At 65.0% G+C, this 50,383-nt stretch carries 36 protein-coding genes and 2 pseudogenes; 20 read left to right on the forward strand and 18 right to left on the reverse strand.

Going from position 1 to position 50,383, the window contains the following annotated elements:
• Window positions 1-46: 46 nt before the first annotated feature.
• Window positions 47-968 (forward strand): annotated as a pseudogene (locus GGR62_RS19605) (IS481 family transposase).
• On the opposite strand, the gene GGR62_RS19610 reads toward GGR62_RS19605, so the two are convergent.
• Window positions 945-3,632 (reverse strand): PAS domain S-box protein, encoded by a 2,688-nt coding sequence (locus GGR62_RS19610; protein WP_326520283.1) that lies wholly within the window; start codon window positions 3,630-3,632, stop codon window positions 945-947. The pseudogene GGR62_RS19605 and the gene GGR62_RS19610 overlap by 24 nt on opposite strands.
• A 473-nt stretch (window positions 3,633-4,105) precedes the next feature.
• On the opposite strand from GGR62_RS19610, the gene GGR62_RS19615 reads away from it, so the two are divergent.
• Together GGR62_RS19615 and GGR62_RS19620 are read left to right on the forward strand one after the other, a co-directional pair.
• Window positions 4,106-6,985 carry a pitrilysin family protein gene (locus GGR62_RS19615; RefSeq protein WP_184409508.1) on the forward strand — a complete coding sequence of 960 codons (2,880 nt, stop codon included), beginning with the start codon at window positions 4,106-4,108 and terminating at the stop codon, window positions 6,983-6,985.
• A 389-nt stretch (window positions 6,986-7,374) separates the two neighbouring features.
• Window positions 7,375-8,313, forward strand: a complete 939-nt coding sequence (locus GGR62_RS19620) for a GAF domain-containing protein (protein WP_184409509.1) — start codon at window positions 7,375-7,377, stop codon at window positions 8,311-8,313.
• Window positions 8,314-8,577: 264 nt separating this feature from the next.
• Here GGR62_RS19620 and GGR62_RS19625 read toward each other — a convergent pair whose 3' ends face one another.
• Entirely contained in the window at window positions 8,578-9,603 is a 1,026-nt protein-coding gene (locus GGR62_RS19625) for a hypothetical protein (protein WP_184409510.1), read from the reverse strand.
• A 715-nt stretch (window positions 9,604-10,318) separates the two neighbouring features.
• A complete protein-coding gene (locus GGR62_RS19630) occupies window positions 10,319-10,486 on the reverse strand; it encodes a hypothetical protein (RefSeq protein ID WP_184409511.1) in 168 nt (55 codons plus the stop codon).
• A gap of 374 nt (window positions 10,487-10,860) precedes the next feature.
• Here GGR62_RS19630 and treA point away from each other — a divergent pair, with 374 nt between their 5' ends.
• Window positions 10,861-12,534 (forward strand): alpha,alpha-trehalase TreA, encoded by a 1,674-nt coding sequence (treA, locus tag GGR62_RS19635; RefSeq protein WP_184409512.1) that lies wholly within the window; start codon window positions 10,861-10,863, stop codon window positions 12,532-12,534.
• A 403-nt stretch (window positions 12,535-12,937) separates the two neighbouring features.
• On the opposite strand, the gene GGR62_RS19640 is transcribed toward treA, so the two are convergent.
• The gene (locus tag GGR62_RS19640) at window positions 12,938-15,037 is read right to left on the reverse strand and encodes an NHL repeat-containing protein (RefSeq protein ID WP_184409513.1); all 2,100 of its coding nucleotides are present in this window, start codon (window positions 15,035-15,037) and stop codon (window positions 12,938-12,940) included.
• Window positions 15,038-15,215: 178 nt separating this feature from the next.
• Between GGR62_RS19640 and GGR62_RS19645 the strand changes: the two genes are divergently transcribed.
• Window positions 15,216-15,911, forward strand: coding sequence for an AIM24 family protein (locus GGR62_RS19645; RefSeq protein ID WP_104583728.1), 696 nt, complete (start codon window positions 15,216-15,218; stop codon window positions 15,909-15,911).
• A 119-nt stretch (window positions 15,912-16,030) separates the two neighbouring features.
• Here GGR62_RS19645 and GGR62_RS19650 read toward each other — a convergent pair whose 3' ends face one another.
• From GGR62_RS19650 to cycA, 3 genes are all read right to left on the reverse strand, one after another.
• Window positions 16,031-16,303, reverse strand: a complete 273-nt coding sequence (locus GGR62_RS19650) for a hypothetical protein (RefSeq protein WP_184409514.1) — start codon at window positions 16,301-16,303, stop codon at window positions 16,031-16,033.
• A gap of 112 nt (window positions 16,304-16,415) precedes the next feature.
• Entirely contained in the window at window positions 16,416-17,327 is a 912-nt protein-coding gene (locus tag GGR62_RS19655; RefSeq protein ID WP_184409515.1) for a CorA family divalent cation transporter, read from the reverse strand.
• Window positions 17,328-17,500: 173 nt separating this feature from the next.
• Window positions 17,501-18,877, reverse strand: a complete 1,377-nt coding sequence (cycA, locus tag GGR62_RS19660; protein ID WP_184409516.1) for a D-serine/D-alanine/glycine transporter — start codon at window positions 18,875-18,877, stop codon at window positions 17,501-17,503.
• Between the two features lie 323 nt (window positions 18,878-19,200).
• Here cycA and GGR62_RS19665 point away from each other — a divergent pair.
• Window positions 19,201-19,995 (forward strand): annotated as a pseudogene (locus GGR62_RS19665) (transporter substrate-binding domain-containing protein).
• A 120-nt stretch (window positions 19,996-20,115) separates the two neighbouring features.
• Here the strand turns inward: GGR62_RS19665 and GGR62_RS19670 are convergent.
• Window positions 20,116-20,991 (reverse strand): DMT family transporter, encoded by an 876-nt coding sequence (locus GGR62_RS19670; RefSeq protein ID WP_184409517.1) that lies wholly within the window; start codon window positions 20,989-20,991, stop codon window positions 20,116-20,118.
• Window positions 20,992-21,661: 670 nt separating this feature from the next.
• Here GGR62_RS19670 and GGR62_RS19675 point away from each other — a divergent pair.
• Entirely contained in the window at window positions 21,662-22,513 is an 852-nt protein-coding gene (locus GGR62_RS19675; RefSeq protein WP_184409518.1) for an SAM-dependent methyltransferase, read from the forward strand.
• Between the two features lie 192 nt (window positions 22,514-22,705).
• Entirely contained in the window at window positions 22,706-23,236 is a 531-nt protein-coding gene (locus GGR62_RS19680; RefSeq protein ID WP_184409519.1) for a hypothetical protein, read from the forward strand.
• A 285-nt stretch (window positions 23,237-23,521) separates the two neighbouring features.
• On the opposite strand, the gene GGR62_RS19685 is transcribed toward GGR62_RS19680, so the two are convergent.
• Together GGR62_RS19685 and GGR62_RS19690 are read right to left on the reverse strand one after the other, a co-directional pair.
• The gene (locus GGR62_RS19685; protein WP_326520282.1) at window positions 23,522-23,764 is read right to left on the reverse strand and encodes a hypothetical protein; all 243 of its coding nucleotides are present in this window, start codon (window positions 23,762-23,764) and stop codon (window positions 23,522-23,524) included.
• Window positions 23,765-24,106: 342 nt separating this feature from the next.
• The gene (locus GGR62_RS19690; RefSeq protein WP_184409520.1) at window positions 24,107-25,981 is read right to left on the reverse strand and encodes a GGDEF domain-containing protein; all 1,875 of its coding nucleotides are present in this window, start codon (window positions 25,979-25,981) and stop codon (window positions 24,107-24,109) included.
• Between the two features lie 337 nt (window positions 25,982-26,318).
• Between GGR62_RS19690 and GGR62_RS19695 the strand changes: the two genes are divergently transcribed.
• Together GGR62_RS19695 and GGR62_RS19700 are read left to right on the forward strand one after the other, a co-directional pair.
• On the forward strand, window positions 26,319-26,465 hold the full coding sequence (locus GGR62_RS19695; protein WP_184409521.1) for a hypothetical protein: 147 nt from the start codon (window positions 26,319-26,321) through the stop codon (window positions 26,463-26,465).
• A 64-nt stretch (window positions 26,466-26,529) separates the two neighbouring features.
• The gene (locus tag GGR62_RS19700; RefSeq protein ID WP_184409522.1) at window positions 26,530-27,621 is read left to right on the forward strand and encodes a DUF1615 domain-containing protein; all 1,092 of its coding nucleotides are present in this window, start codon (window positions 26,530-26,532) and stop codon (window positions 27,619-27,621) included.
• A 41-nt stretch (window positions 27,622-27,662) separates the two neighbouring features.
• Here GGR62_RS19700 and GGR62_RS19705 read toward each other — a convergent pair whose 3' ends face one another.
• Complete coding sequence (locus GGR62_RS19705; protein ID WP_184409523.1) at window positions 27,663-29,096, reverse strand: GAD-like domain-containing protein; 1,434 nt, start codon at window positions 29,094-29,096, stop codon at window positions 27,663-27,665.
• Between the two features lie 332 nt (window positions 29,097-29,428).
• Between GGR62_RS19705 and GGR62_RS19710 the strand changes: the two genes are divergently transcribed.
• On the forward strand, window positions 29,429-31,753 hold the full coding sequence (locus tag GGR62_RS19710) for a S9 family peptidase (RefSeq protein ID WP_184409524.1): 2,325 nt from the start codon (window positions 29,429-29,431) through the stop codon (window positions 31,751-31,753).
• Between the two features lie 139 nt (window positions 31,754-31,892).
• Here GGR62_RS19710 and GGR62_RS19715 read toward each other — a convergent pair whose 3' ends face one another.
• Together GGR62_RS19715 and GGR62_RS19720 are read right to left on the reverse strand one after the other, a co-directional pair.
• Window positions 31,893-33,863 carry a S9 family peptidase gene (locus tag GGR62_RS19715; RefSeq protein WP_184409525.1) on the reverse strand — a complete coding sequence of 657 codons (1,971 nt, stop codon included), beginning with the start codon at window positions 33,861-33,863 and terminating at the stop codon, window positions 31,893-31,895.
• 138 nt (window positions 33,864-34,001) lie between these two features.
• The gene (locus GGR62_RS19720) at window positions 34,002-34,343 is read right to left on the reverse strand and encodes a DUF3817 domain-containing protein (RefSeq protein WP_184409526.1); all 342 of its coding nucleotides are present in this window, start codon (window positions 34,341-34,343) and stop codon (window positions 34,002-34,004) included.
• A gap of 149 nt (window positions 34,344-34,492) precedes the next feature.
• Here GGR62_RS19720 and GGR62_RS19725 point away from each other — a divergent pair, with 149 nt between their 5' ends.
• The 3 genes from GGR62_RS19725 to GGR62_RS19735 all read left to right on the forward strand — a co-directional run bounded on the left by GGR62_RS19725 (window position 34,493) and on the right by GGR62_RS19735 (window position 36,920).
• Window positions 34,493-35,116, forward strand: coding sequence for a YiiX/YebB-like N1pC/P60 family cysteine hydrolase (locus GGR62_RS19725; protein WP_184409527.1), 624 nt, complete (start codon window positions 34,493-34,495; stop codon window positions 35,114-35,116).
• A gap of 255 nt (window positions 35,117-35,371) precedes the next feature.
• Window positions 35,372-36,325 carry an alpha/beta hydrolase-fold protein gene (locus tag GGR62_RS19730; protein ID WP_260306318.1) on the forward strand — a complete coding sequence of 318 codons (954 nt, stop codon included), beginning with the start codon at window positions 35,372-35,374 and terminating at the stop codon, window positions 36,323-36,325.
• 136 nt (window positions 36,326-36,461) lie between these two features.
• Entirely contained in the window at window positions 36,462-36,920 is a 459-nt protein-coding gene (locus GGR62_RS19735) for a DUF4126 family protein (protein WP_184409529.1), read from the forward strand.
• A gap of 244 nt (window positions 36,921-37,164) precedes the next feature.
• On the opposite strand, the gene GGR62_RS19740 is transcribed toward GGR62_RS19735, so the two are convergent.
• Both GGR62_RS19740 and GGR62_RS19745 read right to left on the reverse strand, forming a co-directional pair.
• Window positions 37,165-37,560: a VOC family protein gene (locus GGR62_RS19740; protein WP_184409530.1), complete on the reverse strand. Its 396-nt coding sequence runs from the start codon at window positions 37,558-37,560 to the stop codon at window positions 37,165-37,167.
• A 73-nt stretch (window positions 37,561-37,633) separates the two neighbouring features.
• Window positions 37,634-38,608: a glutathione S-transferase family protein gene (locus GGR62_RS19745; protein ID WP_184409531.1), complete on the reverse strand. Its 975-nt coding sequence runs from the start codon at window positions 38,606-38,608 to the stop codon at window positions 37,634-37,636.
• Between the two features lie 222 nt (window positions 38,609-38,830).
• On the opposite strand from GGR62_RS19745, the gene GGR62_RS19750 reads away from it, so the two are divergent.
• Together GGR62_RS19750 and GGR62_RS19755 are read left to right on the forward strand one after the other, a co-directional pair.
• Window positions 38,831-39,448, forward strand: a complete 618-nt coding sequence (locus GGR62_RS19750) for an NAD(P)H-dependent oxidoreductase (protein WP_184409532.1) — start codon at window positions 38,831-38,833, stop codon at window positions 39,446-39,448.
• The gene (locus GGR62_RS19755) at window positions 39,445-40,044 is read left to right on the forward strand and encodes a TetR/AcrR family transcriptional regulator (RefSeq protein WP_184409533.1); all 600 of its coding nucleotides are present in this window, start codon (window positions 39,445-39,447) and stop codon (window positions 40,042-40,044) included. Before GGR62_RS19750 ends, GGR62_RS19755 begins: the two co-directional genes overlap by 4 nt.
• Before the next feature lie 192 nt (window positions 40,045-40,236).
• Here GGR62_RS19755 and GGR62_RS19760 read toward each other — a convergent pair whose 3' ends face one another.
• Window positions 40,237-41,016 carry an SPFH domain-containing protein gene (locus GGR62_RS19760; RefSeq protein ID WP_184409539.1) on the reverse strand — a complete coding sequence of 260 codons (780 nt, stop codon included), beginning with the start codon at window positions 41,014-41,016 and terminating at the stop codon, window positions 40,237-40,239.
• A 431-nt stretch (window positions 41,017-41,447) separates the two neighbouring features.
• Here GGR62_RS19760 and GGR62_RS19765 point away from each other — a divergent pair, with 431 nt between their 5' ends.
• Complete coding sequence (locus tag GGR62_RS19765; protein ID WP_184409534.1) at window positions 41,448-43,034, forward strand: SDR family oxidoreductase; 1,587 nt, start codon at window positions 41,448-41,450, stop codon at window positions 43,032-43,034.
• A 538-nt stretch (window positions 43,035-43,572) separates the two neighbouring features.
• On the opposite strand, the gene GGR62_RS19775 is transcribed toward GGR62_RS19765, so the two are convergent.
• Window positions 43,573-44,118, reverse strand: coding sequence for a hypothetical protein (locus tag GGR62_RS19775; protein WP_260289055.1), 546 nt, complete (start codon window positions 44,116-44,118; stop codon window positions 43,573-43,575).
• A 281-nt stretch (window positions 44,119-44,399) separates the two neighbouring features.
• Here GGR62_RS19775 and GGR62_RS19780 point away from each other — a divergent pair, with 281 nt between their 5' ends.
• Complete coding sequence (locus GGR62_RS19780) at window positions 44,400-45,896, forward strand: hypothetical protein (protein ID WP_184409535.1); 1,497 nt, start codon at window positions 44,400-44,402, stop codon at window positions 45,894-45,896.
• Window positions 45,897-46,070: 174 nt separating this feature from the next.
• Here the strand turns inward: GGR62_RS19780 and GGR62_RS19785 are convergent, their stop codons facing one another.
• Window positions 46,071-46,991 carry a hypothetical protein gene (locus tag GGR62_RS19785; protein WP_184409536.1) on the reverse strand — a complete coding sequence of 307 codons (921 nt, stop codon included), beginning with the start codon at window positions 46,989-46,991 and terminating at the stop codon, window positions 46,071-46,073.
• A gap of 218 nt (window positions 46,992-47,209) precedes the next feature.
• On the opposite strand from GGR62_RS19785, the gene GGR62_RS19790 reads away from it, so the two are divergent.
• Window positions 47,210-49,429, forward strand: a complete 2,220-nt coding sequence (locus tag GGR62_RS19790) for an ankyrin repeat domain-containing protein (protein ID WP_184409537.1) — start codon at window positions 47,210-47,212, stop codon at window positions 49,427-49,429.
• Window positions 49,430-49,543: 114 nt separating this feature from the next.
• Complete coding sequence (locus tag GGR62_RS19795; protein WP_260306319.1) at window positions 49,544-50,293, forward strand: hypothetical protein; 750 nt, start codon at window positions 49,544-49,546, stop codon at window positions 50,291-50,293.
• The last annotated feature ends 90 nt before the right edge of the window (window positions 50,294-50,383 follow it).

Consider the following 50,383-nt stretch of genomic DNA (forward strand, 5'->3'; position numbering starts at 1 on the left):
GCCGGAAACGTTGGCCGGTTTGCACTTTGTCGCCTTTACGATCCTGATGCTTGGAAATGCAGCCACGCTCTTTCAAAGTTCATAACACGCTCTAAGAACGCTTTCCAAGCGCTACGGCATCAATCAAAAGACAGTGGCGAAGTGGAAGAAGCGGACCTCGGTCGCCGATTTGCCAACTGGGCCGACGCAGCCGTGTTCCACCGTGTTGTCCGTTGAGGATGAGGCGGCGATCATTGCTTTCCGCAAGCACACCTTGCTGCCGCTGGACGACTGTCTCTACGCACTGCAGCCTAGCATCCCGCATCTGACACGCTCCTCGTTGCACCGCTGTCTGCAGCGCCATGGCATCTCGCGCTTACCCGACATCAATAGCGACAAAGCCGCCAAGAAGCGGTTCAAAAGCTATCCGATCGGCTACTTCCATTATCGACATTGCAGAGGTGCACACGGCCGAAGGCAAGCTCTATTTGTTTGTGGCTATCGACAGGACGTCCAAGTTTGCGCTCACCGAGCTCCATGCCGCGGCTAACAAGATGGTTGCAGCGCAGTTCCTGCGCAATGTGATCCAGGCGGTACCCTACGCCCTGCATACAGTTCTGACGGATAACGGCATCCAGTTCACCAACCGCCGTTCCGACCGCTATGCCTTTGTGCATATCTTCACTCGCGTCTGCGAGGAGCACGGCATCGAACACCGCTTGACCCAGGTCAAGCATCCCTGGACTAACGGGCAGGTCGAGCGGATGAATCGGACGATCAAGGAAGCTACTGTCAAACGCTTCCATTACGACGATCACGCACAACTACAACAGCATTTGGCCAACTTCATCGACGCCTACAACTACGGTCGCAGGCTCAAAGCCCTAAAAGGTCTGACACCGTACGAATTCATCTGCAAACAGTGGACATCCGAACCCGATCTGTTCAAGGTGGATCCGATCAATCTAATGCCGGGACTGAACACCTAGCCCGTCCGGCAAGCGTGCGCGTTTGGCCGCATACATCGCTTCGTCTGCGGCGTGCATCAGGCTGGATGTCTCGGCCTGTGCACCGTGCTGCCAGGCAACGCCGATGCTGGGCTGGATCGGCAAGTGCTGATCGCCGAACACCGCCCCCTCGGCCGCAGCGATGCGGATGCGCTCTGCAACGGCCGCGCAGTCGGCCTGCGGATCTTGCAGATCGTCCAGCAGCACCACGAACTCGTCGCCAGCCAGTCGCGCGACCAGATACCGGCTGCCGGCCGCACGCTGCAGACACTGCCCGAACGCGACCAGCACGGCGTCGCCGGCACGATGTCCGTGCAGATCGTTGATCCGTTTGAAACCGTCCAGATCCAGAAACATCACCGCCACCGCGCGTTGCTGCTGTTGCGCATGGCTCACCGCGCCCTGCAATGCTTCCGACCATGCGTGGCGATTCGGCAGGCCGGTCAGGGCGTCGCGGGTGGCGCGCTCGTGCATCAGGCGATGCAACGCCTTGTGCGCGGTGACGTCCTGGGCCATCAGCAGGAAGCCCTGCACCAGCGTCGAGGCGCCTTGTGTTTCCGGCACCAGACTGATTTCCACATCGCGCGTGCCGCTGCCGCCCTGCAGCACATGTTCGAACCTTGCGTGTTCCCCGGCGACCACCTGCGCCAATGCAGCGCGCGCGGCAGTGCTGAGGTCGTCGCCCAGCACCTGGGTGATATGGCAGCCGACCAGGCTGGCCGGGTCCACGCCAATCCAGTCGCGATGCGCCTGATTGGCGAACAGGCAACGCTGCTCGGCATCGAACTGGCTGATCAGCGTCGGGGTGGCATCGCTGATCGCACGCAGACGCACCTCGCTCTCGGCCAGCCGCTCCGCCGCCACGTGGCGTTCGGTGACGTCCTGAATCTGCGAGACGAAATGCACCGGCGCCCCGCTGCTGTCGCGTACCAACGACACCGACAGGTGCGCCCAGATCACCGCGCCCTGCTGGCTGATGTAGCGCTTGGCCATGCTGTAGCTGTCGCGCTTGCCGTCGATCAGCTCCTGCACCAGTTGCAGGTCCATGTCCAGGTCGTCGGGATGGGTGATGGTCTGGAAGGTGGTGTGCAGCAATTGCTCGCGCGGGTAACCCAGGATGCTGCACAACGACGGGTTGACGTCGCGCCAGCTGCCATCCAGCGCGACGATCGCCATGCCTTGCGGCGCGGTTTCGAAGGCGCCGCTGAAGTGCTGCGCGGCCAGTTGCGCGGCCGCTTGCGCCTGCAGTTCGGCAGTGACGTCGATGGCCATTGCCAGATAACCGGCCAGGCCCTGCTGCGCGTCGTGGATGATGTTGAAACACAGACGCACGCGGCGCAGCTCGCCGTCCTTGCGCACCAGGGTCCAGAGTTCTTCGCACAGCACATCGCCGGCGGCAGCGACGACCAGGTCCAGATACGACGGCGGCGACAACGCCAGCGTAGCCATATGCCGCTCAAGCTCGGCCGGCAGATGGAACTGCGCAGGATGCGTGCCGACGACTTCATCGGCACTGTGGCCCAACAGACGTTCGGCGCCGGAATTGAACAGCTCGATGCGACCGTGCGGATCGAAGGTGACGATCGCCACGTCCTGCGAGGCGTCCACCAGCGCCTGCAGGCGTGCACGCTCGGCCGCAAGCGCGGCCGAGGCATCCCTGAGCTGGGTGATGTCGTGCATCACGCAGACCGCGCCCAGGACCGTGCCCTGGTCGCTGACCACCGGGTCGGCATTGCACAGCACGCTGCGCGCAGGCTGGCCGTTCGCACGGACCACCAGTTCGGCATTGCGCACATGCTCGCCGCGCCAGGCGCGTAGCAGCGGAATGGCATCGGTGGGCAGCGGGCTGCTGCCATCGGCGCTGTAGAGATCAAAATGCTGCGCCCATTCGGTCGGCGGCATCACGCGCGGATCGGTGCCATGCCATTGCCGGGCGGCACGATTGAATTCACGCAGCAGCCCTTGGCTGTCGCAGGACACCACCCCATCGGGCATGGCCTCCAGCAGGCGGCTCAGGGTCTGCCGTTGCGCTTGCGCCTCCTGCCGGTCGCGTCGGGCTTCGAGCTGGCTGGTGGCTTGCCGCGCCAGCCGGATCAGCGCCTGTTTCTGGCGTTCGTCCAGTACCCGTGCCTGCATGCTGAGCGTGCACAAGGTGCCATAGGCATAGCCCTCACGACCGATCAGCGGCACGCCCACATACGAGCGGACGCCCGGTGCGGCCGTGACCAACGGATTGCGCGCAAAGCGTTGATCGGCCTCGGCATCGGGCACTTCCATCAGCTCGGTGCCCATCACCGCGTAGGAACAGAACGACGCGCTGCGCGGCGTGCCGTCCAGATCGGTACCGCAGCGCGCCTTGAACCACTGGCGGTCGGCGTCCAGCAGCGACACCAGCGCCATCGGCGCGCCGGTGACATGCGCCGCCAGCCAGGCGATGTCGTCGAATTCGGCTTCCGGCTCGGTATCCAGCACTCCCAGCCGACGCACCGCGTCCACGCGCAGGGCGTCATTGGCAGGCATCGGCGCGGGCGGCGACAGGACGGTCATGGCGTGATCGGCGGTCAACGTGGTCAAGGGAGGTGGCCCAGGTAGCGGCGAAACGACCGGCAACTTGAGGATCCAAGGCCGAGCCTGCTTGTCGGCGATCAAGAGCGAGCAGTGGAAACGCCAGCGCTGTAGATCGCGCGATGCGTCGCTGCCCCTTGGCAGGCAGTGACGCATCGCGTGCGTGCGCCGCGCGTGCACGACGGACCGCCATTGCGCGAGAACGCGCGGTCCCGCCGCCATGCGGCAGACAAATCGCCATCGGCGCGCGAGTCGGCACGTCCGGCATGCCGCAGTCTCTGCCACCCCCGGCCTATGTCGCACGTGCATGGCGAATCGCCCTTGCCGGGAGCGCGCGCCACGGCAACCGTACGGCGGGCAGATCGCCATCGGCACGCGGGGAATCGGCATGCGCCCGGCGCACCGCATGCCCACCGCACCCTGGCCGCTGCCCGCAGCGCCGGCTGCCGTGGTGGCGCTATCGGGGCATTGGCCGCAGCGCCCCGCCGAACAGCATTTGCGGCGCCGCCAGGCAGCTACTACCCTCGGCCGATTGTCCTGCTCTGGAGTGTCACATGCTGCGTCCGTTGTCCTTGTTGATCGCCGGCGTACTCGGCGTCGCTGCCGGTACCGTTCCGCCCGCCGCACAGGCCGCCCCGGCCAGCCTCTCCAAGACTGCGGACAACAGCGCCATTCCCGACATCGCCTACACCCGCTTCACCCTGCCCAACGGCCTGACCGTGGTGGTGCACGAAGACCACAAGGCGCCGGTGGTGGCGGTGAGCATCTGGTACCACATCGGTTCCGGCGACGAGCCGGCCGGCAAGACCGGCTTCGCGCACCTGTTCGAGCATCTGATGTTCTCCGGCTCGGAAAACAACAAGGGCAGCTTCTTCGCGCCGCTGGAGCAGGTCGGCACCACCGACATGAACGGCACCACCTGGTTCGACCGCACCAACTACTTCGAAACGGTGCCGACCACCGCACTGGATACCGCGCTGTGGCTGGAATCGGACCGCATGGGTCACCTGCTCGGCGCGATCGGACAGCAAGAACTCGACACCCAGCGCGGCGTGGTGCAGAACGAAAAGCGCCAGGGCGAGAACCGCCCCTATGGCCGCGTCGACCAGAACATCCTGTCCAACCTGTTCCCGGCCAACCATCCTTACCAGCACGACACCATCGGCTCGATGGAAGATCTGGACGCGGCCTCGCTGGGCGATGTCAAACAGTGGTTCAACGACAATTACGGCGCGGCCAACACCACCCTGGTGCTGGCCGGCGACATCACCGTGGCGCAGGCGCGCGCCAAGGCCGAGCAGTACTTCGGCGATATCCCGTCCGGCAAGCCGGTGGCGCGTCAGCAGCCGTGGGTCACTCCGCTGGCCGCGCAGAAGCGCGGCGTGCAGCACGACCATGTCTCGCAGCCGCGCATCTACCGCACCTGGGCCGCGCCGCAGCTGGGCACCGACGACATGATCCAGCTGGATCTGGCCACCACCGTGCTGGGCGGCGGCAAGACCTCGCGGCTGTATCAGCGCCTGGTCTACCAGGACAAGCTGGTCGATGACGTGTCCGCCTCGGTGCAGCCGTTTGCGTTGTCCAGCCAGGTGCAGATCCAGGCCGACGTCAAGGACGGTGTGGACCCGGCCAAGGTCGAAGCGGTGATCGACGAAGAGCTCAAGAAATTCATCGCCCAAGGCCCGACGGCCGACGAATTGCAGCGCGCGCAGGTGGCCTATCGCGCCGGCTTCGTGCGTGGGCTGGAAAAGGTCGGCGGCTTCACCGGCAAGGCGGTGCTCCTGGCCGAGGGCCAGGTCTATCGCGGCGACCCGGGCGCCTATAAAAAAGATCTGCAGCGCGGCCAGTCCGCCACCGTGGACAGCGTCAAGCAGGCCTCCGCCACCTGGTTGGGCAAGGGCGACTATCTGCTCACCGTGCTGCCGGCCGGCAAGGATTTCGACCCGGCTGCCGAAGACAAGGCGGTGGTCGCCCGCGCCGCCGAACCGGGCAAGCCGGCGCCCAAGCTCCCCGCCGCCGGCAAGTACAAGGTCGTCGCTTCCAAGGTGGATCGCAGCACGGGCGTGCCCACGACCACCCAGTTCCCTGACCTGAGCTTCCCCAAACTGCAGCGCGGCACGTTGAAGAACGGCATCGAGGTGGTGCTGGCCGAGCGCCACACCATTCCGGTCACCCAGGTCGAGCTGCTGTTCGACGCCGGCTACGCCGCCGACCAGGGCAAGAAGCTCGGCACCGCCAGCTTCAGCGCCGCGCTGATGAACGAGAGCACCGCCTCGCTGGATTCGGTGGAAGTGGCCCAGCGCAAGCAACGCCTGGGCGCGATCACCGGCGTCGGCTGCGATCTGGATAGCTGCAGCGCCTCGCTCAATGCCCTCAACGACCAGCTGCAGCCGTCGCTGCAATTGTTCTCCGACATCGTGCGTAACCCGGCGTTCAAATCGTCGGACATCGAACGCATCCGTGGCCAGTGGCTGGCCGGCATCGCGCAGGAAAAGACCAAGCCCACCAGCCTGGGCATGCGTGCGCTGCCGCCGCTGCTGTACGGCGACAAGCATCCGTACGGCATCCCGCTCACCGGCAGCGGCACCGAGGCGGCGATCAAGAGCCTCAATGCCACGGACCTGCAGGCCTTCCACAACCAGTGGCTGCGCCCGGACAACCTGCGCATCCTGGTTGCCGGCGACACCACCCTGGCGCAGATCATCCCGCAACTGGATGCGGCCTTCGGCGACTGGAAGGCCCCGGCCAGCCCGCTGCCGAAGAAGAACCTGGTCGAGGTGGCCGCACAGCCCAAGCCGCGCGTGTACCTGATCAACCGGCCGGACGCGCCGCAGTCGGTGATCCTGGCCGGCCTGCTCGCACCGTCGACCAAGACCCAGGACAACCTGGCCATCGGCGTGGCCGACGATGCGTTCGGCGGCACCTTCACCTCGCGGTTGAACATGAACCTGCGCGAGAACAAGCGTTGGGCCTACGGCGCAGGCACCCGCCTGATGGACGCGCAGGGCCAACGGCCGTATCTGTTCTCCGCACCGGTGCAGACCGACAAGACCGCCGAGTCGGCCAACGAAATCCTCAAGGAAGCCCGCGCCATCGTCGGCGACAAACCGCTGACCGGCGAGGAGATCGCAAAGATCAAGAACCAGAGCATCCGCGCCCTGCCCGGCAGCTACGAAACCACCACCGCCGTGCTCGGTGCGATCGAAGGCATCGTGCAGTTCGACCGCCCGGACGACTACGTGCAGACGCTCAAGCCGCGCCTGGAAGCGATCGACCAGCCGGCCGCGCAGAAGGCCATCGCGCAGATCATCAAGCCCGACGCGATGACCTGGGTGATCGTGGGCGACCTGAAGAAGATCGAGGCCCCGGTGCGCGCGCTCAAGCTGGGCGAGGTGCAGGTGCTGGATGTGGATGGCAAGCCGGTCAAGCGCTGAACGGCAGCGGCCCGCACACCGACTGAACAGCCTTCGGGGTGGCCGGGTCGGTGTGCGGCGTTGCCGTATCTGCGCGTCAGCAACGGCGTTGGTGCATGCATTACGCACGCACCGGACGATGCGTTTACGCGCTGGCGACACGTCCACGGCCGGCGACGACCGGGACCGTCGCTAGGCCTCAGGTAGCGCGGCAACGGCTCGCAGCACGGTCGTCCGTCAAGGGTCAGGACCGCCCCTGACGCATTCCCGCCCGGTTGCACGCGACGGCCCGGATGCGGGTGTCGATCATCGGTCTCAGGCCGCGCCGATGCGCGCGGCCGCTATCCACGCCGCGTTACCGGCAGCACCGGTATCGTGGCTACTTCTTCGCGCTTGTTGCACTTACTTCGATGAAAGAGATGCCCATGGCTGACGAAACCTCTCGCCAACAGGTCCTGGACGGCTACCGCATCGTCGACAGCCTGCCCGAAGACACCTATCAGGACGTCGTGCAGGTGGCCGCCTCGCTGTGCGACACCCCGATCGCCTTGATGTCGCTGGTCGATCGCGACCGCCAATGGTTCAAGGCCCAACTCGGCCTGGGCCTGCAGCAGACCGACCGCAGCCAGGCGGTGTGCGATCACGCCATCCGCAGCCCCGAGCAGCTGATGGAAGTGCCCGACCTGGCCCAGGACGCGCGCTTTGCCGATATTTCGGTGGTCACCGGCGACACCGGCGCACGCTTCTATGCCGGCATGCCGCTGGTCACCCCCGATGGCGTGGCATTGGGCACGGTGTGCGTGCTGGATACCGAGCCGCGCACGCTCACCGACATTCAACGCACCGGCCTGCAGGCATTGGCGCGCGTCACCATGCGTCTATTGGACGAGCGCAAGCGCGAACTGCAACTCGAACGCGACGCCATCCTGCAACCGGTTGCGCCGGTTGCAAGTCAAGCCAGCACCGACACCGGCTATCACCTGGTGATCCTGGAAGTCCAGGAACTCGCCGCATTGGTCGAAAAGCAGAGCGAGCGTCTGCTGGGCCGCAGTTTGCAGCAACTGGACAAGGCGCTGGCCGCCTACGTGCAAGGCGGCGGCGACAGCGTGGACCGTGTCACCGACAGCGCAGAATTCATCGCGGTGCTGCGCGGCCCGGATGCCGAACAGAAGCTGCAAGGCCTGCGTGAGATCGCCGATCAACAACATGCACTCGGCCTCACCGTGCTGATCGGCGAAGCGCGCGCAAGTCGTGGGGATGAAGCGATCGGCCCAGTGTTTATGCGTGCGGAAGTGGCGTTGAGTGCGGAGAAGGACCGCTACCGACAAAGCCTCGCGCAGGGCGGTTGAGGCGGAGTGGTGGGGTGCAGGTTCGGGCTTTGCGCGCTGACGGTCGTTGCGACTGGTCGTCTGTAACGGTTCTGCGCCACAACAGCGCCCCCATCCGCCCTTCGGGCACCTTCCCCCGCGATGCGGGGGAAGGGATACAAACCACGCCGACGAAGCTCCCTTCTCCCGCACGCGGGAGAAGGTGGCGCGCAGCACCGGATGAGGGCCGACTACCTACCGGAACTCAAGTAAGCCGGAAGAACGCGCACACCCGAAGCCTGCATCTCACCCGGTCGCACACTGCTTCAACTGACGATCTGCATACCACAGCGCGCGGCGCGCCAGATCATAGGCGCTGTCGGCCTGGCGCGGCAGCATCTGTGCGGCCATCACCGGGTCGGCGCCGTTGTTCAAGGCGTGCTCGGCACGCTCAAGATCGCTCAGATGCGTGCGTACCGGCGACAACAGGGATTTGCGCTGCGACGCATCGCAACGCGCACTGCGCTGCTCCAGCGCCGCCATGGCCTCGCGGATACGGCGGCTGGCTTCGCCCTTCAGGTCGGGCGGCGTTTCATGCGCGATCGGCGCCGCCTTGTAGGCATCGCCGGTGGCAACGCTGCCCATCTCGGCCTGATTCTCCGCCAACGCCGGATTGAAGCGCACGTCCGGCGGCGGCCGCGCCTTGGCCACCTGGGTCTGCGGCCCGTTGATCGTGTCGTTGAACTTCTTCATGCCGCGATTCATTTCCTGCATCGCCACATCGCCCAGCGTGCCATCGCTCTTCCAGTCCTTGGCAAAACGCGTCTCCTGGTACTGCACCGGATTGACCCGCTCCATCACGTTGCGCGCCTTGGCCTGTGCGCGCTCATCGGCCATGCCCGGCGGCACCGCGCTGCCGGGTTGCGCCATCGCATCCACTTGCGCATCCACTTGCGCATCGCGCGGCATGCGCAGGCGTCCCTCGCGGGTATAGAGCTGAGCGGCCATCGATTCGTTGGCTGGCGCTGTGGCCGCCGCCACCTGCCGTTGCGGCGGCGGTGTGCGGGTAGGCGGCGGCGCACTGCGCGCGGCAGCGGACGCGGCGGATGCAGCGCTTGGTATGCGCTCGCGCTGCGGCGGTGGCTGCACCGGCGCCGGTGGCGTCGATTGCGCACGCGGCACGAAATACACCTGCAACCCGTCATCGTGTTGCAGGGTTTCGCGCGGCGGCGGCATATACAGCAACAGACAGGCAAGAAAGAACAGGATCGCGCCCGTGCACGCAATTGCGGCGACATGCGGGACAAGCGCTTCCTTCCTGCGGGTAGTCACAATGCGGGAGACCAATAAGATGGAAAAGGCGGGCACAGCACCGCAAACCCCGGTACGTGACGCGCAAATCTAGCGGGCACGCCGTTTGCGCGCGTTTGAAATTCGTTGTCTGTCAAAAAAACGCCAGACGCCATTCACATTGCGTGCCAGTGCAGCAACCAAAACACTCCGAACACACCGGAAAACGTGCCTTGCCGGTACGCTGTCCGGCATATCGCGCTGCTCTGCGTGTGTGTCCTTGAATTAGAGCAGCTAACAAAACCTGGCGAGCGAGCGCCTGTCGGTGAGTGCAGTGGTTCTGTCGGTCGTATCTTGGTGGATGCAGTCAGAAGTCCAGATCAAACACTGAGTGGGTCGAATGCGCGGTGCCCTCACCGCTGGCGGGACACGCCGTGAACCCGTCCCTGGGGACCGTGTGGCGGCATCCATGCCGCCACACGGTCCCGCAAGCGGCGAGGACACCGCACCAGAGACTCCACTGGTTGCTTTATTTAAACCCATGCATGCCGACCATCTCGACTGGTCCTTGCCCGTCCAGCGTCGCGGGACCTTACGCGGCATGGATGCCGCGTAAGAGCTTCCAAGGACGTACTTGCAGCGTGTCCCGCGACGCTGGACGGGCAAGGACCCTGCAGCCAGACCGCAGATAGCCGGCCTGCAGTAGGCTGACGCGAAGTCGTTTTGTTAGCCGCTCTTAATCGCTGGCGTTTGCCGGTCACCCGCAGGCCTTCAAGCCGATACAACTGCTGACAGACATGCCGTGACGCACCAGCACCTGCTGCCGACGCAGCCGACGCAGCCGACGCAGCCGCGCAATGTCCTGCTTGCCGTTACCGAACACACGCAGGATCTCGTGGCCGACACTGCCTGGATCCGTTCGCACCGATCGCAAGGGAAGCAGCTTCTGGCGCGCTGCGTGCCGTCCCGGTCCCGCAGGGCAAGCGCCGGGTGATCTTCGACGCGGCCACCAGGACAGCAGTGCCCAGCGCGTTGCAGCTGCAGCGCTTGCTTGGGATCAATCGCCCGCGCTGAACGGCGCGCATCTTGCAGCAACCTCGACGAGCCGTGACAGGCCGCCGTTGCTCAAGCCGCATGGATCGGGGCCGATGATAGGCCTGCTGGCAGCAGCGCTGCCGGATTCGTTGAATCTTGTTGTCTACCGGCAAGGCCTGACGGTTCACCGACACCGCCATCCGGTCCCGTCCGCTACTTCGGTCGTTTACCATGTCTTACGTCACTGCCCGCTCTGGAGATGCCATGAGTTCTGCCGCGCCCCCGTGCTGCACGTCGCTGCTTGGCCTGTCGCTGAGCATGTTCGTCGCGCCCTGCACGCTGACTGCTGCGCCGCTGGACACACCGGTCGTCAACGCACCGGCGGCTACCCCGCCCACGCCCGACCTGGCCTACCCGGAACTGTTCCAGGCGGTGCAGAGCGGCGAGCTGTTCGACGACCAGAAGCACTTTGTCGACTTTCTGCCGCTGCGCGACCCGTCGCTGATCAACGCCGACTATCTGGCGCAGCACGATCACCCCGGTTTCGACCTGCGCAAGTTCGTGAACGCCAATTTCGAAGAGTCGCCGCCGGTGCAGACCGACGCGATCCGCCAGGACACCGCGCTGCGCGAACACATCGACCTGCTGTGGCCCAAGCTGGTGCGCAGCCAGACCCACGTGCCGCCGTACAGCAGCCTGCTGGCGCTGCCGCATCCGTACGTGGTGCCGGGCGGGCGTTTCCGCGAGGTGTATTACTGGGATTCCTACTTCACCATGCTCGGCCTGGTGAAGAGCGGCGAGACCACGCTCAGCCGCCAGATGCTGGACAACTTCGCCTACCTGATCGACACCTACGGGCATATCCCCAACGGCAACCGCAGCTATTACCTGAGCCGTTCGCAGCCGCCGTTCTTCTCCTACATGGTGGAACTGCAGGCCGGCGTGGAAGGCGAAGCGGTCTACCAGCGCTACCTGCCGCAGCTGCAGAAGGAATACGCCTACTGGATGCAGGGTGGTGACGACCTGCAGCCCGGCCAGGCCGCGCGCCATGTGGTGCGCCTGGCCGACGGCAGCCTGCTCAACCGCTATTGGGACGAGCGCGACACCCCGCGCCCGGAAGCCTGGCTACACGACACCCGCACCGCCGCCGAGGCCGGTGACCGCCCCGCCGCCGAGGTCTACCGCGACCTGCGCGCCGGTGCCGAAAGCGGTTGGGACTACAGCAGCCGCTGGCTCGGCGATGGGCAGAACCTGCGCACCATCCGCACCACCGCCATCATCCCGATCGATCTGAACAGCCTGCTCTATCACCTGGAACGCACCCTGGCCCAGGCCTGCGCGCAGCCGGGCGCGCAGTGCACGCAGGACTACGCCGCGCTCGCGCAGCAGCGCAAGCAGGCCATCGAGGCGCATCTGTGGAATGCGGCCGGGTATTACGCCGACTACGACTGGCAGACCCGCAAGCTCAGCGACCAGGTCACTGCCGCAGCGCTGTATCCGCTGTTCACCGGCCTGGCCACCGACGCGCATGCCAAGCGCACCGCCAGCACCGTGCGCGCGCGCCTGCTGCGTCCGGGTGGCCTGGCCACCACTGCAGTGAAGACCGGTCAGCAGTGGGACGAGCCCAATGGCTGGGCGCCGTTGCAATGGGTCGCGGTGGACGGACTGCGCCGCTACGGCGAAGACGCGCTGGCGCGCACCATCGGCGAACGCTTCCTCACCCAGGTGCAGGCGCTGTTCGCGCGCGAGCACAAGCTGGTCGAAAAATACGGCCTGGAGGCCGACGCGGCCGGCGGCGGCGGTGGCGAATACGCCTTGCAAGACGGCTTCGGCTGGACCAACGGCGTCACCTTGATGCTGTTGAATCTGTATCCGGACACCGCGACCAAACCGGCGCCTGTCAAACGCGTGCGCAAGCCCGAAGCGGCGACCCGCTGAGTGTGCGCCAGCGATGCCGGGCATTGCCCGGCATCGCTGGCGACAGCGCAGGGTGCATCGCCAGCAGATGGCTGCCGCAACAATTCCGCACGCGTTTCTACCATCGCAATGATGAGACAACGCCTCTTGAAGCGGCGATCGGGCGTGCGTCCATAGCGCCCCCAGACGCCGGACGAGCAACCAGACATAGACGCGCAGGAACGCCCGACACCTTGCAGCAGCGCTGGTTGGCGTCACGCATCCGGCGCCGGCCGCAGCGGCGCCACGCACCTTCGACGGTTCGGCACGGCATCTGCGCAACGGAGTGGGCAATTCTGCGCACAGGCCATTGCATCACCGCGGCAATGCAGCTACATCCACCTCGCCGTATCTGGCCGACGATCACCGTCGTCATCGACGCAGGTCATTCAACCACCACGTGCAGATCCCGATTGGCCGTCGCCGTGTTGCCGCTGTAATCGCGCGCGGTGATGCGCAGCATGTACTCGCCGGACGGCAGCGCGCCAGCCTGCCACTGCCCATTGCCGATACGGCCGTTGCGTACCGTGTTGGTGACCAGATAGAGGAAGCGCGTCACCGCGCTGCCATGCACGGTGATGCCGCTGTCGGGCGCATAGGCGGTGAGCACCGCCGCCGGATCGGCAGGCATGCGGTCGAATACGATCGTCATGCGTGGTTGCGCCTCGCCAGCCAGCGGCACGCCTTGCGCATCCAGCACTTGATAGCCCAGCGCGTAAAGTCCCAGCCGACGACGCGGCAGATTGCGATCCACCTGGTCCCAGGCCTCCACCACGATCTGCACCGCCGCCGCACGCGGCACGCGCACCACGCCTTTGGTGATCGGCAGGGGCTGACCTGCCGCATCGAGCAGACTCACCCGGTCGATGCGTGGCGCCACGTGGTCGGCATAACCGACAAAGCCCAACTGCACCGCATTGCGTTCGAAGCCGTTGGCACCTGCGGTCAGATGCACATGCGCCATGCCGTTGAGCGTGCCCAATGCATCGCCGGCGCGGAAACGCGTGCCGCGCAGCACGCGCATGCGTTCGGGTTTGCCGTCCACATCCGTCACCCAATGGAAGCGCTGCGGATCCAGCGGCTTCCCTTGCGCGGTACGGCCCACGCGCAAATGGATGTAGCCGATCGTGTCCAGCGCCAAGCCTTCGCCCAATTGCCCCAATCCCCAGCTCGCAGATGGGCTGGCAACCTTGGCATCGGCGATGGCGAACACGGTCTGACCCACATCGCCACGGATGTCCAGGCCCGCATGCAGATGATCGCGACTGAGCCCTTGATAGTTGCCACGCACCTCGCCGAGCGTGCCCACCACTTCATGCCACCCGGTCTGCGGCTGCAACGGCCAGCGGCCCTGGGTGACGGGCAACGGTTGCGCATCGGCCGGCCCGACCACGGGCGTGGCGTTGGCGTTTGCCGCAGTGGCCGGCACCAGCCGGTGCACGCGGGCGCTGCCGGCATCGCTGACGTACACCGCGCCGCGCGCATCCACCGCGATCCCCGCCGGGCGCGACATACGTTGCATCTCGTCGGCGCCGCTCATCGTCACCACATGCCCAGCGCGCGTCACCTGCAGCACGCGCCCGCTTGCATCGCCCACGTACAGCACGCCGTCGTGGGTGATCGCAAGCGCCATCGGGCGATACAGCAGCGGGCTGAGGTTGGCAGGATCGCCACCGATCAAGGTGCTGACGCTGCCATCGGGGGCGATGCGGCGAATGGCATCGTTGCGCATGTCGGCCACCCACACCACACCATGCGCATCCACTTTGAGATCGGTTGGCGTGTCGAAGCGCGCCTGCTCGCCGACGCCATCGGCCATGCCCGGCAACGCACCGCCGGCCAGGGTGCGCACCTGTCCATCGGGCGCGATCATGCGGATACGATCATTGTAGGTGTCGGCAACATACACGCAGCCCTGCGCATCCACTGCCACGCCGATCGGCCCATTGAAGCGTGCCTGCGCAGCGGCGCCATCGCGGAACCCTGCACTGCCGTCGCCGGCGATGGTGGTCACCACGCCTTGCGGTGTGCGCTTGCGGATCGCATGGTTGCCGGTGTCGGCAATATACAGATTGCCGGCCGTGTCGAAGGCCATCCCCGATGGCGTATTGAACGCCGCCGCTGCGTCTACGCCATCGGCAAACCCTTCCTGCGCGCCGGCCACGGTCTGCACGCTGCCGTTGTCGAGCCGCCTGCGAATGCGGTTGTTGTCGCCGCCATCGGCGATGTATAGCGCGCCATGCGGATCGATCGCCAGCCCGTAGGGATCGGCAAACTGTGCCTCTGCAGCACGACCATCCAGTGCGCCACGCACCCCACTGCCGGCAAGCCATTGCAACTGCGCCTTCCAGCCCAGTGGCGTTGCGGTGGGACCTTGTGCGTGCGGCAGCGCATCGGGCGCTGGCGCAACCCACCAGCTGACCAGCAACGCAGTTGCAGTTGTCAGCAGGACTGCGCAGATCCACAGCGTGTGTCGCGTCGTCATGCCAGTTGCACGTCTCGGGCGGACCCCTACTGTAAGGGCGTTTGCGTGTTGCGGGCAGCGGCGGCGTGTGCCGCCTCGAGGCACACAGGCACTGCAACATCGCCTAACAGCAGCGTAGACCGCCAACATGCAGGGCGCCGCGTATCATGCGCATTCTTTCAACTTCCAGGACGGACCCATGGCCGTACGCACACTCAACGAGTTTCTCGCCCATTCCAAGGAAAAGGACGTCAGCCCCGATCCGTTCGAACTGGAAAACCCGCATCTGCTGGAAGTGCGCCTCAACGGCATGGTGTGGTCGAAAGCCGGCGCCATGGTCGCGCGCACCGGCAACGTCAAGTTCACCCGCGAGGGACTGCTCGAGCAAGGCCTGGGCAACCTGCTGAAAAAAGCCGTCAGCGGCGAAGGCATGCAGCTGATGAAGGCCGAAGGCCAGGGCCGGGTGTATCTGGCCGACCTCGGCAAGCTGGTGACGCTGCTGCGCTTGAACGGCGAAGCGATCTTCGTCAACGGCAACGACGTGCTGGCGTTCGAGTCCGGTGTCGAACACAAGATCACGATGATGCGCAAGGTGGCCGGCATGCTGTCCGGCGGCCTGTTCAACGTGCGCCTGAGCGGCCACGGCATCGTGGCGATCACCTCCCACTACGAGCCGCTGACCCTGCCGGTCACCGCCGCCAGCGGCCCGGTGTTCACCGACCCCAACGCCACCGTGGCCTGGTCGGGCACGCTGAGCCCGGAGCTGGTCACCGACGTGTCGATCGGCACGCTGTTCGGTCGCGGCTCGGGCGAAAGCCTGCAGATGCGTTTTGCCGGCGAAGGCTGGGTGGTGGTGCAGCCGTATGAAGAGGCGAGTTTTCAGGCCAAGGGGTGATGGCTGGGAATTGGGAATTGGGAATTGGGAATTGGGAATTGGGAATTGCGGATTGGGGATTGGGGATTAGCGGTTAGCGGTTAGCGGTCAGCGGTCAGCGGTTAGCGGTAGGCAGCTGATCACACCGATACCTGATACCCGTCGATGCGCTGCGCGACCGCGCGATACGCCTCAAACCAAACGCTCAGCATCCCTTCCCCCGCATCGCGGGGGAAGGTGCCCGAAGGGCGGATGGGGGCAGCCTTCGACACCACGGAACACACCACACTCATCCAGCGCCACACGCGCAAAGCGTGTGACCACATCAACGCATTGAAGCGAACGACGCCGTCGAAGACGCGGTCGAAGACGTACGAAACACCATGTGCGTTGAAACAAGGCGCGCAGTCCATTCACCGCGCCGTCTCGACGCCTCACAGGCCGCTTCCCGACGCGTGGCCGCTTGCAGAACGGAGCAGGTATCGCGCACACCCCACCCACCTCATCTCGCCGGCATAGAGCGCGTCATACCCAACCGCGCTTGCGAAACCACGCCAGCGGCACCACCACGCTCAGCACGATGACGCCCAGCGCCCAGTAGTACGCGCCGTGCCACTTGAGCTCTGGCATATGCGCGAAATTCATGCCCCAGATGCCGACCAGCACGGTGGGCGGGATGCCGACCACCGACGCCACCGCCATCACCTTCATCACGTTGTTCTGGTCCATGTTGATCATGCCCAGCACGCTGTCGAGCAGGAACTCGATGCGATCGTCCATGTGCTGCTGGAATTCGCTCAAGGTGCTCAGGTCCTTGTGCAGCAAACCGATGCGTTTGGCCGCATCGGCACCGAACCACTCCGGCGTGGCGCCATCCAGATAGGTGACCAGCCGCAGCATGCCCTGGCCCGCGTTGTGCAGCCCGCCCAGGCGCCGGCCCATGCCACCGACCTGGTGCAGCATGCGCTCCAGATCCTTGGTGTTGTGGGGCTCGTCGAACACGTGCCGCGTGGTCTCGGTGACTTCGGCTTCGAGCGCTTCCAGCCGGTCTGCCAGGCGTCCCACCAACTGGTCGAACATGCGCAGCAGCAAGTCGTCCGAACTGTGACAAGGCTCGTGCTCCAGGCGCGCGGCCACTGCATCCAGCGAGCCGATGCGCTGCCCGCGCTGGGTCACCAGCATGGTCGGCGACACCGCAAACCCGAGCGGTGCGGTCGGGACATCGTCGTCCTGAAAGCGCGGCACATTGAGAAACAGCACCTCGCCTTGAAACCGCACCCGGCTGGAGAATTCGATCTCGCCGATGGCGGCCCGATCCGGTAACGCAAAACCGACACGCTCGGCGGCCTCGGCAAGCTCCTGCGTGCTCGGTTGGCATAGGTCGACCCAGCAACCGTGGGTGTGCTGGGTTCCCGCAATCGGGTGGATGGTGATCATGCGGCAGGCCGTGGCGATGGATGGCGGCGAGCATCCCGTTCCATCCGACCCGCGTCAACGGCACGCATAAACGTACTTAACTGCCAGTGGCTTTTATGGCGGCGCTGTGCAAGCAGACATGCGGAAGCCCCGCGATGCGGGGCTTCCGTGCGGTACCACGGCGGTGCTGCCAGTCAGCGGGCGGGCGTCTGCCGCCGCTTGACCGCATACCCGATCGCCAGGATCAGGAACCACACCGGGCTGGCCAGCAGTGCCTGCCGCGTGTCGGCCTGCAAGGTCAGCAACACGATGACGAAGGCGAAGAACGCCAGGCACACGTAGCACATCAACACACCGCCGGGCATCTTGAACGCCGAGGCGGCGTGCTGCTCCGGGCGCTTGCGCCGATACGCGATGTAGGCGCACAGGATCAGCGACCACACGAACATGAAAAGCACCGCCGACAAGGTCGTGACCAGCGTGAACGCGGTGACCAGATTCGGAATCAGATACACCAGCATTGCGCCCAACAACAGACATACGCAGGAGAACAGCAGCCCGCGCGCCGGCACCGCCGCACGCGACAACTTGGCGAACCCCTTGGGCGCGTGTTGTTCTTCGGCCAGGCCGTAGAGCATGCGGCTGGTGGAAAAGATGCCGCTGTTGGCAGACGAGGTGGCCGAGGTCAGCACCACGAAGTTGATCAGGCTTGCCGCTGCCGGCACGCCGGCCAGCACGAACAGCTCCACGAACGGACTCTTGTCGGCCACCACCTGCCGCCACGGCGTCACCGCCATGATCGCCACCAGCGCCAGCACGTAGAAGATCAAAATGCGCACGGGGATCGAGTTGATTGCCTTGGGCAGATTGCGGCGCGGGTCTGCGGTTTCTGCCGCGGTGGTGCCGACCAGCTCGATGCCGACGAACGCGAACACCGCGATCTGGAAGCCGGCGAAAAATCCGCCGATGCCCATCGGCAACATGCCGCCGTCGTTCCACAGATTGCTCAGCGAGGCCACGTTGCCCGACGGCGAGTGGAAGCCCCACGCCACCAAGCCGGCGCCGGTGACGATCAAGGCGCAGATGGCGATGATCTTGATCAGCGCAAACCAGAACTCCATCTCGCCGAACAACTTGACCGTCACCAGGTTCAGGCTCAGCAGCAGCAGCACGCACAAAATCGCCGGAATCCACGGCGCCAATCCCGGAAACCAGAACTGCGCATAGGCGGCGATCGCGATGACATCGGCAATGGCGGTGATGATCCAGCAGAACCAGTACGTCCACCCGCAGAAGAACCCGGCCCAAGGCCCGAGCAGATCGGTGGAGAAGTCGATGAACGACTTGTACTCCAGGTTGGACAGCAACAACTCGCCCATCGCGCGCATCACGAAGAACAACATCGCGCCGATGATGAGATAGACGAACAGGATCGACGGCCCGGCCAGACTGATGGTCTTGCCCGAGCCCATGAACAGCCCGGTGCCGATGGCGCCACCGATGGCGATCAGCTGCAGGTGGCGATTGGACAGGCTGCGTTGCAGATGATCGGGCGCGGACGGGTCAGACATGGGCACGGCACCGGCAAGTGAACAAGCCGTCAAAAATACGAGATCGCGCTGGCTGACACCAGGGGTTTGCGTTGGCGCATCGGGTAGGTCGACGAATGTGCGCCTGCGCCAGAAGGGCGAGCGCCCACGCTGGCGGGTCTGCATCGGCGGACGCCGCAGCGGTATGAATATCGGCAGCGACTGAGCGACGGCGCGCAATTAGCCCATCGCTGGCCGCCGGTCGTGGTCGCCAGGTGTAGATCCAAGACCCTGGCGCGATGCAGCAACCACCTCCCACGGCCCGGACCGTCGCTATCATGGCCGCTCACCTTCGAGGGAACGCCATGCGCTGTCGCATCCTGCTTGCCGCCTTGCTGACGTGCGGCATCGCGCCCGCCGCCGAGCCAGGCTCGCGGCTGGATGCCGTGCTGCACTCGGGCGTGTTGCGTGTGTGCACCACCGGCGACTATCGCCCTTACTCGCTGCTGCGTGACGATGGTCAGTTCGAGGGCAGCGATATCGCACTGGCGCAGTCGCTGGCCGCCAGCCTCGGCGCGCGGGTGAGCTTCGTACGCACCAGCTGACCGCAGCTGATGCCCGACCTGCTTGCCGACCGCTGCGAGATTGCCGTCGGCGGCATTTCGGTCACGCTGCAACGGCAACGCCAGGCCAGCTTCAGCGCGGTGCTGGATGTAGACGGCAAGATTCCGCTGGTGCGCTGCGCCGACCAGGCCCGCTACCGCACGCTGGCGCAGCTCAACCGGCCCGAGGTACGCCTGATCGAGCCCCCCGGCGGCACCAATGAAGCGTTCGCACGACGCGAGCTACCGCGCGCCAACCTGCGCCTGTTCGCCGACAACACCATCATCTTCCAGGAGTTGTTGGACAACCGCGCCGACGTGATGATCACCGACGCCTCCGAGGCGCTGTACCAGCAAGACCGGCTGCCCGGACTCTGCGCCATCGCCCCCGAGCAGCCACTGCAATACGCCGAAAAAGCCTTCCTGCTGCCACGCGACGACCCCGCATGGAAAGCGTATGTGGACCAGTGGCTGCACCTGAGCAAGGCCAGCCGCGACTATGCGCGCATCGTTGAACGCTGGCGCTCGATGCATACGTCAGATGTCGGCGGGCCGTAGGACGGGATTGGGGATTGGGGATTGGGGATTGGGGATTGGGGATTGGCAAAAGCATCCGCGTGCATCGACGGCAGCGCAGCAGCGCAGTTGCCGACCCCCAATCCCACCCCGCGCCGCGATTCAAACTATCTTGGTCCGCCGCCACCACCGCGACACCTGCTCTTCGCGGACCAGGGTGAACAAGCCCGCGCCCAGGATCAATGCGATCCCCACCGCCATCGGCCAGTCCAGGTGGTCGTGAAACAACAGATAGCCGAAGGCGATCGCCCACAACATCTGGCTGTATTGCGTGGGCGCCACCACGCTGACCGGGGCCATGCGCGTGGCAAACATCAGGAAGATCGCCGCCAGGCCCGCCAGCAGGCCATAGCCGGCCAGCAGGCCCCATTGAGACAGCGAGGGCCACACGAAACTCGGCAGCATCAAGATGCCGCCCATCACCAACGGGCCGAGCACGCCGGCGCCGTAGAGCGTCAGGCGTTTTTCGCTATGCCCGGCCATGCGCAAGGTGATGACCGAGATCGCGCCGACCAGGCCGCAGACGATCGCGGCCACATGCCCATGGGTAAGATGGCGAAAGCCCGGCCGCAACACGATCAGCACACCGATGAAGCCGACGATCACCGCGGTCCAGCGCCGCCAGCGCACTTCTTCCTTGAGAAACACCACCGACAGCACGGTGACGAAAATCGGCATCAGGAAGATCAGCGCGAATGCCTCGGCCATCGGCAAGGTGGTGAAGGCAATCACCGACGTCAGGTTGCCGATGGCGCTGGCGAGCGCACGCAACAGCCACAGACTGGGCTGCTTGGCCACCACCAACTCACGCAGCCGGTCCTCGGGCTTCTTCAAGAATGGCACCGCCGCCAGCATCAATAGCGCGCCGAGAAACAGCACTTCGTACGCCGGCAAGCTGCCTTCGAGCAGCTTCACGAACGCATCGCTGATCGAATAGGCCGCATAGCAAGCAAAGCCCAACAGCACACCTTTTAGCATTCCGCGCCTCTTGCGATCGTCGATGCCCGGCGCGGACGCCTGGGATGGCAGCATTATGCGGCGGGACAGCGGTCTGTTGCGGGAAGATTTGACCGTCTGGCTCACCACGTCTCCTTCGCGCGTGCGCCGTTGCGAGTCCAGCAAGCGCCGATCGCACCTATCAGACTCCCTGCCTCCCGGCGAACGCCCTTCATCCCCCGAGCGCGTCGCCGCTATCCAGAGCGACAAGGTCCGGCTGCAGCAGCTGGCCAGCCGGTCGCGGTCCGCGACAACCATGCTTTCGTCGTCGCCCCCCGCCCGGCTTCCGCGCACGTGCGGACTCGGGGCAGGCGCCGACGCGACGGGACAGGGCGCGCCAGGCCGATCAGCGGAATCAGCAACCGCCGCAGCGGCAAACGCTGCAGCAGGAGCCGGCAATGGCGCAGCACCTGCGGTATGCCGCCCTGACCCTGCGGCCGGACCCTGGCCGTGCATACTGGCGCGCTGCCGCGTTGCCCGGTGCAGGCCGCAGGCCGGGTCAGGACCCGGTAGGTACGCGGATCCATCGCGCAGACAGCGCCGCGACTCCACCTCCCGGCCGCGTCGGTTACGATGCGCCGCGCCTGCCTTTCCATTCCCATTCTTGATCCGACCCGCCGCTGTTGGCGGGCGGCGACGACATTGCGACCACGTGACCCATTATTCCGGCCCCCTGCTTACTCTTCCCGATGCGCACGCACTGCTGGCAGCACGCGGCAATGGCCTGACCCAGTGGACCGGTTCGCTGGATCTGGGGCGCAGCACCGGCACCGCGCAGCTCGATGCGCAGACCTGGCAGTGGCGCGGCCGGGGCTATCCGTATCCAGGCAAGCTCAAGGACCGCACGCTGTATTTCTGGGACGGCGACGATTTCGCGCCGATCTCGCGCTTCAGCGGCGCACTGATCAAGCTGGTACCCACCGAATGGGGCGCTCCCACCTTCGAGATCGACGGCATCAAGATGCTGCCATCGGCGCAGCTGTCGCCGTTCGACGATGCGCGTCGCAAGGTCGCGTTGGTGAGCCCGCGCGGCAAGACCGTACTGGACACCTGCGGCGGCCTGGGGTATTTCGCCGCCTGCTGCCTGGAGGACGGCGTGGCGCAACTGCACTCGTTCGAAAAGAACGCCGACGTGCTGTGGTTGCGCACGCTCAATCCCTGGTCGCCGGACCCGGATGACGCCGCTAGCGCAGGCCGCCTGCAATTGACCCATGCCGATGTCTCGCAACAGATCGCCACGATGGCCGACGCTACGTTCGACGCCATCCTGCATGATCCACCGCGCTTCGGCATTGCCGGCGAACTGTATTCGCAGCTGTTCTACCACCAGCTGGCGCGCGTGCTGCGCCGTGGTGGGCGGCTGTTTCATTACACCGGCGCACCGAACAGGCTCACCAGCGGACGCGATGTCCCCAATGAAGTGAGCAAGCGGCTCGGCAAGGCCGGTTTCAGCACGCAACTGGTGCTGGACGGCGTACTGGCGACGCTGCCTGTGCGGCGCTGATTGCGCCACTTCGGTAGCGCCCACTACGCGTTGGCATCCAGTCGGCGCGTGCCCAGGAAGCGCGGGGCTGATGTGGCGATGCCGCCCCGCTTACCGACCACAGGTATCCTGTCGTGAACGTGGCAGATTGCCGTTCGCGCTTGGTGGTCGGACACATCTGCGATACTGCAGCGCTCAGGACAAGGAGGTTGCATGCGCATCCATCTCACCGTTTCATTGCTTGCCTCGCTGTTGATGCTGACCGGCACACCGGCGCGTGCGCAGACGCCTGCATCGCAACCGATCTCCGAGGTCACCACCCGCTATCCGGTGACCACCGCGACACTGGCCGGTCGCACGATTCGGCTGGGCGAACATGCGGGCACATGCACGCTCTTGCGCGATGACGAGGTGCTCAGCTTGGGCATCGGTGCGCCTTGCTACTTCAGCACCAACCGCGAGCACGCTGCCCAGGTACATCACTTCAATGGCAGCGACATCGTGCTCGTGCAGCATGCACACCCAACCGCAAGCACAGACCGGGATGTCAAACTGTATGGGGCGATCTGCGCCTTCGCGTCGCAGTCGGTGCGCGAAGTCGATGGCGTTCTGGAGCCCGGTAGCGTCGCCAACTCCTGGCAGTGCGATCCGACCATGGGGGCCGACCAGAAACAGTTCGTCTACGGCTACGACACCTGGCCCGCCAATGCGCACACATCCACGCGCAAGCGCAAAGACCCCTGATGGCTGTGCGATACGCAAGACATCGATACACCGCAACAGGCATGACGGCTGCATGCACTCAAACGGTCGATCGCTGACGCGCGGCCGACACAATGACTGCGCGGGCTACCAGAGCGCAGCCGATGCCTGGAATCGGCCTGTTCCACGCGATTCCTGCGCACCGTCCGCCGCACTGACGGTTGCTCGCCATAGCGCGTGAGCACTCTGAAGCCGAGCGCCTGCATCGCAGCCCCCATCGCCGCCGCAGGATCGATGGCAACGTGGGGCGTGGACTGACCAAGCCCATCAGCGACGACGCCGACGTTCCGTCCACCAGACATGGGTGACCCAGGCCATGATCGCCAATGGAACGCTGGTCAGCAAAACGTCCCAGCCGATGGAGATCCAGAACCGCTGCGGGTCGCTGTCCGCATAAAAGATCCGGGTCGGCCGGCCACGCACGACGCTGATGTAGCGGCCTTTGACGATCGCCTCCAGCGACAGCCATAGCCGCGCGCAACAGGCCACGAACAGCGCGAAGACGACCACGCGAACAATCCATCCTTCCACCCGCGATGCTGCGGAAGGTGGTGCCGATGGGCGGCGCTTGTTTTTCACGCTGGCATCCTTCGGGCGTGGCGGCGCAGTTTACGCGCAACGCGGCGGATCGGCGTCGTGCAAACGCAGGCGCGCCTCACCCCGTGACGTTGGGCGCAGCGACATCGCGGCATGCACACGTCTGCTGATCGCTGCCGCCATGCGGCGCAGGCAGCGCACGCGATCCAGGCAATGGAAGGCAAAGGCAATCCTGCCGACGCGCGAACGCGTCGCCGCCTTGCGCAACGGGTATCCCACTCCCGCGTTGGTGGCGCACCGCGCCACGCTCGCCGATCAACCGACCACCCATTGATCGCGCCCGGCGGTCTTGGCGGCGTATAACGCCAGGTCCGCTTGCCCCAGCAGCACGTCCAGACCGGTCGCGGCGGTAGTGCTCACCGCACCCATGCAGAAACGCACCGGTTGGTTGGCGGGCAGGCCGGCGATGTCGATGGCCGCCACCGCATTGCGCAGGCGGGTGAACACGGCGGGAATCTCTTCAGCGCTGCAACCGGGCAACACCAACAGGAACTCTTCGCCGCCCAGCCGGCCGAGACGGTCCTGCGTGCGCAGCGCCAACCGGGACGCACTGGCAAACGCCTTGAGCACGGCATCGCCGGTGGCGTGACCGTAGACGTCGTTGATCAACTTGAAACGATCCAGATCGATCAACGCCAGCATGCACGGCAGCTGCGTGCGCGAGGCCTGCTCGATCTGCTGCTGCGCCTCGGAGCGAATGGCGCGGCGATTGGGCAGGCCGGTGAGTTCGTCGCGCATCGCCAGCCGGGAGAGTTGCCGACGATGACGCGCACCGAACGCCAGCACCACCAGCGCGCCCATCAGCAACAGGCAGGCTGCACACAGCGCGATCCACAACGCACGCTGGCCGGCTTCGTGCGCCTGCAAGGCCAGTTGCGCAGTTTCGCTGCGACGGCGCAGCTCGGCGGTTTCGGCGCCACGGCGTGCGTCTTCATAGCGCGCCTGCAGACGCAGCATCACCGTGTCGCGCTGACGATCCAGGCTTTGCGCGCGCAAGGCATTGGCATGCTGGAGTTGCTGGTACGCCTCTGCATACCGGCCTTGCGCCGCCAGCGCACGCGCGACCGCATCGATCAGCTGTGCGCGCCGGCTCCATGACAGGTGTGGATCGTCGGCCACCTTGGCGGCTGCGATTTCGGTATCGAGCGTGGTGGCCTTCAACGCCGTCAATGCCTGTAGCAACACCGCATGGCAGGCGGCCACGCGGCCGATATTGCCTTGCTGCTGCATCAGCGGCAGCGCTTCGCGCGCCATCGCCACTGCCGCAGCGGCATCGCCGGTTGCGATCAAGGCCTCGCTGGCGCTGGTCAAGGCCGCCGCCACGCCGGCCTGGTCGCCGAGTGCGCGGCTCAGTGCCAGCGCGCGCCTGAAATGCAGCAACGCCGCCTCCGGTTGCGGCATCGCAAGCGAGGTGCCGTACTCGTATTCGATCAGGCTGCGTTGGAAGCGTGCCGGCTGGCCTTGCAGACGGCCCAACGCACGCTGCAGGTAATCCTCGGCGTCGCTGTCTTCTGCCACGCGGCCGCTGACGCGGCTGGCCAGCGCGCCGAGCTGGGTCAAGGCATCCAGCTCCAGGTTCAGCATCTGCTCGCGCGCGGCGCATTGGTAGCTGGCCTGCGCGGTGCTCCAGGCCTCGTCGCTGCTGCCGGAGGCCAGCATGCTCCACATGTCCACCGCCTCGACTTCGCACAGCAGATCCTTGCGGCCCAGGGCGCGGGCCTGGCGACGCAAGGCGTCCAGCCGCGCCACCATGGCGCCATTGGGGTTCTCGCGCACGTCGCTGAGTGCCTGCACGATGCCCAGCCACAACTGCGCCTGCGCCGCGCTGCCGTGCAGCTGGTCCAATAGTCCGCGCGCCTGCGTGAGTGCTGCCAGCCGGCGGTCGGTGTCTTCCAGCGAGATCAGTACGCGCGCCTGCGCCAGCAACGCCCAGAACTCCGCATCGACGTTGTGGTCGCGGCGGGCCTGCTGCAGCGATGCCTGCGCAACCTGCAGTGCGGCGATGGGGTCGTCGAGCGCCGCCGACTCGATGGTCTTCCATGGGTGCGGCTGCGCCCAGGCCGCCGCACTGATCAACAGCGCCGCAAGCGCGGCCAGTACGCGCGGCCAGCGTGACGCAAACAGACTCATCGGCCGCTCACGGCGGGGCCAGACCACGACATGCGCACACGATGACCGCCGCGGCGTGTGCGACGCGGCCCGGCCTTGCTGTTTGCTGCGGCACCTCAAACACTCCCGTGGTCGGACAGCGGTTGAATCCAGCGGACCCCACGTCCGATCGATCGCGTTCTCGCATGTCATGCACTTGCAATGATGACCGGCGGACGCGGCAAGTGATGTGATCGTCGCGCAGGTGGTGTGCGGCTATCGGCCTGGCGGCGCAAGTCTTGAATCGCAATGCACGCATCGGCCATCGGCAGCGGCCCTGGGCATCCTGCGCCGTGTCTGCAGATCCCCGTGCGCTGCCATGACCTTGCGCTGCGCGGCAGCCGGCGTGCCTTGCGGATATCCCGGCCCCGCAACCACCTGGCAGACCGGACACCTGCTGGCGCAGCAGTCGCAGCGTGCGCAGGACCGGTTCGACTCCGCCAGCACCTCCGGCGCCACGCTCTGACCCTGCCTCGGACCAGGCACGTAAACTGCGATACGACCGCTGCCCCCTCGCTCTGGAAGACACCGTGCCCTCGCCCTTGCTCCGATTTTTCACGCTGCTCGCCATCGCCTTGCTGTCGGCCTGCGCCACCCAGGCACCGCGTGCGCCACAGCGCTCCCCGGATGCGGTCAAGGCCGATATCGCACGGCGCCTGCCGGCCACGCTCGCCGATCGCACCGGTTGGGCCGATGACGTATACGTGGCGCTGTCCTCGCAGGAGCTTGAAACCACGCCGGACTCCATCTGCGCAGTGCTGGCGGTGACCGAACAGGAATCGACCTACCAGGCCAACCCGGTGGTGCCCAACCTCGGCAAGATTTCGCGCGCCGAGATCGACCGCCGCGCCAGCGCGCACCACATTCCCGGCTTCATGGTCGATGCCGCCTTGCGCATCGCCTCGCCCGATGGCCGCAGCTATGCCACGCGCATTGCGCGCGCGCGCACCGAGCAGGAGCTGAGCCGCATCTTCGAAGACTTCACCGGCAGCGTGCCGTTGGGCGCGCGTCTGTTCGACGGGCTCAATCCGGTGCACACCGCCGGGCCGATGCAGGTGAGCATCGCGTTTGCCGAGCAGCATGCCCAGCGCTATCCGTACCCGCCCGGCGACTCGATCCGCCACGAGGTGTTCACCCGTCGCGGCGGGCTGTGGTTCGGCACCCGGCACCTGCTCGGTTATCCGGCCACCTACGATGCGCTGCTGTATCGCTTTGCCGACTTCAATGCCGGCTGGTACGCCAGCCGCAACGCGGCCTTCCAGGCTGCGCTGAGCAAGGCCAGCGGTATCGCGCTGGCGCTGGATGGCGACCTGCTCACGCCCGGCGCCAGTCTCGATGCACCCGGCGGCACCGAACGCGCCGCGCGCGCCCTGGGCAGCCAGCTGGCGATGAGCGACCGCCAGCTCCGCCGTGCACTGGAAGCCGGTACCACGGCCGCATTCGACGATACCGACCTGTATCGCCAGGTGTTCGCGCTGGCCGAGCGCAGCGCCGGCAAGCCGCTGCCACGCGCGGTGCTGCCCGGCATCACGCTGGACAGCCCCAAGATCACCCGCACCCTCACCACCGCCTGGTTCGCGCAGCGGGTCAACGAGCGCTGGAAGCGCTGCATGGGCAAGTGAGCGCGCGCCTTGGCGCGCTACCGGCACTGCGCACCGTCACCTCATTCCCCGCTCAGGCGACTGGTCAACACATCGCCGACAACCGGACCATGTTCCATCTCGCCGTCGCTGCCGCGTTGATATTTGATGCCGGCCCGACAGGCTGCGGGGTCCATTTCCCACACCCACCCATACAGGGCACGCCCCGTGCCGGGCGGCGAGCGCAGCGGCATGTTCATGCGCAGGCCATCGTCTCGGCCTCGGTCCAACCGGCACATCACGGTGCCGGCACCATCGTCTTCTGCATCCGGGTCGGCCTCATCCACATGGGTGATGGTGGCGATGATCGCGTTGGCGTTCACCAGTTGCTGCAACGCCTGTGGAAGATCGGCAAGCGGCGGCGCGGCGCGTCCAGCGGATGGCTCTTCGACGAACGCGTCGGCCAACGTCACCTTGCGGAAGTAGTATTCGCTGCGGCCAAGCGTTGTCGCGCCGTCCATGGCCGTTGCCATATCTGCCAGTTCGTCAGTGCGCAGCAGGAACATGTCGGTACCCGAGCGCATCACCACCAGCTGCGCATCGTTGGCATCGCTACCGCTCGAGTCGCGGCGTAGCCGGATGTCCAGCGTCACGTGTTCGTCGCCCAACTCGGAGCGCGCGACTTCGTAACGGCCCGAATAAGCGCGCACATCGGTGCGTGCAAGACTGCGATGATCGATTTTCCAGAACAGCAGGCGATATTGGCCGTCGGGCTCGAGCGCCAGCATGCGATGCCAGTCGATATAAGACGACAGGTACAGGCCATGCAGGTCGTTGGTGTTCTGTCGTTGGTTGAACAGGCCCTCGAAGGTGGAGCGCTGCGCTGCGGGCAACGCATCGCCATTGGTCGTGGGCGTCGCGGCGACGCTCGCCGGCCCGTCGACAGCGTCGCGAAGCCGGGTGTGCAATGCCAACGCATCGACCTTGTTGATCCGCAGCATCTGCATCGAGAACAACATCTGATCGATCTCGTAGACCTCGCCCGCAGCCAGTGGGCCGCACTCCGTGTGCGCGGCAGCCAGCAGCGCGGATGGGATCAGGGAATCGCAGGATGCCGCGTCGCAGACGTACTGGTTGAAGAAGTCGTCCAGGCTCCAGCTCAGGTCAGCGGCGGCTTTGGAGACCGGGTCCAGGTAGACCACGTCCTCGTCGGTGGCGGTCAGCTTGCGGTAGTACACCAATGCGCCGAAGGGGGTGAGCGCAATCGGAATGCGCCGCGCCGCGTCAGGCGGCGAGACGATCCAGCGATCCAGCACCGGCTGCCACTGCCGGGGGTCGATCAGCGCGAGCTGCACGCTCCCGTAGTGCCCCAGCCCTTGTTTGCGCCAGAGCTCAAGCAGACTGGCAGGCAGCACCGTCTCATACGTGGCGAGCAGGTCCGCCGGCGCGGGCTGCGTCTTGCGCGGCGGGTGCGCCTTGATGAAGGGGGACAGTGCCAAACGGCGGAACCAAGACATCAGACGGCCTCCAATCAACGTTGCGTGCGTTCAGCAAAAAAATCGTGCCGCATGGTGATGCGTGGACACAGAGAAGCGTCGTTCATGGCGGAACGTTCTCGTAGTCAGTGGCTGACCTATCATCGGCGCATGCAGGCCACGTCGGCAACCGCTCGATGCGCTCACCGGTCCGCTTTCTCGGCCGCGTCGCTCGCCGAAGCGGGTGCGGCCCGCCACAGGCGACAATAGCGCAAGCACGACTTCTGGCAGAGGCAGGCGCCGCGCCAGGCCGGTAGCATCGGGCGGTCGCGCTGACCGTGGTTGCGCGCTCCCTTCGTCCCGGAGAATTCTGCATGCCCACCCTGTTGCCGATGCGGCACCTGTTCGCCGCCATCGCGCTGGCCGCCCTGCCCGCCATCGCCTGCGCGCAGGCCCCCCATGTCGGCGAGGCCGACTACGCCCGTGCCGAACGCCTGATCAGCTACGCCGCGCAGCCGCTGGTCGACCATGCCGCCACGCGCATCGACTGGCTGGACGCCACTCACGTGGCCTATGTCGATCACGATGCCAACGGCGACCGCCTGCTGCAATTGGACACTGCCACCGGCAAGACCGCGCCGCTGTTCAAGCCCTCCGCGCTGGCCGCCTCGCTCAACCGCCTGTTGAAGACCGGCGACAAACCGATCAAGGCCGACACGCTGGCACCGCGCGTCAAGCTCACCGCCGATGGTCGCTACCGCTTCAGCACCCGCGACACAGCGGTGAGCTGCGATGTACGGGCGCGGTGCAGCAAGGTCTATACGACAGACAAGCCGGAACCGGGCGTGCTGTCACCGGACAAGCGCAGCGAAGCGTTCATCCGAAACTGGAACCTGTGGGTGCGCGATCTGGCCAGCGGCCAGGAAACCCAGCTCACCCGCGATGGCGTGGAGAACTTCGGCTACGCCACCGACAACGCCGGCTGGCAGCACAGCGACCACGCCATCGTGGCGTGGTCGCCGGACTCGCGCAAGATCGCCACCTTCCAGCAGGACCAGCGCAAGACCGGCGACATGTACCTGGTCAGCACCAAGCTCGGGCATCCGGAACTGCAGGCCTGGAAATACCCGCTGGCCGGCGACAAGGACGTCACCATGATCGAGCGCGTGATCATCGACGTGCCCACGCGCAGCGTGCTGCGGCTGAAACTGCCGCCCGATCAGCACCGCTCCACGCTGTGCGACGACGTGAGTTGCTCGCCAGGGCTCTGGGACGATGTGAAGTGGGCGCCCGACGGCAAGACGCTGGCGTTCGTCTCCACCTCGCGCTTCCACAAGCAGGCGTGGTTCCGCATCGCCGACGTGGCCACCGGCGAGGTGCGCACCGCCTTCGATGAAACCGCCAACACCTATTACGAAAGCGGCCAGGTCGCCGCCAACTGGGCGTATCTGCCTGGCAGCAACGAAGCGGTGTGGTTTTCCGAACGCAGCGATTGGGGCCAGCTGTACCTCTACGACCTGTCCACCGGCAAACCCAAGCGCGCCATCACCGCCGGTACCGGCAACGTCACCGAGTTGCTGCGCGTGGACCCGGTCACGCGCACCGCGTGGTTCGTCGGCGTCGGCCGTACCCCGGGCGTGGACCCGTACTACCAACAGCTGTGGAAGGTGAGCCTGGATGGCGGCGAACCGGTGTTGCTCACGCCCGAGGTCGCCGATCACAGCATCGCGTTGTCGCCCGATGGCGCGCGCTTTGTGGATACCTATTCCACCTCGGTCACGCCACCGGTCACGCTGCTGCGCGATGCCGGCGAGGGGCGCACCGTCAGCACCATCGCCACCGCCGATATCAGCCGCCTCAAGGCCGCCGGCTGGGTGCCGCCGGAGCCGATCACGGTCAAGGCACGCGATGGCAAGACCACGCTGTATGGCTTGATGTTCAAACCCACCAATTTCGACCCGACGCGCCGCTATCCGGTCATCGACTACGTCTATCCCGGCCCGCAGACCGGCTCGGTGCGCGGCCGCAGCTTCCTGGCCGGCCACGGCGACAATCAATCGCTGGCCGAACTCGGCTTTATCGTCGTCGCCATCGACGGTATGGGCACGCCGTGGCGCAGCAAGACCTTCCACGACACCTGGTACGCCAACATGGGCGACAACACCCTGCCCGATCAGGTGGCCGGGTTGAAGGAACTCGGAAAACGTTACCCGTGGATCGATCTGAGCCGGGTCGGCATCTGGGGCCATTCCGGCGGCGGCAATGCCTCCACCGGCGCGATGCTGCGTTATCCGGAGTTCTTCAAGGTCGCCTGGTCGGAAAGCGGCAATCACGACAACCGCGGGTATGAGGACGACTGGGCCGAGAAGTATCACGGCGAACACATCGTCAACACCGACGGCACCTCCAACTACGACGACCAGGCCAACGCCGGCCGCGCCGGCAATCTCAAAGGCAAGCTGATGCTGGTGCACGGCACGCTGGACGACAACGTGCCGCCGTATCTGACCTTGCTGGTGGCCGATGCGCTGATCAAGGCCAACAAGAACTTCGACATGCTGATGCTGCCCAACGCCAAACATGGCTACGGCGATCTCACCCCGTATGTCACGCGTCGCCGCTGGGACTACTTCGTGCAGTACCTGCTCGGCGCCACACCGCCAGCGGAGTATCAGATGAAGCCGATGCCGAAGAACTGAGGCGGTCTTCGGCGCTCACCGGGTGCCATCGCGCCGAAGACATCCCTTCGGTGCGATGGCTGCATGGGTGCATGCCAACGCGGCGCCGATCGGCTTCAGGCGCGTTGCCTGCGAAGACGGCACCTCACCAACACGTGGATTATTTGGCGATGCCGCCGCCCAGCTGCTTGCTCAGGAACGCCAGCAGCTGCGTGTAGTACGCGCGGCGATGCGCCTCGGTGTAGAACCCGTGGCCTTCGTTCGGGAAGTACAGCGCCTCTACCGGAACGCCTGCAACTTTCAATGCGCGCTCCATGCGCTCGGTGTGCTCCACCGGCGCACGCTCGTCCTTGCCGCCTGCGGCAAGAAACACCGGCACCTTGATCTGCCTTGCCAATGTCACCGGCGAACGCGCCGCCAGGGTTTCGCGCGCGCCCAGCCAATCGCCGGTCCAGTTTTTGGCCCAGCGCGCATAGCGCGCGGTATCGCGCGCCATCATGTTCAGATCGTAGACGCCGACATAGCCGGCGGCGCAGCGGTAGAGCGTCGGTTCCTTGGCCACCCCCATCAGCGCCGCGTAGCCACCGTAACTGGCGCCGTAAATGCAGATGCGCGTGGCATCGGCAATACCTTGGGTCGTGGCCCAGCGCGTGGCGTCGGTGACATCGTCCTGCATGCGTCCGCCCCACTCCTTGGCACCGGCCTGCGTGAAGGCGCGTCCGTAGTTGGCTGAGCCGCGATAATTGACGCGCAGCACCGCATAACCGGCTGCCGCCAACACTTGGGTGTCGTCATCGAACTCCCACTTGTCGAACACACCGAACGGCCCGCCGTGCGGCATCACGATCAGCGGCAGCGGCTTGCCGGGCTCGGCATGCAATGGTCGGGTCAGATAGCCATGCAGTTCCAGGCCATCGCGCGCCTTGAAACTCACCTGCTCCGTCGCAGGCACGCCATCGGGCGGAAACCATTCGCGGCGGCTGAACACACGGTCGGCATGCTTGCTCACCGTATCGAACAGATAATAGTCGCCGTTATTGCGATCGCTCCAGACATAGACCAGCACCAAGCGACGATCGCTGGTGGCCGAGGTGATATAGATCGCATTGCCGTCGAAGGCTTTTTCCAGGCTGCGATACAGCTTTACGGTGGGTGCCTTCTCATCGAAGAAGCGGTTGCGTACCCGGTCACTCATGTAGCTCACACCGATCGGCGTGGTGCCGTCCAAGTCGCGCAGGATCCGGTATGGATCGACGGTGTCGTCATGCAACAGCGGCGTCGACTTGCTCGTCGCCGGATCCCACGCCACGACCACATTGGTGCCGGACGCCTGCTCCACCTCCAGATAGGCTTGCCTGCCATCGGCAGAGAACCCCAGCGGAAACTCGCGGTGCCGGCTGGTGGCCGAATCGTTGATCAACCGCCATGGGGCATCGTCGTTGTCGCGGTAATACAGTTTGCTGGCGTTTTCCACGTCCGAGCCTTGCGCAAACCGGATACGCCCCTGCTGGTCGGTCACAAAGCTCGCCCGACGCACCGGCGAGGTCGCCACGGTACTGCGCCGGCCTGTCTGGATATCCAGTTTATCGATGCGCACGCTCGGATCGCCAACGAACGGGATCGCCGACACCAGGATATTGCGCGGATCACCGGGCAAGGTATCGAGCATGAACGTGCCGGGCTCCAGGTCCATCTTCAGCTGTACGCCGTTGATATCCGGATTGGTGCCATACGGACTCGCCAACAGCCGGCCATTCTTGCCATCGGCATCGATGGCGTGCAGCTGGCCGATCGCCACTGGCTGATCGCGCGAGCCCAACTGCTGCGCCATCGACACCACGATGCGGTCGTCGCTGGCCCACCAGAAATCGTCCACCCCGCTATTGGCGCCACCGGTGACCTTCGCCGTGGCGACCTTGTCTTGACGCCGCACCACACCCAGCACGGTGCGATCTTCCAGCGGCATGGTGATGGCGTAGTAGGCACCGGTCGGCGAAATCTTGATCCGCTCGAACTGGTCGTTCTTGAGATACGGTGCCAGATCCACTGACTGCTGCTGCGCCTGCGCGCACCGCGGCAACGCGAGCACCCCTGCCATGGCAAGGGCCGCCGCCATCATCCAATCACGCATTGCTGCACTCCACGTCTTCCTTGGTCGCCCTATGGTGGCAAAGGCCTTGTAGCGCGTCTACCTCGGCCGGTAGCACTGCTTTGCACTGCGTTGTCACATGAGGCGGGCACATACCAGGTCCAACGAGCAGCAGCACACTCAGCCACCACCGCGCGCCCGTCCGGCCAACAAGCCGATGCGCCGGAACCACATCTCCAGCGGCACCGTCACCAACGGCGGCAGCGCGGCCAGCAGGCTCAGTGCCCATGCCCACCAGGGCCAGCGCAAACGCAACGCGGCGATGATGCTGACCGCCACATAGAACAGGAACGCAGCGCCGTGCAGACGCCCGAATAGCCAGACCACGACATCGGTGGTCTGCAGCCCATATTTCAGCAACATGCCGAGCAGCAACCCCGCCCAGGTCAGGCCTTCCAGAAAGGCAGCCACTGCAAACAGCCGGCCGATCGGCGATAACGCAGAAGCAGAAGAAGCACGCATGCAACACTCCAGACAGACACGAATTGCCGCGACGCGATGGCGGCGGCGACGCCCGCTGGCAAGCGCATTTTACAGACCGCCTACCGCATCGCCAGCCCGCCGCGTTTGTTGGCGATAATGGCGCCCCTTGCATCAGTTGCCCTGCCTCCATGCGCTTACTTCTCCTACTCGCCTTGCTCGCACTGGCATGCCTGCCCACAACGTCGATGGCGCTGCAGTTGCAGGACGGCGATTTGTTGTTCGTCACCGCCGCACGCACCGGCCTGAGCGGCGCCATCGATGACGCCACCGCCAGGCAGGATGCGCCCAGCTTCGATCATGTGGCGCTGGTCGCCGGCGATGGCGACACCCAAGTGGTCCTGCATGCCGACGACAAAGGCTCGCGCCAGCAGGCACTGAGCGACTTCGTCGTCGACGCCAATGCAAAGCATCGCCAGATCAGCGTCTATCGACTCACCGAGGCCTATCGCGGGGCGATCCCGGCTGCCATCGCCCAGGCACGGCGCATGCTGGGCAAGCCTTACAACCAGACCTATGTGCAGGACGACGACAGCTATTACTGCTCGGACTTCATCGAACGCGCCTTCCGCGCGCAACAGGTCTTTGCGCTGCAACCAATGAACTTCAAGAATCCGCACACCGGCAAGATCTCGCCGTACTGGACCGATTTCTATCGCAGCAAGGGCATGGACGTTCCGCAAGGACTACCAGGCACCAATCCGAATGACATGGCACGCGCGCCTGCACTGCATTATCTCGGCCAGCTGAATTGAGCTTCCATGCGCAGTGATGTGCATGTCACGGCACCGTGCCTGCACTGGTTTCAACACAGGCTTGCATTGCATCGCCGCAGCATCTCGCACGTCCAGCACAAGGCGAAGTGAGTACACCCATCCATGCAGGCATCGGTCCGATAACATCAAACCACACGCAGCACACAGGCAAGCGACACCAACTTCAGGCCGCTCTGCATGACACTCACCCCCCAGGTTTCTGTTGGGATATGGCCACACCGGAAGGAGACCACGTTGAATCATGTACTGCGAGCGGCACTGCTCACCCTGTTATGCGCTGGCTGCACCAAGGCGCCGCCGGCGCACGTCGCAGGGCAACAGCCAACACCGGCAAAGGCTGAAGCGCCAGCGGCCACGGCGGTGGGCACGCAACGTGGCGATGGCAAGCCCTACGCAATGCTCGACAGCCAGGTCTGGGATGTGCCGGACCCGTCCTCCGGGCGTCGCTACCAGGTGTTCGTCTCCTTGCCGCGTGGCTATGCGGACAACCCGCAACGTCGCTACCCCGTGCTCTACGTCACCGACGCCGATTACGCGTTTCCGGTGGTACGACAGATCGCACGACGCCTCAATGGCGAAGGCCCGGCGATCGAAGACTTCATTCTCGTTGGGTTGTCGTATGCAGTGGGCGAGGAGCCGATGCCCAGCCGCCGGCGCGATTACACCCCGACACTGGAGGATGGCCAGACTGCGCCGCCCAATGCCGCACACGGCGGCAGCGTCGCCTACGCAACCTACCTTCGCCAGTCTGTCCTGCCCTTCGTTGCCAACCGCTACCGCACCGACGAACGCAGACGTCTGTTTCTCGGGCATTCCTACGGCGGCTTGCTGGGTACGCAGATCCTGCTGGATACGCCGCAGATGTTTTCCGGCTATCTCCTCGGTAGTCCCTCGTACTGGTACGGCCAGCATGCGCTCATCGCGCAGGAGGCGACCTCCGCATCCAGCCGTTCCGATCTGCCGGCAACGGTGTACCTGTACGTCGGCGAGTACGAACAAGTGCGCTACCACCAGAACCACGACATGGTGACCGACGCGCAGGCGATGGTGCGGACATTGCGTTCCAGACACTATCCATCGCTTCACATCGAACTCGATGTGCTCAACGACGAGGATCACCTGAGCGTCGCACCACGTGGCATCACGCACGGGTTGAAGTCGCTGCTGGGGGTCACCGCACCACCTTGAAGCGGTGCACGCCGGCGTGGCGCCACCTTGCCATCTCGCACACATCGCAGGATCTAGTCTGCTGGTCGCACCTATCTACGTGCATGCGGGCAAGCCGTTGTGCTCAGGCCGCATGCAAGACCCTGCAGAGGTTCACATGTCGCTGATTCATTCGATCCTGATGGGCGCCGTCGCCGGCATGCGCTCGATGACCCCGCTGGCTGCAGTTGCCAATGCCGCACGCACCGGCAACCTGCCTGCCGACAATGGCGCACCGATGCTCCTGGCCAATCCGCTGGCGTCGGCCGGCATGCTCGCGCTCGCCGGCGGTGAATTGGCCGGCGACAAGATGAAAACCGCACCCGACCGTATCGTGCCCGCCGGCATGATCGCCCGCATTGCCACTGGCGTGATCGTCGGTGCGGCGCTGGCGCCGCGCCACCAGCGTGGGGTTGCCGCATTGCTGGGCGCCACCACGGCGGTGGCAGCGGCCTACCTCACTTTCAACCTGCGCATGCGCGCGATCGAGCGCTACGGCCAGACCAGCACCGGTGCCGTTGAAGATGCCATCTCGGTGGGAGCGGCGACGTTGATCGTACGTAGTGCCGCAAAGTAGTAGAAGCGTGCACCGCGCTGCGGCCGCTGGTGGACGCCAGCGGTAACGCATCGCGTCATCGTCGTACTGTTCTCACTCAAGACCAGCATGCGCACGCTTGCGCACCCAAGCATGCACGGCCACTGGACCCACTCCGCTACAGCATCAATGCTGTTGCATTGTCGGCATTTGACAGATCCACGCAAGAACAGCGCGCCGAACCTCCGGGTGACCGATTACCCAAGTACGCGGTAGGCACCAGGGTTTATGCGGGCCGATAAATGGCACAGAGTTTGTTGCCATCGGGATCGCGCACGTAGGCCAACCAGGTCGGCCCCATGCTGCCCTCTCGCAAGCCTGGCGGATCTTCGATGGAGACGCCGCCGGCAGCGACGGCGGTGTCATGGAATCTGTGCACCTGCTCCGGCGAGTCACAGGTAAAGCCGACCGTGGTTCCATTGCCGCACGTGGCCGGCGCGTTGTCGATCGGCTCGCTGACACAGAACATGCTGCCAGCATGCCGGTAGAACAACCGCGTATGGCCGGAGCCCGCCTGATTGACCATCGGTGCGGGTGCGCCGAAGACACGACCCAATACCGCATCGTAGAACGCGCGCGAGCGCGCGATATCGTTCGATCCCACCATCACATGATTGAGCATGTCGGGCTCCCGCCTACGTTAAGGACATGCAGCATAGGCCAATCCATGCAACAGGTTGCATCGGTAGCGCTGTTCAATCGCCACGCCCATGCGCTGCGTCCAGGTCCAGCTCCGGCCCGATCGGAACGATGCCGGTCGGATTGATCATGTCGTGACTCTGATAGTAATGCTGCTTGATATGCTGAAAATCCACGGTCTGAGCGACGCCCGGGATCTGGTACAGCTCGCGCAGGAATCCGGACAGATTCGGATAGTCTGCGATGCGACGCACATTGCATTTGAAATGCCCCACATACACCGCATCAAAGCGTACCAGCGTGGTGAACAGGCGCCAGTCCGCTTCAGTGAGGCGGTCGCCGCACAGATAGCGCTGCTGCCCCAGGCGCGCTTCGAGCCAGTCCAGGCTGTCGAACAACGGCACAACCGCCTCTTCATAGGCGGCCTGCGTCGTCGCAAAGCCTGCCTTGTACACACCGTTGTTGACGGTGTCGTACACGCGCGCATTAATTGCGTCGATCTGCTCGCGTAGCGGCTCTGGATAAAAGTCGCCTTCTGCAGCGCCGACATCGTCGAAGGCGCTGTTGAACATGCGGATGATATCGGCCGACTCGTTACTCACCACGGTGTTGCGCTCGCGGTCCCACAGCACCGGCACGGTCACGCGCCCGGAGTAGTGCGGATCGGCCTTGAGATAGACCTCGTACAAATGCCGCGCGTGATGGATCGGATCGTCCACCACGCCCGGGCCGTGCGCAAACGTCCAGCCCTGCTTGCCCATCAGCCAGTGCACGACGGAGATGTCGATCATCGACTCCAGACCTTTCAGGCGTCGAAAGATCAGCGTGCGGTGCGCCCACGGACAGGCCAGCGACACGTACAGGTGGTAACGCCCGGCAGCCGCCTGAAAACCGCCTTCCCCGTGTGGACCCGCACTGCCATCGCGCGTCACCCAGTTACGAAAACGCGATTGCGAACGTTCAAAACGCCCGTCGCTTTTGTCGGTGTCATACCAACCGTCCTGCCACTTGCCGTCGACCAACAGGCCCATGCGTTTCTCCCTCTGCAACGTTGAGAGATCACCGTAACGCAGACGATTTGGAGGCAGCGCGATGGTAGGGCGTTCATCGGCAAACACAGCGTTGCAGTGACCCTGCACGCCCTATGGGCAACCGACGTGGATCGGCCCGCAGTGCAGGACGAACATCCGCCGAGGTCGACAATCTACTAAAAGTAAGTTACTAATGGTAAGTCATTGCCACCGAGCGAATTCATGCACACCTTGATCGTCGTTGCACACCCGGACAGCCAATCACTGACCCATGCGGTTGCCGACCGCATTGCCGATGGGCTCGCCACGTCCCAGGCCGGGCACACGGTCGAAATCGCCGATCTGGCGGCGGAAGGATTCGACCCACGCTTCACTGCGGCGGACATCGCCCTGTTCCAGAAAAAGGCGCCGGCACCGGCAGACGTCGCCGCCGAACACGCGCGGCTCGATCGGGCCGACGCACTGGTGTTGGTCTATCCGATCTACTGGTGGTCGTTTCCTGCCTTGCTCAAAGGCTGGATCGACCGAGTGTTCACCAACGGCTGGGCCTATGCGGAATCGGAAAACGGCAAAGTGGTGAAGAAGCTGCAGCGCCTGCAGATCCACCTGGTGGCTGTGGGCGGTGCGGACGCAGGGACCTTCGCTCGCCACGGCTACGACCAGGCGATGCAGACGCAGATCGACCACGGCATCTTCGATTACTGCGGCGCACCGGTCGCGACATCGCAGTTTCTGCTTGCCTCCGACCCTGGCTTTCCGGCGGCGCATCTGGAGACCGCATGGGCGATTGGCCGTAAGCTGTTTGCCGAACATTGCCCAAGCACCGCAGAGTCCCGATGAGTTCACCGCCCGATGGATCGCCACGTCGCCGCCTGCCCAGGGAAGAACGCACGCGTCAGCTTCTGGCAAAGGCATGGCAACTGATCGGCGATGAAGGCACCGATGCCCTGACGCTGGGCAGGCTGGCCGACGCGGCCGGCGTGACCAAACCGGTGGTGTACGACCACTTCGGTACCCGCAACGGGCTGTTGGCCGCGCTCTACCAGGATTACGACGCGCGCCAGACGGTGCTCTTCGACGCCGCCGTCGAGGCCGCTGCGGCGACCCTGCAGGACAAGGCGCGCGTCATCGCCACCAGCTACGTCAATTGCGTGCTGACCCAGGGACGCGAAATCTCCGGCGTCGTCGCCGCCCTGACCGGCTCCCCGGAACTGGCCGCCGTCAAAAAGCAATACCAACACGCCTTCATCGAAAAGTGCGCAGCGCTGCTGGCGCCTTTTTGCCCCTCCTCCGGCATTTCGTCAGCCAGCCTATGGGCCATGCTCGGCGCTGCCGACGCACTCTCCGATGCCGCCGTTACCGGCGATCTCAGCGAAGCGCAGGCGCAACACGAACTGCAGGCGATCATTCTGGGCATGGTCGAGCGAAGCGGTTAACGCAGCCAGGGCAACAAGGAAATTGCCGGCCACGTGAGCCGTCACTGGAACGCTGGATTGACCTGCATGGCATTCCCCAACGCGCGACGCATTGCAACGTCTTCAACTCCGCAATGACCACCGGCTGTTGAAGCCCAAGACATGCAACGGCAAGGCAACACACGTTGCCTTGCCGATGATTGGCGACGCACGCTATCTGGCGATCACCGAGGTGCCGGACGGCACCATGTAGCACGCCTGCGCTTTTTTGCAGGCATCGGCGTTGAGTTCGGCAATCTGGCTGGCCAAGTACTGCTCGGGCGTCAGACCCATGCGATTGCGATACGCGTTGTCGGCATCGGCCTTGGCAACCTGTTCCTGCTCACGCTGCCGCTCTGCGGTTGTCGCCTCCACCAACGTCTTGACACGCTGCTGCTGCGCAGCAGTGAGGTTCATCTGCTGCAACACATCCGGATTGGGACGCGCGCGGCCGAGCGTGATGTTCTGGATCTGGATCGGCAGGCCTTGCTGCTTGACCAGCGCACTGACGTTCTGGGTAACCGAATCGTCGATCTTCTTTGCGGTATCCGGGTCGCTCATCATCTTGGTCATGTCGTAGCGCTTGACCTGATCGCGCACGATCGAGGCGTACTGGCTGGCGACATTGTTCTTGAACCAGTCCTGCCCGAAACCGGACAGCAGCAGTGCTGGCGCCGTGATCCGGTATTGGATCTGGGTGGAGAAATCCAACAGGATGTTGTCGCTGGATGAGAAATCGTCGAACGCCACCTGCACGGTCTGCGGTGTGACATCCACATACGACGCAGAGGTGGTTACCCATGTATACGTGCGCCCAGGATCGCGCACATCGTCCAGACGGATGCCGCCTTTACCGAAGAACATGGGCTTATCCACCAGTACCGCCTGTTGACCCGGATCGGGTGAAACCACGGTACACGCACAGAGCAAACCGGCCAGCGCAGTGGCCAGCACAACCGTCTTCATCGATATCCCCTTGTATGGACGGGCAGCATGCCCTTCCGGTGTATTGCGAAAGATTAGCCAATCCTTGGCGCGATCGCATCCAGCTTGCCGCCCATTCCCCGCGTTTCAGGTGGCAGCACGCAAGGCGCATCACACCGGCGCTCACAGGCCATCGCGCCGCAGGCACAGCATTGGATCTGCCGCCCCCCCACAACCCAAACAGGGGCGCCAGCCGCGCTGGAGTCCCCGCCAGCACCGGCCCGGCTTGACACGCCATTGGCGCCAACGCCCCTGCATCGGCGAAACTAGCCGTAGCCGAAGGCTCCGACCTGCTGCGTCAGGGTCAGGCCACTGCCCTCACCGGCCCACGCTCCGTTGCGGACTGCCAGCGGCCTTCGCCGCACTCGCTTCGCTTTCCACCGCTCTTTTCCGGATCCATCTTGAACACCAACGCCCCGCTCCCGCCCGCCGACGACCTGCCCTTGACCGACCGCCTGCGCGTGGCGCTGGACCTGCTGGAAGCCATCGATGCCGACCGCAGCGTGCTCGATGCACTGCCCGAGGCCGACCGCGTGCGGCTGCACCAGGTAGTGGCCAAGGTCTATCACCCCGAACCGAAGGCGCGGCGGCAGCTGCTCAAGCAGCGCGAGCGCGAACGGCATCAGGAAAAAGTGCGCAAGGCCGAGGCGCTGCTCGAACAACGCGGCATCCGCGCACTGCGGCGCAAGCCGGTATTCAGTACCCCGAACGTCTTCCCGCCGCATGCCGCCGGCCTGCACGACGCACACAACGGCGAGAACGCCACCGCCGCGCCGGAGCCCACGCATTCGCCGGAGTTGCGCCACTGCTATGTGTGCAAGCAGAAATTCACCCAGCTGCACCACTTCTACGACCAGATGTGCCCGGTCTGCGCGGAGCTGAATTTCTTCAAGCGCACCGAAACCGCCGACCTGCGCGGACGCGTGGCGTTGCTGACCGGCGGCCGGGTCAAGATCGGCTACCAGGCCGGCCTGAAGTTGCTGCGTGCCGGTGCCGAATTGATCGTCACCACGCGCTTCCCGCGCGATTCGGCCGCCCGGTATGCGCAGGAACCGGACTTCGCAGAGTGGGGCCATCGCCTGCAGGTGTTCGGCCTGGATCTGCGCCACACACCCAGCGTGGAAGCGTTCTGCAGCCAGTTGCTGGCCACCCGCGAGCGGCTGGACTTCATCATCAACAACGCCTGCCAGACCGTGCGCCGCCCGCCGCAGTTCTACGCGCACATGATGGCCGGCGAAACCGCCGCGCTGCACGAGTTGCCGGAGACCGTGCGCAAGCTGGTCGGTCATTACGAAGGCCTGCGTACGCCCGAGCTATTGCGGGAAGCCTCGGCCACCGCACTGCCGGCCGTGCACGGGCGTGGCCTCGCCGATGCCGACGGGCTCACCCGCGCCGCCGAGCTGTCGCAGGTGGCGCTGCTGGACGACGAGCTGGTGGGTCAGCAGCATCTGTTCCCCGATGGACGCCTGGATCAGGATCTGCAACAGGTGGATCTGCGTGGGCGCAATTCGTGGCGCCTGCTGCTGGCCGAAGTGCCCTCGGTGGAGCTGCTGGAGACGCAACTGGTCAACGCCATCGCGCCTTTCATCATCAACGCGCGCCTGAAACCGCTGATGCTGCGCACGCCCGAGCGCGACAAGCACATCGTCAATGTCTCCGCGATGGAAGGGCAGTTCTACCGCAACTTCAAGACCACCCGGCATCCGCATACCAACATGGCCAAGGCCGCGTTGAACATGATGACGCGCACCTCGGCGGCCGATTATCAGAACGACGGCATCCACATGAACAGCGTCGACACCGGCTGGGTGACCGACGAGGATCCGGCCGACATCGCCGCACTCAAGGTCAAGGAAGAACGCTTCCATCCGCCGCTGGACATCGTCGATGGCGCCGCCCGCATCGTCGACCCGATCATCCACGGCTTCAACACCGGCGAGCACGTGTGGGGGCAGTTCCTGAAGGATTACGCGCCGACGGATTGGTGAGGGGTGGTACTGGGCCACGCATCCAGCACAGATGCGTGGAGCATGCTGGCAACCCGCATGCGCCATGCGTGGCAGTGATGCGCTGACAGGATCGCGTCGTGAATCAGCGCCGACGCGACGGCTCGCATCCCACGCCATCATGATCGCGATCCAGATGTGGGCCATATCCTGGATCGCCACGCCGCACCGGTGCAGCGCCAGCTGCGCGAGCTTCTGCGCAATTGCGGAAGACCGCCCCGGCCGACGGCATCCACGGGGACCGATCAAGCGGCTCGGCCGCGGTCGTCGGTTTGCCGTCGCCACTGGCGGAGCGGTGACAGTGATAGCCACCGTGTTTGCGGTCGTTGTGGCAGCCGTGCTTGTTCAATCCACCCGGATGCGCGACAGCCACAGGACTAACCCAGGCAATCGCGGCGATACACGTCGCCAGCAATAACCGGCGTGACAGCATGCGATCGAGCATCCGAGAGTGGCCATTGCCAATCGTGCAGCGCTTGCGCTGCACCCGTCTTATTTCTGCTGCGGCGATGGGCTGCAATTACTTGCAGTCTTTGGCCACCGGCGCAACATCCACCGGGCTGACCTGACCATTCGCATCCACACGGTTGACGGCCAGCGTGCAAACCGAGCTACGAAAATCCAGGTTCAAGGCCACCTCGTAATCTGCGCCAGGTTGCGGAACGAACGTGGAAGCAAGCAATGCGCCGCAGCTCCAGCCACTGTGGTAACCAGGCGCCTGACTCCAGTGCGCCGGCGAGCTTGCACCAGCTTCCACAACGACCGGCTTACCGGGCTCGATCATGTATTCCTTGTAGAACGGCTTGGAGCCGATCATCTTCCTATCACGCAGATGACGCGTGCTCTCCGTCTCCGGGATGCCGATCGCCTCATTCTTCACCGAGCCCATCAACGAACCGAAAGCGCTTTTGAGCGAACCGGACGCGCGCACCTTCTCGCCATACTTGGCCGTACACACCGCATCCTTGTACAGCACGATGCCAACGCCGTTTTGACCAAACATCCGGATGCGCGCGCCGGCACCATCGGCTGGCGAGGGCGCAGGCTCTGCGGCCATGGCGGGCATCGCAGCCGCCAGAGACAAGACCAGCAATCGACTCAATGTGTTCAACGCATTCTCCACTATCGCAATCCAGCGATTCCATTGAGCTTGGATTAGCGGCGCGACGTTGCAGTTCTTGATCACAGACGACGGCCTGAGATGGAAAGTGCGCAGCAGCGCACGAACGGACATGCTGCTCTGCGCCAAGCGGCACGCGTCCCGCCGGCGATTCACGCTCACCCGGTTGCCCACACCACTGGCATGATGACGCCTGGACGTTGACCACTGACGCAGAGGACGCACGGATGTCACAACACGCCATCGAGGACTTCATCGAGCGCTGCATCCATCTGGTCGATCGCAGCACCGTGAGTGGCGCGCACAAGGCAGCGCTCATGCGTAGCCTGCTTCGGCTACAGGCGCGTTACGACACCGGCCTGACCTGGTTCCGCATGCACACCGAGCTACTGCGCCATGGCGTGCTGGTGCGTGCAGCGGCCGAGGACATCGACGACGCGGCCCTGCGCGCGCAGGCCCTGGCCGCCGAGGCACCGGGTTGGCTGGAGGACGCGCAGGGCGCGGTCTACCTGGAGTGGCAAGGCCAGGCACGCGTGGTCTACCGCCAAGCAGACGCCGGCCAAACGCTGCCGCTGGCAGCCGTGTTCGGCGACCTGTTGCTGCTTGCCGACCAGGCCGACGACAGCGCGCTGTTCACCGACGGCTATGGCCTGTTGGTCAACGGCTGGCTGGACGAGACCTTCGACGCTGCCGACGGGATCGCCCCCACCCTGGATGGCCTGCTCGCTTCCGACACGCTGCACTCCCTCCGTGCGCTGGCTGCACAGCGCGGGCTCAAACCTCGGCGTGGCGCTCCCGAGGACCTGGCCCTGCCGCGGCTGGCCGATAGCGTCGGCGTCGGCGAGATCGAGCGCGAAATGGGCTTGCGTTTTTTCCTGCAACCCAAGCGCACGCCAGCCGCCTTACGCACAGCGCGTGACAAGGCCCAACGTCAGCAGGTGCGTCTGCGCGAGCTGCTCCCGCAACTGGTGGAGCAACACCTCGGCGCATCGCTGCGCGCTGCTGGCTGGTCTGCTGTCACGGTGGAAGCAAGCCATCATTGGCAATGGGTCCGCGACCACGATGGCAGCCGTCATTGCCTGTGGGCCAGCTATGACCCGGCCCTGGGCGAGCTGATGGTCCAGGCGGGGCTGCAGCATGCGCGCCTGCTGGCCTGGCAGCAGCGTGCGGCAACCACGCAGCTGCATGACCTGCATTGCATGGCTAGCGCGACAACCTTCCTGGGCAAGGAGATCCTGGACAGCGCAGACGTGGGCGCCTACGGCGGCTGGGCGCTGAATCCAGCCCATGGCGACGCCGTGTTGAGCGCTGCGCTGGCCCGCCTGGCGACTGCACTGCCCACGCTGGATGCGCACTATTTTGGGCGCATTGCCGATCAGTTGGCTGGCCCCTGGTTCCAACGCTCCGCCGATGTTTGGCTGCAGCTGCTGGAACACGGCGACGACAACGGCGTGGTGCCGCCTGAGGTGATCTTCGCCAGCCCGGACAGCGTGCTGCTGGCATTCGTGTTCTTCCACCTGGAGTGCGGCGAACAGACACGTGCCAACGCATATGTCGAACAGTTACGCCAGCGGCTGGCCGCACGCGCCCGTCCAACTGCCTGGCATCGCCAGTGGCTGGCGCCATTTCTGCAGCAATGGGAGCATGGGGAACGCACTGTGCCCATGCCACCGGTGCTGCACGTGCTGCTGCTCAATCACCTGCGCGCCAACGATGGCGCCTGATTGCAGCACGACCACGTCGATACGAGGCTGGCGCGGCCCATCCGTGTACCGAGGCCTTGCAGGTCTGCCGTTTACTGCCGCAAGCGGCGGCGCCGCGCAAGCAACCCGGTGCCGGATATCCAAGGCCTTGTCAGCTTGCAGTGCCGGCAGGGCTCAGGCGTCGCACACAGCCTCTCAATAGCGTAGCGCCTCCGCCGATGGTGCAACCGGCGCAAACCGCGCAGTGCTGAAGTCATGCAGCAGCCGAACCACCTGCTCGCCCTGCTCGGGATAGCGCCGAAAATCGCTTTTGCGGAGCCGATACAGACAGCCCCCGCGCGCATACACCAGGTCGCCGCCATCCCAATCGGCCCAGTCGGTGCCGGGCAACTCCACCAGCACGACGCCATCGCGGTCCAGCACGCGATGATCCAGCGCATAGCACGCATCGTTCTGGCGCCCCACGGCATGCAACAGCGATTGCAGCCGACGCCCGCCACTGCCGTCCTTCTCCCACACGCGTGGGCGCGTGAAACGGTAGAGCACTCCGCTTCGCAAACCGCCGCGTTCGCCCTCACCGCTGTCGATCGTTCGCCAGCCATCGCGTTGCCGCAGCATGCTGTCGATCGGCTCGTCTTCGCCGCCGCCAGACCATTGCCCGAACGGCCGCACCGTCATCCCATGCTTCAGGCGGAAGCCGGTCGGCAGTGGAAACGGCTCGCGGCCTGCATCCGGGCGATGATTCAACAGCAACGTCTGCTCGTCCTCGAACACACCACCGCCACCCCACGCATCCCCCTTGGGCCATAGCGCCAGCGCGGTGAAGAAGGGTGGGCGCGACAGCGCTGTCCAGGTCCCGAAATCTCCCTTGTGCTTGGCTGCGAAATACACCAGCAACCGGCCCGACGGAGACAGGTCGCAACGTCGCTCGTAGATGCGGCCCTTGAACCACTGCCCATGCTCGAACGTATCGGTGCGCAAATCCCAAGCGATCAACTGCACCTGCTTGGTGGGCCCACGACGAAAGATCACCCCGGTTCTCCCCTCGCGCGCCAGCAGCGCATACAGCCGCGTGGCCGGGGCGAACCTGTCGTCCAGGTGCGATGTTGATTGCATCTGCGTCCTCCTTGGATTGACGTTGCCCCTGCACTGATGGATTTCAGCCGCAGCTGCCCGCAGGCCGCATCCATCGCAGCCACAACGCGGTATCGTGCCGATTATCGAGACCCGGCAGCAGAGCGCAAGGTCTCCGGTGCAGGCATCATCAGGACGCGCTCTGGCGTATCGCACACGCGTTGCCTGCTGACAGGCGCTTGTCGCCTTGCGGATTATCCTTGGCCCCGCAAGCCGCCCTCTCTTCCGCCTTCCGCGAGGAACCGCATCTGAGCAAGGTCACCCGTCGTCAGTTTCTCGAAGCCGGCTTCGTGGCCCTGGCCACAGCGGGCGCGCTCGGCGCCTGCACCACACAGGACACCACCATGCAGACACAGTGGACGCAATGGCAAGCGAAATGGCGCTGGATGGAAGCCATCGCCCGCAAGCGCCACTGGCAGGTGACGCCGTTGCTGATCGCCCCGCCGGCAACCGAACGTCAACTGCTCGCGCTCGAAGATCGCCACCGAATGCCGGTCCCCACCCAACTGCGCCGCGTGCTGCGTGAGTTGTCGGCGGAGGTGAGCTTCGGCTGGTATGTGCCCTCGCATCTGCGCGCGATGGAACAGCAAGACCTGCCGTCCATGAGCTGCAACCGCGACGCGGTGTGGAGCCTGACCCATATCGACACGATGGCCCTGCCCATCTTTCTGGACTGGAAGCAGGAACTGGCCGATCGCGACCTGTCCGAAGCACCCAACAGCCCTGCACTGTGGGAACACCAGTTCGCCTTCTACACCCTCATCAATGGCGACTGGCTGACAATCGACACCACGCACCCGGATCCCACCAGGCAACCGGTGCGCTATTTCTCGCACGAGCTGGAAATGCTGCACGGCCTGGCGCTGGCACCGGATTTCTTCAGCTTCATCACCCAGATGTCGGCGCTGGGCATGGCCGGCACCGAATGGGCCTCGTGGATGCGCTTCGGCAATGGCCAGAAAAACGACACGTTCTACCTGGATGCCGGCAGCGAGGGCGCCAAGGCGTGGCTGGCTTGGCTGCAGCGCGATCCGGCACAGCCAGACAACGACACGCCGCCACTGCCGGTAGTGGAGCGCAGTGCGGCCGATCGCGCATTGCTGGACGCGGCACGCGCCAATTCGCTCGCGGGTATCGAGGCGGCAGTGCTGGCAGGCGCCGTGCCCGACTGCACGCCGGACAGCGACTGGCTGATGGAACACACCGCATCCGACCAGGAATTTTCCACCGCCATCCATTACGCCACCCGGCACGACAACACGGCCATGATCGCGCGCCTACTCAAGGCCGGCGCAACGCTCAACACGCGGTTGCTACCGCTCAATACCGCAGTCAAACACAGCACGCTGGCCACCGTGCGCTGGCTCATCGCCAACGGCGCACGCGTCGACGGCTGGGCGAACCAGCGCTATTGGCCGCTGCACGATCTGGTGGTCACCCGCGGCCCGATCGCTGCGATGACGCGCGCCCAATACCGTCAGCACCTGATCGACAGCCTCAGCATCGGCAACCTCGACTCACTGGATGCAATGATCGCGAACGCCAAGGACGCGGAGACGCGCGAACGCTATCTCGCCGCCAAGCACGCGTTGCAGCAGGCCAGCCAGGAGGCGGTGAAAGACGTCGACAGCAAGCTACGCAACCACCTCAGCCTGCAGGACTATCTGGACATGCTGGAGGCACTGCTCGATGCCGGCGCCGACCCGGACGCACGCTGGGACAACGGCACCACCATGCTCGGCTGGGGAGGCGTCGCCACCGCACGCGTGCTGCTCGCGCACGGCGCCGATCCTAACGCGCGCGACATCCACGGCACCACGCCGCTGCACACCGCCAGCACCGGCGAAAAGGTGCGCGTGCTGGTTGCCGGCGGCGCCGATATCAACGCGCGCGCCATCGCGCAGAACCCCGACGACTCGCTGCACTACACTCCGCTGCAATCGGCACTGCTGTCCCACACGCTCGACAGCGACAGCCCCATCACCGCGCTGCTGGAATTGGGCGCCGATGCCACCCGCACCGCGGCCGATGGGCGTTCGTCACTGGCCTATTGTTTCCAGCCGGACCTGGTCCGCCTGATCATGGCCAAGGGACTGGACCCGCTCGCCCTGCAACCGGGCCAACAAACCCTGTTGCACAACCTCACCTCCCGTCACTGGTTACCGCGCCACACCTTTCCGAAGGAAGTGGCCTTTCTGGATTTTCTGTTGAGCCTGGGGATCGACATCAACGCGCGCGATGCCAAGGGCCGCACCATGCTGCATTACGCCGCCGAACAGGAAAGCGATGATGAAAGCGCGCCCAACTACGCGCTCGTCCTGGCCAGGGGAGCCGACAGGACCATCAAGGACAACGAGGGAAAGCGCGCCGTCGACCTGTTTTCCGCCTCGTTGCAGACAGTGCGTGCGGCATTGCAGTGACTTGCATCAAGAGTGATGGCACTGTCCATCGCACCATTACCTCCAGGACACCACAGCAGACGCATGGACAGGCAAAACAGAATCCCCCTTCTGACGATGGCATGCCTGGCATCTATGTCACTTGCCACCACGCTATGCCTCGCGCAGCCGCCTGCCGGCGCGCCCGAATTCGCACCAACCTTGGACGACCCCGCAGCAAGCGTCGCCCTGGTGCCCGGCGAATACATCACCGAAAAGGGATGGGGGCATCTATTACTGACCAGGCACAAGCAATCGCTACGATTCTCTTTGGAAAGCACCACTAGCCAAGCCATGTGCTTCCTGGAAGGCGTGATTGATGGAAGACAAGGCATTGCCACAAGCGAGACAGGTCCCACGGAGTGCCAAGTGCAGTTCGCAGACACCGCTGAAGGTATCGACGTGACCACCACCACGCCGGTCGAGTGCAAGTCCTTGTGCGGCTACAACGGCGGTTTCGAAGCACCTTACCTGCGGGCCAAGGATGGTTGCAGCCGCAACGCCCTTGCCCGCACGCGCGCGGCATTTCAGCAGCACTACGACCGAAAGGACTACAGGACGGCATTGACCACCCTGTCCCCGGTCCTGGCGCAATGCGGGCCGACACTGGAATGGGAAGAAGAGGGAGATATCCGCAATGATCTGGCAATCACCCAGTACAAGAACGCGCTTTATGCGCAGTGTCTGGAAACGTTGAATGCCTATGCCGAAGATGCAGCGACAGACGACGACGCAGTGATGGAGAACTGGCCACCGGTCCTTGCGGACCGCTATCTGGCAATCGTACGCGCAGCGAGAACCAATCTTGCGTTATGCAGGAAAGCGCTGGCCAGGCAAAAGAACTAGGGAACCTCTGAACAACGCACCACAGATACGCGACACTACCCGCCTCATGTTGAGGAGTGATCCATGCAACTGACGTTCGGTGACGCTGAG

This window comes from Xanthomonas sp. 3075, assembly GCF_014197275.1.
Lineage (GTDB): Bacteria > Pseudomonadota > Gammaproteobacteria > Xanthomonadales > Xanthomonadaceae > Xanthomonas > Xanthomonas campestris_B.

Coding starts and splice junctions, on each gene's coding strand:
- GGR62_RS19745 (WP_184409531.1), bottom strand. CDS start 38,608: ATGGGCCTGTTGGTCGACGGCAAGTGGCAGGACGGTTGGTATGACACC.
- GGR62_RS19695 (WP_184409521.1), top strand. CDS start 26,319: ATGACCTTGCGCTGCGCGGCAGCCGGCGTGCCTTGCGGATATCCCGGC.
- GGR62_RS19705 (WP_184409523.1), bottom strand. CDS start 29,096: ATGTCTTGGTTCCGCCGTTTGGCACTGTCCCCCTTCATCAAGGCGCAC.
- GGR62_RS19690 (WP_184409520.1), bottom strand. CDS start 25,981: ATGAGTCTGTTTGCGTCACGCTGGCCGCGCGTACTGGCCGCGCTTGCG.
- GGR62_RS19750 (WP_184409532.1), top strand. CDS start 38,831: ATGCACACCTTGATCGTCGTTGCACACCCGGACAGCCAATCACTGACC.
- GGR62_RS19710 (WP_184409524.1), top strand. CDS start 29,429: ATGCCCACCCTGTTGCCGATGCGGCACCTGTTCGCCGCCATCGCGCTG.
- GGR62_RS19785 (WP_184409536.1), bottom strand. CDS start 46,991: ATGCAATCAACATCGCACCTGGACGACAGGTTCGCCCCGGCCACGCGG.
- GGR62_RS19650 (WP_184409514.1), bottom strand. CDS start 16,303: ATGGACTGCGCGCCTTGTTTCAACGCACATGGTGTTTCGTACGTCTTC.
- treA (WP_184409512.1), top strand. CDS start 10,861: ATGAGTTCTGCCGCGCCCCCGTGCTGCACGTCGCTGCTTGGCCTGTCG.
- GGR62_RS19680 (WP_184409519.1), top strand. CDS start 22,706: ATGCGCATCCATCTCACCGTTTCATTGCTTGCCTCGCTGTTGATGCTG.
- GGR62_RS19795 (WP_260306319.1), top strand. CDS start 49,544: ATGTCACTTGCCACCACGCTATGCCTCGCGCAGCCGCCTGCCGGCGCG.
- GGR62_RS19645 (WP_104583728.1), top strand. CDS start 15,216: ATGGCCGTACGCACACTCAACGAGTTTCTCGCCCATTCCAAGGAAAAG.
- GGR62_RS19655 (WP_184409515.1), bottom strand. CDS start 17,327: ATGATCACCATCCACCCGATTGCGGGAACCCAGCACACCCACGGTTGC.
- GGR62_RS19670 (WP_184409517.1), bottom strand. CDS start 20,991: ATGCTAAAAGGTGTGCTGTTGGGCTTTGCTTGCTATGCGGCCTATTCG.
- GGR62_RS19725 (WP_184409527.1), top strand. CDS start 34,493: ATGCGCTTACTTCTCCTACTCGCCTTGCTCGCACTGGCATGCCTGCCC.
- GGR62_RS19615 (WP_184409508.1), top strand. CDS start 4,106: ATGCTGCGTCCGTTGTCCTTGTTGATCGCCGGCGTACTCGGCGTCGCT.
- GGR62_RS19640 (WP_184409513.1), bottom strand. CDS start 15,037: ATGACGACGCGACACACGCTGTGGATCTGCGCAGTCCTGCTGACAACT.
- GGR62_RS19740 (WP_184409530.1), bottom strand. CDS start 37,560: ATGCTCAATCATGTGATGGTGGGATCGAACGATATCGCGCGCTCGCGC.
- GGR62_RS19775 (WP_260289055.1), bottom strand. CDS start 44,118: ATGCCCGCCATGGCCGCAGAGCCTGCGCCCTCGCCAGCCGATGGTGCC.
- GGR62_RS19720 (WP_184409526.1), bottom strand. CDS start 34,343: ATGCGTGCTTCTTCTGCTTCTGCGTTATCGCCGATCGGCCGGCTGTTT.
- cycA (WP_184409516.1), bottom strand. CDS start 18,877: ATGTCTGACCCGTCCGCGCCCGATCATCTGCAACGCAGCCTGTCCAAT.
- GGR62_RS19715 (WP_184409525.1), bottom strand. CDS start 33,863: ATGCGTGATTGGATGATGGCGGCGGCCCTTGCCATGGCAGGGGTGCTC.
- GGR62_RS19780 (WP_184409535.1), top strand. CDS start 44,400: ATGTCACAACACGCCATCGAGGACTTCATCGAGCGCTGCATCCATCTG.
- GGR62_RS19755 (WP_184409533.1), top strand. CDS start 39,445: ATGAGTTCACCGCCCGATGGATCGCCACGTCGCCGCCTGCCCAGGGAA.
- GGR62_RS19735 (WP_184409529.1), top strand. CDS start 36,462: ATGTCGCTGATTCATTCGATCCTGATGGGCGCCGTCGCCGGCATGCGC.
- GGR62_RS19620 (WP_184409509.1), top strand. CDS start 7,375: ATGAAAGAGATGCCCATGGCTGACGAAACCTCTCGCCAACAGGTCCTG.